Below are 57671 nucleotides of genomic sequence, written 5' to 3'. Positions count from 1 at the left end.
CGTAGGAAATCATCGAGGTGGCCATGTACAGGCTGAACGCCAGGCCCACCAGGACCAGGGCAGTCAAACCGTGCCAGGGCCACTGGGCTTTCTTGTGTTTGATCACGTGGGGTACTTCCGTAAATACGAACGCGCAGGGTTTGCCTGCGCGTCGGGGTCATAAAGCCGGCTTGTGGCCTGGGCCTTATTCCATTTCCTTCAGCCAGTCCTTGTTCTTGAACCACTTGTCGTGAATACGATCGTAGGTCCCGTCATGCTTGATCTGGTGCAGGAAGTTGTTGATGAAGTTGATGCTGTCGTAGTCGCCTTTCTTCAGGCCGAAGGCCAGCGGCTCGTAGGTGAAGGGTTCTTCGAGGAACAGCAGCTTGCCGGCACCGGCCTTGTCCACTGCCACCACGTTGTACGGCGCGTCGTAGACGAAGGCGTCAGCCTTGCCGTTGACCACGTCCATCACCGCTTCCTGCTCGTTGTCGTAGCCGTGGTACTTGGCCTTGGCGATCAGCTTCTTGGAAACCATTTCGCCGGTGGTGCCGAGCTTGGAGGTGATGCGGTACTTCTCGTTGTTCAGGTCCTTGTACGACTTGATCTCGCCTGCCAGTTCCTTGCGGATCAGCAGGGTCTGGCCAACCACGATGAAGGGTTCGCTGAAGTTCAGGCGCAGGTTGCGTTCCTGGGTCAGGGTCATGCCGCTGCCGATCATGTCGAACTTGTCGGTCAGCAGGGCCGGGATGATGCCGTCATAGGCCGTGGATACCGGCTCGAACTTGACGCCCATGGACTTGGCCATGGCTTTGAGGATATCGACTTCGAAGCCGATGATCTCGCCACGCTTGTTGGTCATCTGGAACGGCATGTAGGTCGGGTCCATGCCCACCCGCAGGGTGCCGCGCTTGACCGCGTCATCGATCGCGCCCGCCTGGGCTGCCGTCACGGCGACCAGGGCGGTGACACCGACCAGCAGTCGCGAAAGGTATTTCTTGATCATCACCAAGTCCCCTAGCAAGAAAAGTAGCGAATCTTATTGTTGGCACGGCCGTGGCGGCCGATGCGTCATATCGGAGAGGGATGCTAACGCATGGCGGCTCGGGGACCTAGAGCCGGGGGGGACTTTGTTGGCCAAAATCCATCATGCAGGGACATTGCTAGCGAGGGCTTTGCCCTCGTTTCGCGACACAAGGCCGCTCCTACAGGGGCATGCATTCCCTTGTAGGAGCGGCCTTGTGTCGCGATAGGGCCGCAAAGCGGCCCCTGGGCCGATCAGGCGCCGACAAGTGCCGGTTGGCCTTCATTCTCCGGATGCAGCGGCAACAGCGGCGAATGCGGGTCGTTCTTGATCGATGCACGCCACACGTTGATCCACGCCGCATTGTGCTCGGCCCAGACCTGCTCGTGCAGGCGGGTCAGCGCCACCGGGTCGCTGAGCAGGGCCAGGCGGGTATTGAGGTCCAGCCCTTGCGGCCCGACCTCCATCGCCTTGGCCACGCGCTCGACGCGCAGTGCCTCGATCGGCGCCGCCTGACCATGACGGGCAGTGGCCATGGCGCAGGCCAGGGCGTTCTGCCGCGGGTCGACCACAGCCCGCACGAAGCCGTCATGCAGGGCATGCCAGCGGTTTTCGTGGGTGTACTGGTCGGTGGCCAGCAGCTCTTGCGGAGTGGCGTATTCCTCGGGGATGAGGAACAGCTTCTCGTCCTTGGCCGCCAGGCCCAGGCGGGTGCGGCTGGAGATCACCGAAACCGGGATCGACAGCACCAGCGAACCAACGATTGGCGCCAGCCACCACAGGAAGCTCGGGTTCAGCCAGGCCACCAGCGCCGCCCAGGCAATGCCCAACAGGGTCTGCGGGCCGTGGCGGCGCACCGCTTCGCTCCACGGCGTGGAGTCGTCGTCACGCTGCGGCGAGTTCCAGGTCGCGGCCCAGCCGAGGAACGCGGCCAGCACGAAGCGGGTGTGGAAGATCATGCGCACCGGTGCCAGCAGCATGGAGAACAGCATCTCCATCAGCATCGACAGGGTGACCTTGATACGCCCGCCAAACTCTGTCGCGCCCTTGGCCCAGATCAGGATGACGCTGAGCAGCTTGGGCAGGAACAGCAGCACGATGGTGGTGGAGAACAGCGCCACGGCCTTCTCCGGGTGCCACTGCGGCCACAGCGGGTAGAGCTGGTACGGCTCGATGAAGTACTGCGGCTCCATCAGCGTGTTGGTCGCCAGCAGCGCGGTCGACAGCACCAGGAACAGGAACCACAGCGGTGCCGACAGGTACGACATCACCCCGGTGAGGAACACCGCACGGTGCACCGGGTGCATGCCCTTGACCAGGAACAGGCGGAAGTTCATCAGGTTGCCGTGGCACCAGCGGCGGTCGCGCTTGAGCTCGTCGAGCAGGTTCGGCGGCAGTTCTTCGTAGCTGCCCGGCAGGTCGTAGGCAATCCACACGCCCCAGCCGGCACGGCGCATCAGCGCGGCTTCGACGAAGTCGTGGGAGAGGATTGCACCGGCGAACGCACCCTTGCCCGGCAATGGCGCCAGGGCGCAGTGCTCGATGAACGGCTTCATGCGGATGATCGCGTTGTGGCCCCAGTAGTGCGACTCGCCCAGCTGCCAGAAGTGCAGGCCGGCGGTGAACAGCGGGCCGTACACGCGGGTGGCGAACTGCTGCAGGCGCGCATACAGGGTGTCCATGCCCGAGGCCTTCGGCCCGGTCTGGATGATGCCGGCGTCCGGGTTGGCCTCCATCAGGCGCACCAGGCTGCTCAGGCACTCGCCGCTCATGACGCTGTCGGCGTCGAGTACGACCATGTACTTGTATTCGCCGCCCCAACGACGGCAGAAGTCGTCGAGGTTGCCGCTCTTGCGCTTCACCCGGCGCCGACGGCGGCGGTAGAAGATACGGCCGAAGCCTTTGGTTTCGCGGCACACGTCCAGCCAGGCCTGTTGCTCGGCCACGGCGATGTCGGTGTCGTTGGTGTCGCTGAGCACGAAGAAGTCGAAACGGTCGAGGTTGCCGCTGGCGGCCACCGACTCGAACGTTGCGCGCAGGCCGGCGAACACGCGCGGCACGTCTTCGTTGCAGATCGGCATCACCAGCGCGGTACGCGCCTCGGGCGCGATCGGCTCGTTGCCTGCACTGCTACCCGAAATCTTGTACTTGTCACGCCCGGTGAGCAGCTCGAGGAAGCCCATCAGCGCGGTCCAGAAGCCCGCCGATACCCAGCAGAACAGGATGCCGAAGAGAACCAGGATGGACGTCTGCAAGGCATACGGCCAAACCTGCACCACGGTGTCCCACAGCGGCTGGTTGACGACTTCGTCAAAGTCCACGAACGACCAGCCCTGGTACGGCAGGATGCCCTTCATGTACCAGCCGGCAACGATGGTCTGGCCGATCATCAGCGCCAGCAGGATGTAGCGGCGGATCGAGCCGACCGTACGCCAGCGAGCTGGCGGCAGCTCGCGCTTGGGCGGCTGCGGGGCGTTGGTGCGGCCGGTCATGCGCCGCCACATGCGGATCAGCACGTTGGTACGCCATGGCTCGGGCACGACCTTGGTGCGCTTGATCGGCGGAGCGATCTTCAGGCACAGGCGGCCGCTGCCGTCGACGCCAAGCATCTCGGCGTCTTCCAGCTCGGCGGCGCTGCCTACGGTCAGGCGCGGGCCCACCGAGGCCTGGACGGCCTCGGCAGAGCTGGCGGCCGGGTTGGCCGCCAGGCGTTGGTGCAGCTCACTGAATGACGTGCAGCTGGCGAGCTCCGCCCGTTGCTCGTCGCTCAGTGGTAGGTGGGCCAGGTACTCGCGAAGCGATTCCGGCCTTGCGCTTGAGTTACTCATCGGCAGGCAACTGATAGCTCCAGGTCTCGGTCAGCACCTTCTCGGTGGTGGCCGGGGTCCCGTTGGTGGGCGCCGCATCGGCGGCAGGTTGTTCGGCCTTGGCAGCTTTCTCGGCCTTGACTTGCTTGGCTGCAGCCTTGTCCTGCTTGGCGTCCTTGGCAGGCTTGGCGGCTTCGACCGGCACGTCACGCACCAGCGCGGCACGCATTTCGGTCGATTTGTTGGCTTCCTTGACCTTCAAACGCAGGGTCAGGCGCCAGCCCTTGGTCTCAGGGTTATAGCGCAGGTTGTTCTCGACCACCTCGGCGTTCTCGCCCACGCTGATCTGGCTGCGTACGGCGGTGTCTTCCGGCAGGGCGGCCAGCGCCGGGCCGGCGAAGTCGACCAGGAAGGCCACGCTGCCGTCTGGCTGGCGGATCAGGTTGGACTGCTTGACGTCGCCGGTGGAACGCAGGGTCTGCTTGACCCAGCCCAGCTCGGAGGCCTGGAACTTCGGCTCGTCGATGGTCCAGTGCAGGCGGTAGGCGTACTCGAATGGCTTGCCTGGCTCAGGCAGCTTCTCCGGGCTCCAGAAGGCCACGATGTTGTCGTTGGTCTCGTCGGCGGTCGGGATTTCGACCAGGTCGACGGTGCCCTTGCCCCAGTCACCCTTCGGCTCGATCCAGGCGCTCGGGCGCTTCTGGTAGTTGTCGTCGAGGTCTTCGTAGTCACTGAAGGCGCGCTGGCGCTGCATCAGGCCGAAACCACGCGGGTTCTCGACGCTGAAGTTGCTCACGGCCAGGTGTTTCGGGTTGTTCAGCGGGCGCCACAGCCATTCGCCGTTGCCGGCATGGATCGACAGGCCTTCGGAGTCGTGCAGGGCCGGGCGGTAGTTGAGGACCTTGGACGGCTGGTTGGGGCCGAACAGGTACATGCTGGTCAGCGGGGCAATGCCCAGGCGGCTGACATGGTCACGCAGGAACACGCGGGACTGCACGTCGACCACGGTATCGTTGCCTGGGCGCAGGGTCAGCTTGTAGGCGCCGGTGGAACGCGGCGAGTCCAGCAGGGCGTAGATGACCAGGTGCTTGTCGGCCGGCTTGGGCTTCTCGACCCAGAACTCGGTGAAGCGCGGGAACTCCTCGCCCGACGGCAGTGCGGTGTCGATGGCCAGGCCACGGGCCGACAGGCCGTACACGTGGCCCTTGCCGACCACGCGGAAGTAGCTGGCGCCAAGCAGGGTCATGATCTCGTCCTGCTTGTCGGCCTTGTTGATCGGGTACAACACGCGGAAACCGGCGTAACCCAGGTTCTTGGTGGTTTCCGGGTCGTGTGGCACGTCACCGAACTCGAAACGGCTCGGGTCGTACTTGATTTCCTCGACCTTGGTGGCGGTGACCTGGTTGATCTTCACCGGGGTGTCGAAGTGCATGCCCTGGTGATAGAACGACAGCTTGAACGGGGTCTTGTCCTTGGCCCACTCGGCCTTTTCCTGCAGGAAATGAATCTTCTGGTAGTCCGCGAACTTCATGTCGCGGAATACGGCCGGCAGGTTGCTTTTCGGTGCTTCGTACTTCTGGCCGGCCAGATCCTTTGCCTTGGCTGCAACATCGTCAAGATTGAATGCCCACAGCTGGCCCGCGCTCATCAGGCCGACCACTGCCACACTGGCCATCAGGGCCTTGCGCAGCCCGGTACCGGGGATTCTTGATGCTTTTTGGGGACTAACAATCACGAGCAACCCTCGCCGAAAACAGATCATGAAACCAACGGCCAGCGACAAATGCCGGGTTGGCGAGCACTGTTCGGACCCCGTGAGGGCGTAATGATTCCCCAAACGGATCCAGACAATGCTCGAGTCAGAGTGAAACGAACCTGCGAACGCAGGTCCATGCAGCGCGCGATTATCCAGCAGGTCGCGTGACAACGCATCAGGCTGGAACAACTATTTATCGTACAAAACCCCTTGTTTTCCTGTGAACAAGGGGTTTTTTACACTCACATTTGTAACATAAATGTTACGGGGCCATCATTGACCAGGTGCACCTGCATGTCTGCACCGAATTGCCCGCTTGCCACATCGGCGTGCTGGGCCTTCGCCTGCTGCAAAAGATAGTCGAACAACTCGGCGCCGAGGGCCGGTGGCGCTGCCGTCGAGAAGCTCGGGCGCATGCCGTTGCGGGTGTCTGCCGCCAGGGTGAACTGCGACACCAGCAACAAACCTCCCCCCACATCCTTGAGCGACAGGTTCATCTTGCCCTGCTCGTCGCTGAACACCCGGTAGTTCAACAGCTTGTGCAACAACTTGTCGGCCTGCTGACGGGAATCTTCAGGCTCGACGGCCACCAGCACCAGCAAACCCTGGTCGATGGCACCTACCACCTCCCCCGCTACTTCCACCCGCGCACCACGCACGCGCTGCAGCAGGCCCCTCATGCTTCTTCCAGGGGCAGGTCGAGCAGGCGCCGGGCCATCTGGTCGGCGGCACGCACCAGGGCATCGGTGATGCCCGGCTCGGAAGCCGCGTGGCCAGCGTCACGGATCACCTTCAGTTCGCTGTTCGGCCAAGCCTGGTGCAGCGCCCAGGCGTTGTCCAACGGGCAGATCACATCATAGCGGCCATGCACGATCACGGCCGGCAGGTGGGCGATCTTTGGCAGATCGCGGATCAGCTGGTCCGGCTCGAGGAAGGCGTTGTTCATGAAGTAGTGGCATTCGATACGGGCGATCGACAGTGCACGCTGCGGCTCGGAGAAGCGGTCGACCACCAGCGGGTTGGGACGCAGGGTGGCGGTACGGCCTTCCCAGGTGGACCAGGCCTTGGCCGCGTGCATCTGGGCGATCTGGTCGTTGCCGGTCAGGCGCTTGTGGAAGGCCGTGACCAGGTCACCGCGCTCCTCCGGCGGGATCGGCGCGATGTAGTCCTGCCAGTAATCGGGGAACAGACGGCTGGCGCCTTCCTGGTAGAACCATTGGATTTCCTGGGGCCTGCACAGGAAGATGCCGCGCAGGATCAGGCCATGCACCCGCTCGGGGTGGGTCTGGGCGTAGGCCAGGGCCAGGGTGGAGCCCCACGAGCCGCCGAACAGCACCCACTTGTCGATGCCAAGGTGCTCGCGGATGCGCTCAAGGTCCTCGACCAGGTGCCAGGTGGTGTTGTTTTCCAGGCTCGCGTGCGGCGTGGAGCGGCCACAGCCGCGCTGGTCGAAGGTGATGATGCGGTACAGGGTCGGGTCGAAGTAGCAGCGGCTCTGGGCGTCGCATCCGGCGCCCGGGCCGCCGTGGATGAATACCACCGGCAGACCTTCTGGCGAGCCGCTTTCGTCGACATACAGCACATGCGGCGCTTCCACGGCCAGATCGTGCCGGGCGTAGGGTTTGATCTGCGGGTACAGGGTCTGCATTGCGCACTCCGTGTGAGGATTATTCGGCCGTGGGCCATCATAAACCTGAATTGCGCTTTGAGCACTGCCCGCGCTGATGCCGCCGCACCTCAAGGGCACATATATCTACCTCCAGCAGCTCAGGCAGGCCCGCGATAGTCCCTCGCCCCAAATCAAGTAAGGGCCTCGCCATGCCAACTGCAGTCACTGCCGTGCCTAGTGTTCATTACGCCACCATCGAGCGCAGAATCCCCACCTGGCTCAAGCAGGCTCCACCAGAAACCCGACTTGCGATGCGCAACTGGCATCACCCCCCTGCCTGGCTGGTGACGGCACTCCAGCAACAACCGGAAGTCGCCAAGGCATGGCAGGAAGAGCACGCACGCCACCGCGAGCACCAGGTGCAGGTGCACAAGCTGTTCGAACAGCTTCCAACCCTGGAAACCTACGCCACCAAGGCACTCACCGAAGCCATCAAGCAGCGATTCAGGCTTGACCTGGATGTGCGCAACACCTACCTCGTCGATGCCCGCCTGATCGAAACGACCGACGCCATCGACAGCCGCCAGGCTGTCGACCGGGCTACACGCTCGCTGCTGCACTGCGCCTTGCACAACTTCGACCAGGCCGCCGCTGCCGAACATGGCATGGACGCGCCCGCCTCCTTGCTCAAGAGTTCGGTCATCGTCGATCACCGGCGCTTCATGGGCACCGTGCCGATCACCAATGCACTGGATATTGCCGCCGAAGACTTCGCCGACTTGTGTCGCACGCTGGATATCGGCGGCAAGTACCACGAACAGGTACATGCCATCTACTACCCGGTGGCCACGCCGTCACTCGGCGCCGATGAAGCCGCACTGGCCGTTTATGAAACCCTGGGGCGTGCCGAGGTCTCGGCATTCCGGCAATCCCTGCATTTCGCGCGCCTCAAGGGCGATATCAGCGAAACGCTATATTCCGCCGCTCTCGCCACACCACTTGACCAGGCGCCATCGCCCTCTTCGCCGGTGACATTCAGCTTGCTCGAGTTGTGGGAAGCCGAGCTGACCGGCGTTGTGCTCATTACCCTGCAAGCTGAAGGGCATCAGGCCGTGGCGCTGTACATCCCTGAAGACAGCACCACGCCCCTCAAGGAGTTCACCAGCCAGCAAGCCATGCACGACGAATTGCGCGACAGGCTCCAGGCCGATATCGGCTACCTGGACAAGCACCTCGCCGACCGCGACAAGGCGCCGATAACCACCCGCCTGAAGGACCGGCTCATGCCCCTCGCCTGGAGTGTTCGCGGCTTGCATGAACGTGTTCCGGACCCGCACGCCACCCTGTATCCGGTCATGAAGCCTTTCAGCCACGCCTTCCAAGGCGTGATGGCTTTCCAGAAGGCCCAGCGTCATGAAAAGGATGTGCTGTTCCACGCCACGCCAACCGAAATCGTCGACCGGCGCACCACGCAAGCCCACCGGGAACTGATCGCCGGCCGTGTGCTTACGGCCTTGAACATCGCCGGCTTCTTCGTGCCGGGGCTTGGCGAGGCAATGCTTGCCGTTTGCCTGGCCCAGCTGGCCCATGAGGTGTATGAAGGGATCGACGCCTGGGAAAACGACGAGCGTGATACTGCCTATGGCTATCTGCTCGATGTGATCGAAAACGTGGCCGTCATGGCCGCCCTCAGCGCAGCAGCCAAAGCATTGAGAGGCTCGCAGGGCAGCGAAACCGGCATGGCTTCGGAAGGGCCGGAGATAGAAGAGCCAGAGGATGAGGAGCCAGGGATAGCCCGTATTCCTATAGAAACGCCTTCATTCATCGAAGAACTGGAAGACGTGGAAACATCCGATGGTCAGATGAGGCTGTGGAAACCCGACCTCACGCCTTACCAGAGCTTCGAGACACTGCCCCATGACCTGGTACCAGACGAACTGGGCCTACGGCATCACCAAGGCAAGCGCTGGCTGGTACTGCAGGGCAATCAGTACATCGTCAGCCAAGCGCCAACGACTGGTGAATATCGTTTGCAACACCCTGCAAGTCCTCGCCGTTACCAGCCGCCAGTGCGGCACAACGGTGCCGGAGCATGGTTGCACGTTACCGATAAGCCACTGAGTTGGTCGGGTATGACACTCCTGCGCCGCATCGGCCACTTGAGTGGGCACTTCGACGAGCCGACGCTGCAACGGATTATCGCCGTCAGCGGCGTACACGAAGACGAGCTGCGCCGGGCCCTGGCCGAAAGCCAGCGGCTGCCGGCCTTGCTGGAAGACACCCTGCAACGCTTCAAGCTGGACGAAACGGTCCGCCAGCTGGCGGACGAGAGCACTCGGCCCGCTGAGTTTGCCAGGGCCTACGTCGGCCTTTCGCGCGACCTGGCGCCGGGCGCCGAGGCCATCCAGAGGGCGTATCCGAAATTGCCGTCAGCAGTCGCCAATGAGCTGGCGCGCGAGGCCAGTGCCAACGAACTGCAGATACTCGACAACGGCAAGGTACCACTGCGCCTTGCCGAAGAGGCCCGCATCTACCAGCAACAAATTCGCCTTGCCCGCGCCTGCGAAGGGCTGTACCTGGCCAGCGTGCCAAACTGGGATAGCGACCTGTTGATCGTGCATACGCTCGAACGCTTGCCAGGCTGGCCTGCACAGACCAGGCTCCGGCTGCTCCAGCGCATGTCCTGGCCGACCCAGGATCATGCCATAGGCACACTGGACACCCGCCCATTCAAGACCATCACCCATGCCCAGGCAGGGTACATCGTCCACGACGCAAGCCTGCCCAGCGCGGCGGTCAAGGTGTATTCAAGCCTTTACGCTGCATTGTACGAGGCACTGCCAGCGGCCATGGCAAGCATGGACATCGCCGATCAACAAGCGCTGCAGCGCCTTGTACAGGAAAGCCCGTTGCTGCCCCGCCCGGCCTTGAGGGTGCTGCTGGGCATGCAGCCCGTACGCCCAGGCTACCGTTCTCCCATGCGCCTGGCCGATGGCCGCCTGGGCTACCCACTCAGTGGCGGCGGCCCGGCCACCCATGGCATCACCCGCCAGCAGCTGTTCGAAGCTATCGAAGCCACAGGGCTCGCCGCACGCACCGGCCGCTCGGCGGATCAGATTCTGCTGGCACTTGCCAGCCGCGGCCGCACACAGCTGCAGATATTCGAACATTTGCAGACGCTGCTGGAGCAACGCAACGAGCTGCAAAGCAGCCTGGACGATTGGAGCGAAGCCATTTCGCCGGCAAGCGACCAGGCAGCACAGGACTACGACAGCCTGCGTGACTCGATCATGCAACATTGGTACGACACTGCGCTGGACGAGAGCACCGGGCCCACCACAGAACTGCGTATCGCCCGCGTCCCGCTTGCCGACGTGCCCCTCACCTTGCCCGCTTTTTTCAACGCACGCGTGCGCAGCCTGAGCCTGATCGACTTACCGTCAGGGTCCTTGGCGGGGTGGGCGCAAAACGAGCGCCTGCTGCACCGCCTGCTCAGGCAGATGCCGCAGATCGAGTCGCTGGAAATCAGCCGTCCGTTTGACCCCAGGGCAACGCCCTCGCCCTTCCTGTTCAGCGTGCCCACCATCACCGAGTGCCTGCCAGGGTTGCAACGACTGGTGCTTACCAACCAGAACATGACGCTTTCCGAAAGCGACCTGAACCTGCTGTCAGCGCTTCGCCAATTGAGATACCTCGACCTGAGTGGTAACCGGCTGGCGCAGAGCAACAGGCCAAGCTTCCATGAATTGACCCTGGATTACCTGGGCCTGGACCAGATGCAATTGGCCCAATGGCCGATCGGGATTGGCAGCGACGCCCTGGCGCGCATTGCCCACCTGTCATTGCGCCACAACAATCTCAGGTCGTTGCCCACGTTCCTGCTTCATGAAGCGGACATGCTGACCACGCCACCGGTGATCTCGCTGGAAGGCAACAGTATCAATGAATCCCACCTGCAGCGCTTGTTGCTGAACGAGCACATCGACACCTCGGGTATCACCACGGACCAGCCAGCAGCACTTTCCGAACAGCTAGCACGCATTCGCGATGAGCGACGGCAGATGCGCGATGCGATCGATGGCTGGGCCCAGGCATCCAGTTCGAGCAACCCATTGACCCAGGCCGCACTGGCGGACAGGCAACGTATCGCGTCAGCGATCGACCAATTCTGGGAACAGCAGGAGCAGGGCCAGTCATACCTGCGCCTGCAACTCGAGGACGTGGCCATCGAGCATTTCCCCAGGCGGCTTCCAGCGTTCTTCGGCGCCCGCGTACGTGCACTCAGCCTGACGCGGTTGCGAGGCAGCACCTCACAGCTCGATGAACTACTCAGCCGGTTCCCTAACATCAGCCGGCTGACCATCGATGAACACCAGGCCGCCATGCCATCGCTGGCATCCGCCCTGGCTCGCCTTCCCCAACTCACCTACCTGGAGTTTCGCAACATGGGCCTGGAGGTCGACCAGGCCATGATGGACATTTTCGCAGGGCTGCGAAACCTGACCTCGCTGGACCTGTCGGGCAACCGTGCAGGCAGCATCGACCATGTGCCCGCATCGCTGGCCAGCAACCTGCAGTCACTCGCATTGACCAACATGAACCTGCAAGCCTGGCCCAGCTGGTGTGACAGTTTGCTGCCACTGGAACTTCTGGACCTGAGCTCGAACAACATCACCCAGTTGCCCGAGCACATCCTGACGAACCTGAACAATCCCATGCCAATCTCGTCGATCGCCTTGTTCGACAACCCACTGCCTCTTGAAACCATCCTGCGGGTACGCACCTTCTCGGACAGCCAGCACAGCTATTCCTTTGCCCTGGATATCCCCGACGACCTGATGTTCTTCGATTCTTCGAGCGAAGGGTCTCTCGACCACCCTCACTTCCCACTGCTGGGCGATGATACGCCCAGCCTTGAGGACTGGATGCTGGGTAGCGAAGCACAGAATGCCGCGTTGCAGGACTGCTGGGAGCGGCTCGAAGGCAGTGATCTGTTGCGTCTGACGGGCCGTTTGCACAATGCCGCCCCATACGTTGACCCGAATACGCGAGCCACCTTCTGCGAACGGGTGCGCTTGATGCTGGTGGTGGCTGCAAGCAACGAAAGCGAACGCCCGATCATGGAGAGCATCGCCGCAGCGGCATTGCCAGACCCGGTAACCGGCTCGCAGACCTGCCATGACGGAGCGCTGCAGGAGTTCAACAATATTGAACTGTACCTGATGAGCCAACGCCTGTTGGTCGACGCCGGCGATTCCCTGCAAGCACTGCGTCGTCGGCTGTTGCAGCTTTTCCGGATCGAACAGCTGGAGCTGCTGGCCAACCAACGGACCGGCTCGGGTGACCTGGTCTCGGTACGCCTGGCCTACCGCCGGGAACTGGCCAGGGAACTGGACCTGCCGATCGCCGACAGCATGCGTTTTCGAGGTGCTGCGAACCTGGCGCGCGATGAGCTATCCAGTGTGCTGGAAAAGGTCCGGAAAAGTGAACTGAGCGATGCACTGGTCGACTACATGCTGGCGAATACGGACTGGACCACGCGCCTGCGCGCCGAGTGTGCCGACCGCTTCGCCGAAATAGACGCACGTTTCCGCCTGCGGGTGCTCGAGCTGGCCAGCAAGGACCACTCGCTTCAGGACGAGTTGAACTTGCAGCAAGGCCTGCAAGATGACAGGGACCAGGAAGAGAACGAGCTACTGCGCGAACTTACCATCAAGCAGATCAACAACAACTGACCCGTAGTGACTGGCGACGCGCATGGCCTGCATCGCGTCGCCATTCTTACTGGCGAACTTCACCGCCCGTAATGTGCCTTGCCCCAATCCAGCACTGCCAGCAGAAGCTGCTTCAACACCTCCTGTGTCGGCCGTGCCAGGTCTTCGCGGTAAGCGAACGGCTCGGTCTCTTCCATATAGGTGCTCTGCGCCAGCTCCAGCTGCACCGCATGGATGTTGTTGGCCGGATCGCCGTAATGCCGGGTGATATGCCCGCCCTTGAAGCGGCCATTGAGCACATGGCTGTAGCCCTGAGCCTGGGCGCACACCTCGTTCAGCCGTTCGGCCAGAGCCGGGTCGCAGCTGGCGCCGTTGAAGGTACCCAGGTTGAAGTCCGGCAGCTTGCCGTCGAACAGGTGCGGGATCAGCGAACGGATCGAATGGGCGTCCCACAGCAGGGCGTAGCCGAACTGCTCGCGCAGCCGCGCCAGCTCGCGACGAATCGTGTCGTGGTAGGGGCGCCAGATCTGCTCCAGATACTGCTTGCGCTCCTCGCCTGTCGGCACCAGCCCGTCCTTGAACAATGGCTCGCCATCGAAAAGCGTGGCCGGGTACAGGCCAGTGGTGGCACCGACGTACAGTGGCTTGTCGTCATCCGGCCGGTTCAGGTCGATGACGAAGCGCGAATACTCCGCCGCCACCACGCTGGCGCCCATGTCTCGGGCAAAGTCATACAGCCGTGGAATATGCCAGTCGGTGTCCGGCAGGCTGCGCGCCTGATCGACCAGGCCGTCTCGTACCGCCGGCGACAGTTGCAGGCCGGCATGGGGCATGCTGATCAGCAGCGGCAGGCGCCCCTGGTGAAAACTCAGTACCTTGTCCATCGTGCCTCACTCAGTTGGAAATCTCGTGGCCCTTGCGCACCACGCGCTTGGGCAGGTCGCCGCCCAGCCAGTAGGCCAGATCGGCGGGGCGTTCGATCTGCCAGGCGACGAAGTCGGCGACCTTGCCCACTTCCAGCGAGCCGTGGCTGTCGCTCAGGCCCAGCGCCGTGGCGGCGTGCACGGTGACGCCGGCCAGGGCTTCTTCCGGGGTCATGCGGAAGCAGGTGCAGCCCATGTTCAGCATCAGCCGCAGCGACAACCCTGGCGAGGTGCCGGGGTTGAGGTCGCTGGCCAGGGCAATCTTCACGCCGTGGCGGCGCAAGGCGTCCATCGGCGGCAGCTGGGTTTCGCGCAGGAAGTAGAACGCGCCCGGCAGCAGCACGGCGACCGTGCCGGCTTTTGCCATGGCAATGGCGTCTTCCTCGGTCATGAATTCCAGATGGTCAGCCGAAAGCGCCTGGTAGCGCGCCGCCAGGCTGGAGCCGTGCAGCGACGACAACTGTTCGGCGTGCAGCTTGACCGGCAGGCCCAGCTCGCGCGCCTTGATGAACAGCCGCTCGACCTGGGCCGGAGAGAACGCCAGGTGTTCGCAGAAGGCATCCACTGCGTCCACCAGGCCTTCGGCGGCCAGGGCCGGCAGCATTTCATCGCAGATGTGCGCGATGTAGTCGTCAGCCCGGCCGACGTATTCCGGCGGCAAGGCATGGGCTGCCAGGCAGGTGGCGCGCACCGACAGCGGCAACTCGTCGGCCAGGCGCCGAGCCACACGCAGCATCTTGCGCTCGTTGGCCAGGTCCAGGCCGTAGCCGGACTTGACCTCGATGGTGGTCACGCCATCGCGCATCAGCGCCTGGACCCGCTGGCGAGCACTGGCGAACAGCTCGTCTTCGCTGGCCGCGCGGGTGGCCCGCACGGTGCTGGCGATGCCACCGCCCTGTGCGGCGATTTCGGCATAGCTCACGCCCTGCAGGCGCTGCTCGAACTCACCGCTGCGGTTGCCACCGAACACCGCGTGGGTGTGGCAGTCGATCAGCCCCGGGGTGACCCAGGCGCCGCCCAGGTCCACCGTACGCTCGGCATCGACCGACGCCAGCTCGACGCGTGGGCCGATCCACTCGATCAGCCCGGCGTTGGTGACGATGGCCGCGTCCTCGATGGCCGAGTAACGGCCCTCGGCCATGGTTGCCACATGGCAGTGCTGCCAGACGGTTCTCATACATTGACTCCTGTACTTAGCGGTGCAGCTCGGCCGGTTCCGCTACTGGCTTGCCCTGCCCTGCGCGCGGCTTGCACCACAGCAGGTAGGACGCCACCAGGAACACCACCCAGACCACGCCGACGAGCAGTGCCGCCTGGGTATCCGGGAAGTAACCGAGCACGCCAAAGATGAACACCATGAACGCAATGGCCATGGCCGGGCCGTAAGGCCAGAACGGTACCGGGAACTGTAGCTGGGCCACTTGTTCACGGCTCATGCTGCGGCGCATGGCCACTTGGGTGAGCAGGATCATCAGCCACACCCACACGGTGGCGAAGGTAGCGATCGAGGCGATCAGCAGGAACACGTTCTCCGGGATCAGGTAGTTGAGCAGCACGCCGATCAGCAGCGCAGCCCCCATCACCACCACGGTCATCCACGGCACGCCGTGCTTCGACAGCTTGCTGAAGCCGCGCGGCGCGTGGCCTTGCTGGGCCAGGCCGTACATCATGCGGCCGGCGCCGAAGATGTCGCTGTTGATGGCCGAGATCGCGGCAGAAATCACCACGATGTTCAGCACCGCGGCGGCAGAGCCGATGCCCAGGTTACTGAAGATCTGCACGAACGGGCTGCCCTGGCTGCCGATCTGCGGCCATGGGAACAGGCACATCAGCACGAACAGGGTGAGCACGTAGAACAGCAGGATGCGCAACGGCACGGCGTTGATAGCCTTGGGGATGACCCGCTGCGGGTCCTTGGCCTCACCGGCGGTGACACCGATGATCTCGATGCCGCCGAACGCGAACATAACCACGGCAAAGGAGGCGATCAGGCCACCCACGCCATTGGGCATGAAGCCGCCGTGGTCGAACAGGTTGCTGACACCCACGGCCTGCCCGGTGCCTACCTGGCTGAAGCCGAAGGCCATGATGCCGAGGCCGGCCAGGATCATCGCCACGATGGCGCCGACCTTGAGCAGCGACAGCCAGAACTCCATTTCGCCAAAGACCTTGACGTTGCACAGGTTGAGGCCGCCGATCAGGAAGACGATGCCCAGCACCCAGATCCAGCGGGCCACTTCCGGGAACCAGAAGCCCATGTAGATACCGAAGGCGGTGACGTCGGCGATGGCGACGATGACCATCTCGAAGGCGTAGGTCCAGCCGAGGATGAAGCCGGCCATGGGGCCGAGGTAGGTGCTGGCGTAGTGGCCGAACGAGCCGGCGACCGGGTTGTGCACAGCCATTTCGCCGAGGGCGCGCATGACCATGAACACGGCGGCGCCGCCGATCAGGTAGGCCAGCAGCACGGCCGGGCCGGCCATCTGGATGGCCGAGGCGGAGCCGTAGAACAGGCCAGTGCCGATGGCGGAACCGAGGGCCATGAAACGGATGTGGCGGGCACTTAGCCCGCGCTTTAGACCTTGAGCTTGTTGCATGTCACGTCCTTAAATTGTTTTTGTGGTCGTGAGATCGAAGGGGGCTGCCTTGCAGCCCTTTCGCAGCACAAGGCTGCTCCTACAAGGGAGCGCGTCGCCTTTGTAGGAACAGCCTTGTGCTGCGAATGGGCCGCACAGCGGCCCCTGGGGGCATTACAGGCTTGGCAGCACACCAGCCGGCAGCAGGCCGGTCAGGCGACCCTTGGCCAACAGTTCCACGGCCTTTTCGATGTCGGGCGCGAAGAAACGGTCACGGTCGTAGTGCGGCACTTCGCTGCGCAGCGCCTGGCGCGCCTGCTCCAGCTTGGCCGAGGTCTTCAGGCCCTTGCGCAGGTCCAGGCCCTGGCAGGCGCCCAGCCATTCGATGGCCAGCACGCCACGGGTGTTTTCGGCCATTTCCCACAGGCGCTTGCCGGCAGCCGGGGCCATCGACACGTGGTCTTCCTGGTTGGCCGAGGTCGGCAGGCTGTCGACGCTGTGCGGGTGCGACAGGGCCTTGTTCTCGCTGGCCAGGGCAGCAGCGGTGACCTGGGCGATCATGAAGCCCGAGTTGACCCCGCCGTTTTCCACCAGGAACGGCGGCAGCTGGGACATGTGCTTGTCCATCATCAGCGAGATACGGCGCTCGCTGAGCGAACCGATTTCGGCAATGGCCAGGGCAATGTTGTCGGCGGCCATGGCCACCGGCTCGGCGTGGAAGTTACCGCCGGAAATCACGTCACCTTCGGCAGCGAACACCAGCGGGTTGTCCGACACGGCGTTGGCTTCGATGCCCAGCACCTCGGCGGCCTGGCGCAGCTGGGTCAGGCAGGCGCCCATGACCTGCGGCTGGCAGCGCAGCGAGTACGGGTCTTGGACCTTGTCGCAGTTCTTGTGCGACAGCGACACTTCGCTGGAGTCGCCCAGCAGGTCACGGAAGCAGGCAGCGGTGTCGATCTGGCCGCGCTGGCCACGCACTTCGTGGATGCGCGCATCGAACGGCGAGCGCGAGCCCAGTGCGGCTTCGACGCTCAGGCCGCCGCAAGCGATGGCAGCGGCGTACAGGTCTTCGCCCTGGAACAGGCCACGCAGGGCATAGGCGGTGGACGCCTGGGTGCCGTTGAGCAGGGCCAGGCCCTCCTTGGCGGCCAGGGTCAGCGGCTCGAGGCCGGCCACGGCCAGGGCTTCGGTGGCTGGCAGCCACTGGCCCTTGTAGCGGGCCTTGCCTTCACCCAGCAGCACCAGCGACATGTGCGCCAGCGGGGCGAGGTCGCCGGAAGCGCCCACCGAACCCTTCAGCGGGATGTGCGGGTAGACTTCGGCGTTGACCAGGGCGATCAGCGCGTCGATGACTTTGCGACGGATGCCGGAGAAGCCACGGCTGAGGCTGTTGATCTTCAGCACCATGATCAGCCGCACCAGGTCGTCATCCAGCGGCGCGCCGACACCAGCGGCGTGGGACAGCACCAGCGAGCGCTGCAGGTTTTCCAGGTCGTGGCTGGCGATGCGGGTCGAGGCCAGCAGGCCGAAACCGGTGTTGATGCCGTAGGCGGTGCGGTCTTCGGCAATGATCTGCTCGACGCAGGCAACGCTGGCGTCGATGGCCGGCGCGGCGCTGGCGTCCAGTTGCAGGCGCACGGGCGCGGCATGGATGGCGCGCAGCTGGGCCAGGGTCAGGGTGCCGGGCTTGAGGGTCAATTCGGTCACTTCACTACTCCAATCGCGTGGAGCCGCAGGCCCGTTTGTGAGTGCCTGCGTGCTCCTTCTTGTTGTTCAGTATCACCCCTTGTGGGGTGCGATCCAAAGCGTGGCGATCAGCCAGTGATCATCGGCAGGTCCAGGCCCTGCTCCTTGGCGCACTCGATGGCGATGTCGTAACCGGCATCGGCATGACGCATCACACCGGTCCCTGGGTCGTTGGTCAGCACGCGAGCGATACGCTCGGCGGCTTCATCGGTACCGTCGCAGACGATGACCATGCCAGAGTGCTGGGAGAAGCCCATGCCCACGCCACCACCGTGGTGCAGCGAAACCCAGGTAGCACCGCCGGCGGTGTTCAGCAGGGCGTTGAGCAGCGGCCAGTCGGAGACAGCGTCGGAACCGTCGCGCATGGCTTCGGTTTCACGGTTGGGGCTGGACACCGAACCGGAGTCCAGGTGGTCACGGCCGATCACGATCGGTGCCGACAGCTCGCCGCTGCGTACCATTTCGTTGAACGCCAGGCCCAGCTTGGCGCGCAGGCCCAGGCCAACCCAGCAGATACGTGCCGGCAGGCCCTGGAAGCTGATGCGCTCGCGAGCCATGTCCAGCCAGCGGTGCAGGTGGGCGTCGTCGGGGATCAGTTCCTTGACCTTGGCGTCGGTCTTGTAGATGTCTTCGGCATCACCGGACAGCGCCGCCCAGCGGAACGGGCCGATGCCACGGCAGAACAGCGGGCGGATGTAGGCCGGCACGAAGCCCGGGAAGTCGAAGGCATTGGCCACGCCTTCTTCCTTGGCCATCTGGCGGATGTTGTTGCCATAGTCGAAAGTCGGAACACCCTGCTTCTGGAAGTCGAGCATGGCTTGCACGTGCACGGCCATCGATTGCTTGGCGGCCTTGACCACTGCAGCCGGCTCGGTCTGCGCGCGGTCGCGGTACTGTTCCCAGGTCCAGCCGGCTGGCAGGTAACCGTTCAGCGGGTCGTGGGCGCTGGTCTGGTCGGTGACCATGTCCGGGCGCACGCCACGCTTGACCAGCTCTGGCAGGATTTCGGCAGCGTTGCCGTGCAGGGCGATGGAGATGGCCTTGCCTTCGGCGGTGTACTTGGCAATGCGTGCCAGGGCGTCGTCGAGGTCAGTGGCCTGCTCGTCGACGTAGCGGGTTTCCAGACGGAAGTCGATGCGGCTCTGCTGGCATTCGATGTTCAGCGAGCAGGCACCGGCCAGGGTGGCGGCCAGTGGCTGGGCGCCGCCCATGCCGCCCAGGCCGGCGGTCAGTACCCACTTGCCTTTCAGGCTGCCGCCGTAATGCTGGCGACCGGCTTCGACGAAGGTTTCGTAGGTGCCCTGGACGATGCCCTGGCTACCGATGTAGATCCAGCTGCCGGCGGTCATCTGGCCGTACATTGCCAGGCCTTTGGCGTCCAGTTCGTTGAAGTGTTCCCAGTTGGCCCAGTGCGGCACCAGGTTGGAGTTGGCGATCAGTACGCGCGGGGCGTTGCTGTGGGTCTTGAACACGCCGACCGGCTTGCCCGACTGCACCAGCAGGGTTTCGTCGTCTTCCAGGCGGGTCAGGGTCTCGACGATCTTGTCGTAGCACGCCCAGTTACGGGCAGCGCGGCCGATACCGCCGTACACCACCAGTTCTTTCGGGTTTTCCGCGACCTGTGGATCGAGGTTGTTCATCAGCATGCGCAGTGGCGCTTCGGTCAGCCAGCTTTTGGCAGTCAGCTTGTTGCCACGTGGGGCACGGATTTCAACGTCACGGTATTTGTTGTTGTCGGTCACGGGAAAGGTCCTCTGCGGTCGTCCGCGGGCGGGTATGTCGTGGTAGATATACAAACACACCTTTACTTGTATGTACAAGCATGGACAACCAAAATAATCGGACTTTTCCGCTGAGCGGCCAAAAAAACCCGGGGCCGCTGCGCGGCCCTTTCGCGACACAAGGCCGCTCCTACAGGGGACCGCGCCAGCCAAAGCATGCACGGTGCGTGTAGGAGCGGCCTTGCGTCGCGAAAGGGCTGCGCAGCAGCCCCCCCGGCTATCTCAACGTGAAACGAGTTCGATCAGGCAGAACCGCCCCTGCACATCCAACCCCAACAACTGGTCATTGCCCTCCAGCCGCAGGCAGTCATACAACCCCAACCGCTGCGTCTCGCGCCCGGCAATACCCACCTCGACCTGGCTGCTGGCAGCGAACAGCAACACCGTCGACGCCGAGCTGTACAAGCGGCTGGTGCCATCGAACCACTGCAACCGCGCCCGGTAGCGCTGCGGTGCGTAGATCAGGTTGAAATCGCGGATCGCCCCGCCCAGCAGCTTGCAGCTGACCTGACTCTCGCCGCTGAAGGCGAAGGCATCGAACGGCAGCAACGGCCTGCTGGCCTGGCCGTCGACCAGCAGGCGCATGCCGTCACCCTGCAGCACGGTGATGATCCGCTGGTAGCCGGCGAAGGTGGAAAACCCGCCGGACTCCTCGATATCGGCAATCGACAAGCGCCAGCCAAAGCCGTCCAGGCCTTCGCCACTGTCGCGGGTGATCTCTTCGGTGAAACCACCACCGTTCTTCCACGGCATGCGCGGGTAACCCTGCGCACGCAACAACTGCAGCTGACTCATTTACTGAAACGTCCTTCCAGGCGATGACGGGAACCGGGGTGGATCAGCCGCGCGGCGGTCACCGGCTGGCGGCCGGACCAGGTGCGGCGGCGGATCAGCAGGCAGGGCTCGCCCCGCTCGATCTGCAACAGGCGGCATTCTTCCGGCTCGGCCAGGATTGCCTCGACCACGTGCTCACCCTCGGTCAGCGGCGCCACCTGCGACAGGTAGGCGTAAGGCGTCTGCCGGGTGAAGTCCTGCTTGAGGTAGTCGGGGGCAATCGCCGCATTGACGTAGCGATCCTCGATCTGCACCGGCACGCCGTTCTCGAAATGCACGATCAGCGAGTGGAACACCCGTTGGCCTTCGCGCATGTCCAGGGCCAGGGCCCGCTCGGAACCGGCCGTTTCCTCGGTGAGGGTGATCACCTGGCAGCTATGCTGGTGGCCACGCGCGGCAATCTCGTCGGCGATGTTGTTGACCTCGAACAGCGCCGAACGCCCCTTGGGCTCGGCCACGAAGGTACCGACCCCTTGCATGCGCACCAGCAGGCCTTCGGCGGTAAGTTCGCGCAGGGCGCGGTTGATGGTCATGCGGCTGAAGCCCAGCTCGCTGACCAGTTCGCTCTCCGAGGGCACCCGGTGATGCGGTGGCCAGCTGCCGTTGTCGATCTGCTGGATGATCATCTGTTTGACCCGGGCGTACAGCGGAGCCGGGCCCTCGCCCATCTGGGCAACCAGCGCGGAGACAGGTGGTGTCGGCACGGCGTTGGATCCTTGTGCAAATGGAATGAGCGGTAGCTTGCCGCAGTTTACCCGGCAGGCAAACGCCTGTATATGTATATACAAGTTAACAATAACAGGATTTTCACCGATGTCCGCCTACTTCGCCGAACGCGCCCTGCTGCCCACGGGCTGGGCCAGCCATGTCCGCATCGAGGTCACCAGTGATGGCCATGTGGCCCGCATCGAACCGGGTGCCTCGGCGGAAGGCGCCGAGCGGCTGGCCGGCCCGCTGCTGCCCGGCATGCCCAACCTGCACTCGCATGCCTTCCAGCGCGCCATGGCAGGGCTGGCGGAAGTCGCCGGCAACCCCAACGACAGTTTCTGGACCTGGCGCGACCTGATGTATCGCCTGGTCGGCCAGATCAGCCCGGAGCAGCTGCAGGTCATCGCCCGTCAGCTGTACATCGAGATGCTCAAGGCCGGCTACACCTCGGTCGCCGAGTTCCACTACGTGCACCATGACCAGGCCGGCAAGGCCTACGCCGACCCGGCCGAACTGTCCCGCCGCATCAGCGCGGCTGCAGCCGACAGCGGCATTGGCCTGACCTTGCTGCCGGTGCTGTACAGCCACGCAGGCTTCGGCGGCCAAGCCCCGAATGACGGGCAACGGCGCTTCATCAACTCCACCGAACAATACCTGCAACTGCAAGCGCAGCTGGCCCCGCTGCTGGCCGCGCAACCCGCGCAGCAACTGGGTTTGTGCTTCCATTCGCTGCGCGCCGTGACGCCCGGGCAGATCGCCGAAGTGCTGGCAGCCAGCGACAAGCAGTGCCCGGTGCATATCCATATCGCCGAGCAGCAGAAGGAAGTCGACGACTGCCTGGCCTGGAGCGGCCTGCGCCCGCTGCAGTGGCTGTACGAGCACGTGGACGTGGACCCACGCTGGTGCCTGGTACATGCCACCCATGCCGAGCCGGATGAAGTCACCGCCATGGCCCGCAGTGGCGCGGTAGCCGGGCTGTGCCTGACCACCGAGGCCAACCTGGGCGACGGGATTTTCCCGGCAGTGGACTATCTGGCACAGGGTGGGCGCATGGGCATTGGTTCGGACAGCCATGTGTCGCTGAGCGTGGTGGAGGAACTGCGCTGGTTGGAATACGGCCAGCGGCTGCGCGACCAGCGGCGTAACCGCCTGTATCGCGGCGACCAGCCGATGGTCGGGCGCACGCTGTATGACGCTGCGCTGGCGGGCGGCGCGCAGGCACTGGGGCAGGCGGTCGGGGAACTGGCCGTGGGCAAGCGCGCCGACTGGCTGGTGCTCGATGGGCAGGACCCTTACATCGCCATGGCCGATGGGGATGCGATTCTCAACCGCTGGCTGTTTGCCGGGGGCGATCGCCAGGTGCGGGATGTGATGGTGAATGGGCAGTGGGTGGTGCGCCAGGGGCGGCATGCGCAGGAAGAGCAAAGCGCGCTGGCGTTTGCCGAGGTGTTGCGACAGCTTTTGGGGTGAGTTTATTGGGGCCGCTTTGCGGCCCATCGCGACACAAGGCCGCTCCTACAGGAATGTGCGCTCCCCTGTAGGAGCGGCCTTGTGTCGCGATGGGCTGCAAAGCAGCCCCCAGAAATTCAGTGCCTCTTGACGATCTGCTGGTCCGACGCACGCCAGATCAGCCGATTGGTGTCATACCCCTGCTGCCGGGCCTTGGACATCAGGTTCTCGCGCTCCCAGGCCGGTAGCGTCGGCGTACGCGACAGGATCCACAAGTGCTTGCGGTCCGGGCTGCCGACCACCGCCGTGCGGTAGCGATCATCCACATACAGAATCCAGTACTCGCCCCTCGCCACCCCTGGCACCAGCTTGGTGAACCAATTGTCGAACTCGACCCACAACTTGTCGGTGTGCCCTGGCTCCTGGATGTTCGCATGCCCTTCGGCGCGCAGCCATTCGTCACCCATGGTGCGGCAGCGGTTGAGCACGCCGAGGCTACCATCGAGCCGGAGGTTGTAGTGCGCTTCGGACTGCTCGCAGCCGGTCTGGTAGCGCATCGGCAGGCGCGCCAGCTCGTACCATTTGCCCTGGTAGCGCTTGAGGTCGATGTTGCCCGCGGTTTTCGGCGCCAGCGGGTCATGCACGGAGCCGGCACAACCGCCCAGCAGCAACGCCAGGCATACCCCCATCAGCAGATACAGATGCCTCATTTGAGACCCTGCCCTGAATACATGAGCACCTTGTCAGCCGCGTATTGCACACTGATGAAGCTCTTCTCGTCCCCCCAGGTGCAGCTGCTCATCCCCAGCGCACCAGAGCACTCGGTCGGCGTGCCGAGCAGCTGCTCGACCTCGGCCTTGTTCATACCGGCCTTGATCTTGGAATAGTTTTCCTGGTTGATCTTGCTGCAGGCAGTCAGGACGACGCACAGCGACAACAGGGCGAGGGAACGCAACGACATGAAGGACACTCCTGGAGAGGGGATACAGGCGAGTGGCCTGCAGTGACCTTCGACGGTAAAAACCCTCCCAGGTTCCCTGACCTCCCTCCTCTACCCCTACGCCATTGGTCGGATGGCCACTACTGTGCGATTAATCACAAAGAATTACCCCGCCCAAACAAAAAGGCCGCCCCCGTGAAGGAGCGGCCTTGCGTCGCGACGGCCTGCGCAGCAGGCCACGAAGCCTCAGAACCTGGACCCAGGCTCCAGCAAAAAGTCCATCTCTTCGCTGGTACTCGGCCGCTCCAGCACCAGGTTGCGGTGCGGGAAGCGACCGAACCGGGCAATCACCCGCTGGTGCTGCTCGGCATAGTCGAGGAAGCCTTCGAACAACCGGCGGTTGGCTTCAGGCTGCTCGTCCAGCAGGTCCTTGTATCGGTCGACGCACAGGTTCTGCCAGTCCAGCACTTCGGCATGTTCCAGGACCAGCAGCACGAACACCCGCTGGATCGGCAGCAGCTGGTAATCCCAGTTTTTCTGCAAACCCTGCATCGCCACCACCTGGGCACGCCGGTCGCCCTCGAAGGCACGCGGCGTGTCGCGGTAGATCATGCGCGGCAGCTGGTCCAGCAGGATCAGCAGGCCCAGCCAGCCCTGCGGGCTTTGCTGCCACTCGTCGAGCCCACCCGCCAGGGCATGCTCGACCAGCTCGCCAAACAGCGCATGGGCCTCGGCATCATGATGCTTGCCGAACCACAGCGTGCTCTTCTCGTCAGCCACGGCCTGGGGACTGGTGCCCCAACCGAACCACCACTCCAGCAACGGCTGCCAAGGTGCGAGCATGACTTACTCCTTGTGGTAGGCGGTGACGCGCTCGACCTCTTCCTTCGAGCCGAGAATTACCGACACACGCTGGTGCAGGCTTTCTGGCTGGATGTCGAGGATGCGATCGTAACCGTTGGTGGAGGCGCCGCCGGCCTGTTCGATGATGAAGGACATCGGGTTGGCTTCGTACATCAGGCGCAGTTTGCCCGGCTTGCTCGGCTCGCGGGCGTCACGTGGGTACATGAACAGGCCGCCACGGGTCAGGATGCGGTGTACGTCGGCCACCATCGAGGCGATCCAGCGCATGTTGTAGTTCTTCTTCAGCGGGCCGGTCTCGCCTGCCAGCAGTTCGCCCACGTAGCGCTGAACCGGAGCTTCCCAGTGGCGCTGGTTGGACATGTTGATGGCGAACTCTGCGGTGCTTTCCGGCACGCGGATGTTTTCGTGGGTGAGGACGAAGCTGCCCAGTTCGCGGTCCAGGGTGAAGCCCTTGACGCCGTTGCCCAGGGTCAGGATCAGCATGGTCTGCGGGCCGTAGATGGCGTAACCGGCGGCGACCTGCTGGGTGCCTGGCTGCAGGAAGGCATTTTCGTTCAGGGTTTCGTTCTGGCTCAGGTATTCGTTAGGGCAACGCAGTACCGAGAAGATGGTGCCGACCGAAACGTTGACGTCGATGTTGGACGAGCCGTCCAGCGGGTCGAAGACCAGCAGGTAGGCGCCTTTCGGGTACTTGCCCGGGATCTGGTAGGCGTTGTCCATTTCTTCGGAAGCCATGCCGGCCAGGTGGCCGCCCCACTCGTTGGCTTCCAGCAGGATATCGTTGGAAATCACGTCCAGTTTCTTCTGGACTTCGCCCTGCACGTTTTCAGTGCCCATGCTGCCCAGCACACCACCAAGGGCGCCTTTGGACACGTGATGGCTGATTTCCTTGCACGCACGCGCCACCACTTCGATCAGGAAGCGCAGATCGGCAGGGGTATTGTTGCTGCGGGTCTGCTCAATCAGATAGCGACTCAGGGTAACGCGGGACATGTATGGCTCCGAAAGGATTGGGGGGATAAAAACCCCCGCAGTTTACAGGGAGAGTTGCGGGCTAGCGAGTGATGAGACTCGCCACGGCTCTCAGACGGCACAATAGGTCGGTAGTTCAGCGTGCGCCAGTCCGGTGGTCTGGTTGTGGGCCCATTCGCGGGCACGCCCGCTCCCACAGGAGTTGCACAACCCTGGAAACCTTGTGCAGTCCATGTGGGAGCGGGCGTGCCCGCGAAGAGGCCGGCACAGGCCTACCTCAATCCAGCGCCTTCCAGATCTCGCTGGCATATTCCCGAATGGTCCGGTCCGAGGAGAACCAGCCCATCCGCGCGGTATTCAGCACCGCCATGCGCCACCATTCCTGCGGCGTGTGCCACAGCTCCTCGACCCGTCGCTGGGCATCCCAGTAGGCATCGAAATCGGCACACACCAGGAAGCGGTCATGAGCCACCAGCCCGTCTATCAGCGCGCTATAGCGCGACGGGTCGTCCGGCGAGAACACCCCGCTGCGAACAGCCTGCAACACGTCGTTCAGGCGGCTGGACGCGGCAATCGCCGCACTGGCGCCAAAGTCCCCGTCGCGCCGTCTGGCCTCCACCTGCTGCGCGGTAAGGCCGAAGATGAACATGTTTTCGGTACCCACCTGCTCGCTCATCTCGACGTTGGCACCATCCAGGGTGCCGATGGTCAGCGCGCCGTTCAGGCCGAACTTCATGTTGCTGGTGCCGGAGGCTTCGTAACCGGCGGTGGAAATCTGCTCGGAAAGGTCCGCCGCCGGGATGATGCTTTCGGCCAGGCTGACGTTGTAGTTGGGCAGGAATACCACCTTCAGCAGGCCGCGCACGGTGGGGTCGTTGTTCACCACCCGGGCGATGTCGTTGGCCAGCTTGATGATCAGCTTGGCCTGGTGATAGCTGGCCGCGGCCTTGCCGGCGAAAATCTTCACCCGCGGCACCCAGTCGGTACCGGGGTCGTTGCGCATGGCCTGGTACAGCGCCACGGTGTGCAGCAGGTTGAGCAACTGGCGCTTGTATTCGTGGATGCGCTTGACCTGCACATCGAACAGCGCTTCGGGGTTCACCGTAACGCCCAGGCGGTCCTGGATGATGCTGGCCAGGGCACGCTTGCTGTGCAGGCGCTGCGCGGCGAACTGCTTGCGGAAGCCGCTCTTGTCGGCGAACGGCACCAGATTGACCAGGCGCCCTTCCGGATCGTCCAGCAACTCAGGGCCCAACGCCTCGACCAGCATGGCGGTCAGCTGCGGGTTGGACTGGTACAGCCAGCGGCGGAAGGTAATGCCGTTGGTCTTGTTGTTGATCCGTTGCGGGTAGAGCTTGTGCAGCTCGGCGAACACCGTGCTTTTCATCAGCTTGCTGTGCAGCGCCGATACACCGTTGACGCTGTGCGAACCGAGGAACGCCAGGTTACCCATGCGCACTCGGCGGCCGTTGTCTTCTTCGATCAGCGACACGGCCCGCAGCACATCGAAGTCGTGCAGGCCTTTCGCCCGCAGCGCGTCGATGTGGTAGGCGTTGATCAGGTAGATGATCTGCATGTGCCGCGGCAGCATGCGTTCCATCAGCGCCACCGGCCAGGTTTCCAGGGCTTCGGGCAGCAAGGTGTGGTTGGTGTAGGCCAGGGTGCCGACGGTCAGCTCCCAGGCGGTATCCCAGGGGATTTCATGCTGGTCGACCAGCAGGCGCATCAGCTCGGCCACGGCGATCGACGGGTGGGTGTCGTTGAGCTGGATGGCCGCCGCATCCGGCAGGTTGAGCAGGTTGTCGTGCATGTTCAGGTGGCGGCGCAGCAGGTCCTGCAACGAAGCCGAAACAAAGAAGTACTCCTGGCGCAGGCGCAGCTCCTGGCCCGCCTCGGTGCTATCGGCCGGGTACAGCACCCGCGAAATGCTTTCGGCCCGCGCCACCTCGGCTACCGCACCCAGGTGGTCACCGGCATTGAAGCGTTCCAGGTGCAGCTCTTCCAGCGCCCGCGCACGCCACAGGCGCAGGGTATTGACGCTGGCCCCGCGCCAACCGACTACCGGGGTGTCATAGGCCACCGCTCGCACGGTCTCGCCCGGCCACCACACCTGGCGCTGCTGGCCGTGGGTGTCGTGCACCGTTTCGACGCTGCCGCCAAAGCTGATCGGGTAGATCACCTCGGCGCGCTCGAACTCCCAGGGGTTGCCGAAGTCCAGCCAGTTCTCGGTCTGCTCCTGCTGCCAGCCATCGACCATGGCCTGGCGAAACAGCCCGTGCTCGTAGCGGATGCCATAACCGTGAGCAGCGATGCCCAGGGTCGACATGCTCTCCATGAAGCACGCCGCCAGGCGGCCCAGGCCGCCGTTGCCCAGCGCGGCATCGGGCTCGAGCAGGCGGATGCGCTCCAGGTCCACGTCCAGCCCATCCAGTGCGTCGCGGGCAATGTCTAGCAGGCCCAGGTTGCTCAGGCTGTCGTACAGCAAGCGGCCGATGAGGAATTCGAGGGAAAGGTAATAGACCCGCTTCTGGCTGCGGCGATAAGCCTGGCGGGTGTGGTCCATCCAGTGATCGACCATGTGATCGCGCGCGGCCAGTGCGATGGCTTCGAACCAGTCGTGGTCGAAGGCGTGCTCCGGGTCCTTGCCAACCGCGTAGGTCAGCTTGTCCAGTACAGCGGCGCGAAATTCGGCCACCTCGGCGTCACGAGCTTTGGGTTCCTGGGACATGCGGCATCCTCGGGCAAGTTGACGAAAGCGGAGGGAGACTGTTGAGCCTAGACCCTTCGACAGGGAGTGACAGTTAGCGTTCGCAGTTTTCATGCCCACTCTGCGATTCCGGCAAAAGGTTGTTCATAAATTGAACAATTCCGGTATGATCGCGCGCCCCAAGACCGTGATACACCCCCATAACGATGAAAACGACCCTGATCGCCGCGGCCGAAGTCGACCGCCTGGAGACCTGGCAGCGCTATACCAGCAACATGTGCCATGGCTGCCATTCGACCTGCTGCACCCTGCCGGTGGAGGTGAAGATCAAGGATCTGATCCGTATCGGCGTGGTCGACGAGTTCGAGAAAGACGAACCGCCGAAGAACATCGCCAAGCGCCTGCAGAAGGACGGCATCATCGAACGCTTCAACCAGAAGTCGGGGATCTTCACCCTGACCCGGATGAGCAATGATGACTGCCTGTACCTGGATCGTAAAAGCCGGCTGTGCACCATTTATGACAAGCGGCCGGATACCTGCCGCAACCACCCCAAGGTCGGGCCGCGGCCGGGGTATTGTGCGTACAAGCCCAAGGTGGTCGGGCGCTGATCCTGCTTTGCATTTGAGATTCTGGGGCTGCGTTGCAGCCCTTTCGCGACACAAGGCCGCTCCTACAGGAGATCGCGGTCCCTTGTAGGAGCGGCCTTGTGTCGCGATGGGCCGCAAGGCGGCCCCAAAATCTGCAGGCAAACAAAAACGCCCCCGGCCTTTCGACCGGGGGCGTTTTTGTTTCAGCTCAAGCTAGACAATCAAGCCTTGGCTTTCTTGGCAGCGCGGGTACGCTCGCCTTCGTCCAGGATCTTCTTGCGCAGGCGGATCGACTTCGGAGTCACTTCGCACAGCTCGTCGTCCTGGATGAATTCCAGGGCCTGTTCCAGGGTGTGGCGAACCGGCGGTACCAGGGCGATGACTTCGTCTTTGCCCGAAGCACGCATGTTGTCGAGCTTCTTGCCCTTGGTCGGGTTCACGCCCAGGTCGTTGTCACGGCTGTTCAGGCCGATGATCTGACCGTTGTAGATGTCCTGACCGTGCTCGATGAACAGCTTGCCACGAGCCTGCAGGGTTTCCAGCGAGTAGGTCAGCGCCTTGCCGGTCTCGATCGAAACCAGTACACCGTTCAGGCGGCCGGACATCTGGCCGGCTTTCATGGTGTCGTAGCGATCGAAGATCGAGGTCAGGATGCCAGCACCGTTGGTCAGGGTCAGGAACTGGTTACGGAAACCGATCAGACCACGAGCAGGTACGTTGTACTCCAGACGTACACGGCCCTTGCCATCCGGCGCCATGTTGGTCAGGTCGCCTTTACGCAGGCCCATTTCTTCCATGACCTTGCCCTGGGATTCTTCAGGGATGTCGATGGTGACGTTCTCGAACGGCTCCTGCTTCACGCCGTTGACTTCGCGGATGATCACTTCAGGGCGGCCTACAGCCATCTCGAAGCCTTCACGACGCATGGTTTCGATCAGAACCGACAGGTGCAGCTCACCACGGCCGGAAACCTTGAACTTGTCAGCCGAGTCGCCCTCTTCAACGCGCAGTGCAACGTTGTACAGCAGCTCTTTGTCCAGACGTTCCTTGATGTTACGGCTGGTGACGAACTTGCCTTCCTTGCCGCAGAATGGCGAGTCGTTGACCTGGAAGGTCATCGAAACGGTCGGCTCGTCAACGGTCAGTGGCTTCATCGCCTCGACGTTGTTCATGTCGCACAGGGTGTCGGAGATGAACAGCTCGTCGAAACCGCTGATGCAGACGATGTCGCCAGCCTGGGCTTCTTCAACGTCGACGCGGTGCAGGCCGTGGTGGCCCATCAGCTTGAGGATACGGCCGTTACGCTTCTTGCCTTCGGTGTCGATGGCAACAACCGGGGTGTTCGGCTTGACGCGACCACGGGCGATACGGCCAACGCCGATAACACCGAGGAAGCTGTTGTAGTCCAGAGCGGAGATCTGCATCTGGAACGGGCCATCGACGTCAACGTTCGGCGCCGGTACGTTGTCGACGATCGACTGGTACAGCGGGGTCATGTCTTCGGCCATGTCGGTGTGGTCCAGACCGGCGATGCCGTTCAGGGCCGAGGCGTAGACAACCTGGAAGTCCAGCTGGTCGTCGGTGGCACCGAGGTTGTCGAACAGGTCGAAGATCTGGTCCAGAACCCAGTCAGGACGCGCGCCCGGGCGGTCAACCTTGTTGATCACGACGATCGGCTTCAGGCCAGCTTCGAAAGCCTTCTTGGTCACGAAGCGGGTTTGCGGCATCGGGCCGTCCTGGGCGTCGACCAGCAGCAGCACGGAGTCGACCATCGACATTACACGCTCAACCTCGCCACCGAAGTCGGCGTGGCCGGGGGTGTCGACGATGTTGATGTGGTAGCCGTTCCAGTTGATGGCAGTGTTTTTCGCCAGAATGGTAATGCCGCGCTCTTTTTCCTGGTCGTTGGAGTCCATCACGCGCTCGTCGTTGAGCTCGTTACGCTCCAGGGTGCCGGACTGGCGCAGGAGTTTGTCGACCAGGGTGGTTTTACCATGGTCAACGTGGGCGATGATGGCGATGTTACGCAGATTTTCGATCACAACTGTATCTCGATCAGAGGATTCGGTTGCCGCCAGTGTAGGCGGCGAATATGTACGGTTTGAGGCTCAGCGGGCCCGATGGTCGGGAGGGCGATGGCGGATGCTGCCGCCATACAGCCCTGGCGTCTTATGTCGGACGATAAACACGCACATTGGCATGTCCCTCACTGACCAGGTGGTGTGCGTGCAGACGGCTCATCACACCTTTGTCGCAATACAGCAAGTACTGGCGGTTGGCATCCAGCTGCTTGAACTTGCTGTTGATGGCATAGAACGGCATGGCCTGGACTTCGATACCGTCGAGCACCAGAGGTTCGTCTTCCTGGGCATCGGGGTGACGAATGTCGATGACGATCTGGCCGGGCAGCGCCTCGGTCACTTCCTCGATTTCGATGTCCTTGCCCAGTTCGTCGATCACATGGTCGATGGAGATCAGCCGGGCGCGTTCCAGAGCGCGCTCCAGCACGGCCATGTCGAACTGCTTCTCTTCATGCTCCATGCGGTGGCGCTTGGCGTGGGTGGTCGGGTTTACCGAGATCACGCCGCAGTATTCTGGCATGTGCTTGGCGAAGTCGGCAGTGCCGATCGCATAGGCCTGGTCGATGATGTCCTGCTTGTGGCTGGCCAGCAGCGGGCGCAGCACCAGCTTGTCGGTGGCCGAGTCGATGATCGACAGGTTCGGCAGGGTCTGGCTGGACACCTGGGAAATCGCCTCGCCGGTGACCAGCGCGTCGATCTCCAGGCGGTCGGCCATGTGCGCGGCACCGCGCAGCATCATGCGCTTCAGGGTCACACCCATGTAGCTGTTGTCGACCTTGTTGAGGATCTCGCCGACCACTTCCTCGAACGGCACGCTGATGAACAGCACGCGCTGGCTGCTGCCGAACTTCTTCCACAGGTAGTGGGCCACTTCCATCACGCCCAACTCGTGGGCACGGCCGCCGAGGTTGAAGAAGCAGAAGTGGGTCATCAGGCCACGGCGCATCATCTGGTAGGCCGCCACGGTGGAGTCGAAGCCGCCGGACATCAGTACCAGGGTCTGCTCCAGGGCGCCCAGCGGGTAGCCGCCGATGCCCTGGTGCTGGTTGTGGATCACGTACAGGCGCTGGTCGCGGATTTCGATGCGCACCAGCACTTCCGGGTTTTTCAGCTCGATGCCGGCTGCGCCGCACTGCTGACGCAACTGGCTGCCGACATAACGGTCGACGTCCATCGAGGTGAAGTCGTGGTGGCCGCCGCGCTTGCAGCGCACGGCGAAGTGCTTGCCGGCCAGCAGATGACCGAAGTGCTGCTTGCACTTGGCGACGATGTCGTCGAAGTCGCCGAGCGGGTATTCCTCTACCTGCAGGAAGTGGGTGATACCCGGGGTGCAGGTGAGGCGCTCGATCATCTCGCGCTGGACTTTTTCGTCTTCGACGCGGGTGACCACTTCGAGATTGTCCCAGACACCATCGACCACGAGCTCAGGGTCAAGGTCCTTGAGCACGTTGCGGATGTTCTTGCCGAGCTGGCGGATGAAGCGCTTGCGCACCGGCCGGCTCTTGATGGTGATTTCTGGGAAGACTTTGACGATAAGTTTCATTGGTTAACAGCGCGCGCAGGGCCTGCCGAAAATGAGGGGCGCGAATTATAGCGGAAATTGCTCAGGATTTGACCAACTTTTGTACAGAAGGTCGGATTTATATTGCCTGCACCAGCCTCATCGCCGGCAAGCCAGCTCCCACAGGCCATCCGCAGCTCTCAAGACTTACGCCCTACCTGTGGGAGCGGGCGAGCCCGCAAAGAGGCCCTCAAAGAAAGCACATAATTCAAGCAATGCACACTATTGGTGCACAACTACCAAAATTCGCATCTTAAGGGTGCATTTTTACCCGCCAACTCTGCGCCCAATGCCCGCAAACGCCCCCTTTTATCCCGCCCTCGCCATTTTCGGGCACTGGCATGCAATTTGCTCCCTTGTGAGGCAGGTAAGCTTGGCCGACTATCCGCGCCCGGCAACACCCTTTTTCCAGGGCAGCGGCCCACCGCGCTCTAGACCATCCGGAGGACAACATGTCGAAGTCGGTTCAACTCATCAAAGATCATGACGTCAAGTGGATTGATCTGCGTTTCACGGACACCAAAGGCATTCAGCACCACGTGACCATGCCGTCGCGTGATGCGCTGGAAGACGACTTCTTCGAAGTCGGCAAGATGTTCGACGGTTCCTCCATCGCTGGCTGGAAAGGCATCGAAGCTTCCGACATGATCCTGATGCCGGTCGACGAAACTGCCGTACTGGACCCGTTCACCGAAGAGCCAACCCTGATCATCACCTGCGACATCGTCGACCCGTCGAGCATGCAGGGCTACGATCGTGACCCTCGCGCCATCGCCAAGCGCGCCGAAGAGTACCTGAAGAGCACCGGCATCGGTGACACCGTATTCGCCGGCCCGGAGCCAGAGTTCTTCATCTTCGACGAAGTTAAGTTCCAGTCGGACATCTCCGGCTCGATGTTCAAGATCTTCTCCGAGCAAGGCTCGTGGATGACCGGCGCTGATGTGGAAGGCGGCAACAAAGGCCACCGTCCAGGCGTGAAAGGCGGCTACTTCCCGGTTCCGCCGTTCGACCACGACCACGAAATCCGTACCGCCATGTGCAACGCACTGGAAGAAATGGGTCAGACCGTCGAAGTTCACCACCACGAAGTGGCGACTGCCGGCCAGAACGAAATCGGCGTCAAGTTCAACACCCTGGTGAAGAAGGCTGACGAAGTACAGGCACTGAAGTACGTCGTGCACAACGTTGCCGACGCCTACGGCCGTACCGCCACTTTCATGCCGAAGCCTCTGTACGGCGACAACGGCTCGGGCATGCACGTGCACATGTCGATCTGGAAAGACGGCAAGAACACCTTCTCGGGTGAAGGCTATGCCGGCCTGTCCGACACCGCCCTGTACTTCATCGGCGGTATCATCAAGCACGGTAAGGCCCTGAACGGCTTCACCAACCCGTCGACCAACTCCTACAAGCGTCTGGTCCCAGGCTTCGAAGCCCCGGTAATGCTGGCCTACTCGGCTCGCAACCGTTCCGCCTCGATCCGTATTCCTTACGTCGGCAGCCCGAAAGCCCGCCGTATCGAAGCTCGCTTCCCGGATCCATCGGCCAACCCATACCTGGCCTTCGCGGCCCTGCTGATGGCCGGCCTGGACGGTATCCAGAACAAGATCCACCCAGGCGATGCTGCCGACAAGAACCTGTACGACCTGCCGCCTGAAGAGGCCAAGGACATCCCGCAGGTTTGCGGCAGCCTGAAGGAAGCTCTGGAAGAGCTGGACAAGGGCCGTGCGTTCCTGACCAAGGGCGGCGTGTTCTCCGACGACTTCATCGATGCCTTCATCGAGCTGAAGAGCGAAGAAGAAATCAAGGTCCGCACCTTCGTTCACCCGCTGGAATACGAGCTGTACTACAGCTGCTGATCTGATCGGCGCCTGGCGCCGATGACATGATCACGAACGGCCTCCTTCGGGAGGCCGTTTTCGTTTCCGTGGCTGCCTCATCGATTTCATACAGAACCAGCAGATGCCGCTGACATTTCGCCGCCCCTTCAGCACGCAGGGTAGGCGTCCCTTCAGTCGACGGACATCACGCCATGCGCAAACTTCTACCTGCAATGATTACCGTATCCGCCCTCCTCGCCGGCTGCGCCAGCAACGGCACCGCGCCAGGCCAGGCAACGTCACAGGTGCTTCACCGCGCCACCGGCAGTTGGGACGGCACCCCCTATCGCGATTACCCCGAAGGACGACCAGTGCTGTCGCTGGTGAAAGTCAGCATCCCCGCCCACACAACCCTCGGCTGGCACTGCCATCAGGCGCTCAATCTGGGCTATCTGGCGGAGGGCAGACTTGAGGTGGAAACCCGCGACGGCAAGCGCACAAGCCTGGTTGCAGGCCAGACGCTGGCAGAACTTCAAGGGGAAGTGCACCGCGGGCACACCACCGCGCAGCCCGCCACTGTCATGGTGTTCCACGCAAGCAATGAAGACCTGGCGTTTTCAACGCCAGAAGCCGAATGCCCGCCAACTGTGCGATAAACCCTGAAACCACCTATGCTCCATATTGGTGCATTCTGAGAGCTAACGCCCCCGAATGCACCCCAAAAGCGATCACATGAACCGTTTAATCAGTTCATTCTGGTGCGGTTTTTCCCGTTTTCAGGGCTTTATCGGCAAATTCCGCTTCTTTTCGGAGCCTTGGTTTGGTTCTTGCATTTTTTGCCCAAAGACTGGAATCAGCGGATCCACCGCGCGCCCGACCATGGCCGCGCCCATGCCCGACACGCGCCAAAAGAGGTCGACGACGCCCTATGACCATCAGCGATGCCCAGCACCGTCTGCTTCTGGACAACCTGACCACCGCCACGCTGCTGCTCAACGCCGAGCTGCGCCTGGAGTACATGAACCCGGCCGCGGAAATGCTCCTGGCGGTCAGTGGCCAGCGCAGCCATGGGCAGTTCATCAGCGAACTGTTCACCGAGTCGACCGAGGCGCTCAGCTCGCTGCGCCAGGCGGTCGAGCAGGCGCACCCGTTCACCAAGCGCGAAGCGCAGCTCACCTCGCTGACCGGGCAGGCCATCACCGTCGACTACGCGGTAACGCCGATCCTGCACCAGGGCCAGACCCTGCTGCTGCTGGAGGTGCACCCACGCGACCGGCTGCTGCGCATTACCAAGGAAGAGGCCCAGCTGAGCAAGCAGGAAACCACCAAGATGCTGGTGCGCGGCCTGGCCCACGAAATCAAGAACCCCCTTGGCGGCATCCGCGGCGCAGCCCAGCTGCTGGCCCGCGAACTGCCTGAAGAAGGCCTGCGTGACTATACCAACGTGATCATCGAGGAAGCCGACCGCCTGCGTAACCTGGTCGACCGCATGCTCGGTTCGAACAAGCTGCCGTCGCTGGCCATGACCAACATCCACGAAGTGCTGGAGCGGGTCTGCAGCTTGGTAGAGGCCGAAAGCCAGGGCTGCATCACTTTGGTGCGCGACTATGACCCCAGCCTGCCGGATGTGTTGATCGACCGCGAGCAGATGATCCAGGCCGTGCTCAACATCGTGCGCAATGCCATGCAGGCGATCAGTTCGCAGAACGAACTGCGCCTGGGCCGCATCACCCTGCGCAGCCGTGCCCTGCGCCAGTTCACCATCGGCCACGTGCGCCATCGCCTGGTGGCGCGGGTCGAGATCATCGACAACGGCCCGGGCATCCCGCCGGAACTGCAGGACACCCTCTTCTATCCCATGGTCAGCGGCCGCCCGGACGGTACCGGGCTGGGCCTGGCCATCACCCAGAACATCATCAGCCAGCACCAGGGCCTGATCGAGTGTGAAAGCCATGCAGGCCACACCGCCTTCTCGATCTACCTGCCCCTGGAACAAGGAGCCACCGCCTCATGAGCCGAAGTGAAACCGTATGGATCGTCGACGATGATCGCTCCATCCGCTGGGTCCTGGAAAAAGCCCTGCAACAGGAAGGCATGACCACCCAGAGCTTCGACAGCGCCGATGGCGTGATGGGCCGCCTGGCACGCCAGCAACCGGACGTGATCATTTCCGACATCCGCATGCCGGGCACCAGCGGCCTCGACCTGCTGGCACAGATCCGTGAGCAGCACCCGCGCCTGCCGGTCATCATCATGACCGCCCACTCCGACCTGGACAGCGCCGTGGCATCGTACCAAGGCGGTGCCTTCGAGTACCTGCCCAAGCCGTTCGATGTGGACGAGGCGGTCTCGCTGGTCAAGCGAGCCAACCAGCATGCCCAGGAGCAACAAGGGCTGGATGTGCCGCAGAGCCTGGCGCGCACCCCGGAAATCATCGGTGAAGCGCCGGCGATGCAGGAGGTGTTCCGCGCCATCGGCCGCCTCAGCCACTCCAACATCACCGTGCTGATCAACGGCGAGTCCGGTACCGGCAAGGAGCTGGTGGCCCACGCCCTGCACCGCCACAGCCCGCGTGCGGCGTCGCCGTTCATTGCCCTGAACATGGCCGCCATCCCCAAGGACCTGATGGAGTCCGAGCTGTTCGGCCATGAAAAAGGCGCCTTCACCGGCGCCGCCAACCTGCGCCGGGGGCGCTTCGAGCAGGCCGACGGCGGTACCCTGTTCCTCGACGAGATCGGCGACATGCCTGCCGACACCCAGACCCGCCTGCTGCGAGTGCTGGCCGATGGCGAGTTCTATCGCGTGGGCGGCCACGTGCCGGTCAAGGTCGATGTGCGCATCATCGCCGCCACCCACCAGAACCTGGAGTCGCTGGTACAGGCCGGCAAGTTCCGCGAGGACTTGTTCCACCGCCTGAACGTGATTCGCATCCACATCCCACGGCTGGCCGACCGCCGCGAGGATATCCCCGCCCTCGCCCGCCACTTCCTCGCCCGCGCCGCCCAGGAGCTGGCGGTCGAGCCGAAGATCCTCAAGCCGGAAACCGAGGAATTCATCCGCAACCTGCCGTGGCCGGGCAACGTACGGCAAATGGAAAACACCTGCCGCTGGATCACCGTGATGGCCTCCAGCCGCGAAGTGCTGATCGGCGACCTGCCGCCAGAACTGCTGAACCTGCCACAGGACGCCGCGCCGGTAACCAACTGGGAGCAGGCCCTGCGCCAGTGGGCCGACCAGGCGCTGGCGCGCGGGCAGACCAGCCTGCTGGACAGCGCAGTGCCGAGCTTCGAGCGGATCATGATCGAAACGGCGCTCAAGCACACTGCAGGCCGTCGGCGCGATGCGGCACTGTTGCTGGGTTGGGGGCGCAACACCCTGACGCGCAAGATCAAGGAGCTGGGGATGAATGTGGCGGGTGGCGATGATGAGGAAGGGGACGATCACTGAGTTCCAGGTAAACCCATAGTTCTTTGGGGCTGCTGCGCAGCCCATCGCGACACAAGGCCGCTCCTACAGGAGAATGCGATCCCCTGTAGGAGCGGCCTTGTGTCGCGATGGGCCGCAAAGCGGCCCCAAACATTTCAGCCCTTCGATGCACCGATCCTGTGCCCGATGCACCTCTCGAAGGCACAAATCCCCCGCAAAAACGGCCAAATCACCCTGAAAACCCATAATTGACGGGCTTTTCAAAACTGGCACGCCCCCTGCAATAACCCATACATATCCAGTTTCGGGGGCCCTGGTACAGGCAGGCCGGGTGAACCCCTCTTTTATTCGCAACATCGCCAGTTTTGGGGACCTCGGTACAGGCAGGCCGGGCCATCCCCCCTTTATACGCAGTACCCCTTTCGGGGACCCTGGTACAGGCAGGCCGGGATATCCCCTCTTTTATTCGTGCAGTTTCACCTGCAACCGCCAGCGCCCAGCGTCCTCTGCACCGGCCCACTCGCCGTGCAGGGGGCGCGCGGCCACCACCGTCAGCAACAGACCTTCCTTGCTATTCTGCACCCGCCAGCTCACAGGCTTGCCCTGCAGGCTCAGTTGCCCTTGCCGGGCCTTGCCCTGGGCCTGGAACAATAGCGCTACCGTACCTTCCACATTCTCGCCATGCAGCTGAGGCTCTTCGTTGAACCACAGCTCCAGGCCATCCTGCACCACCTCCACCTGCTGCAACTCGCGCTCGTCGGGTGTAGTCAGGCGGCCGATCATCAACCCTACCATCAAGCCGACGATCGCCAGCGACAGCATCACCCGCGGGAACGCCTTCGAACGCACGTCCGGTTCGGGGGTAGAATGCCCGTCATCTTCACGCTTGGAGCCGTGCATGTTTCACGTCATCCTTTTTCAACCAGAAATTCCGCCGAATACCGGCAACATCATTCGCCTCTGCGCCAACAGCGGCTGCGACCTGCACCTGATCGAGCCCATCAGCTTCGAACTGGACGACAAGCGCCTGCGGCGCGCGGGGCTGGATTACCACGAGTATGCCACGCTCAAGCGCCACGAGAGCCTGGCCGGATGCCTGGAAAGCCTGGGCAACCCACGGCTGTTCGCCTTCACCACCAAGGGCTCGCACCCGTTCCACGAAGTGGCTTACCAGCCGGGTGATGCCTTCCTGTTCGGGCCAGAAAGCCGCGGCCTGCCGGCCGAAGTACTGGACAGCCTGCCGGCCGAACAACGCCTGCGCCTGCCGATGCGGCCGGGGTGCCGCAGCCTGAATCTGTCCAATACCGTGGCTGTGACGGTGTATGAGGCGTGGCGGCAGAATGGGTTTGCCGGGAGCTGAGCTGTAGCCTGTGCCGGCCCTTTCGCGGGCTCGCCCGCGCCCACAGGCAGGGCGCCGAACGCGAACCTGTGGGAGCAACTGTCTTGCTCAATTTCAAAAAGCTGGCGCGATCCCTGTGGGAGCGGGCTTGCCCGCGAACACGGGCGAAGCCCGTGCCATCCACCACGGTGTTGGCTTCGCGGGCAAGCCCGCTTCCACGCGGCTCACGCTGCGTTCTGGATTTACGTTGTACTTTCAGGCTGCGGTAGCACTAGATCGAGCCATGATGTACCCGTTCTGAGCATGGCATTTAACCGCACGATGAACGTTCTCATGCAGGCCACGATAGCGACTTTGGGAAGTTTTCCGCGCTCCCGCAGTGACTGATAACGAGCCTTGAGTGCTGGGTTGTATTTCATCGCCACAAGGCATGCCATGTACAGCGATCGCCTGACCGCAAATCGCCCGCCCGAGATAGAGCGCTTGCCCATGAATTTCCCGCTGTCGTGGTTGAAGGGCGCCACCCCAACCAGGGAGGCAATTTCTCTGGATTCAACCCGACCTAGCTCCGGCAGCAGCGCTATTAGTTTGCCCGCCGTCACCATCCCAATGCCTTTCACTTTGATCAGCTGGGCAACCCGTTCGTCGTTCAGCATCGCGATTTGCTGTTCGATCTCACACTCAACCCGTTTGATCTGCGCCTTGAAGTGTTTCAGGTTGGCATTCAGGTAGTTAGCAACTGCAGTCGATTGCACCTGCTTCAGGCGCCGCAGGTCGTCATCTCGCTGTTGAACCATCCGATCACGTTGCTGAAGCAACTCTCGCAGAAGCGCTCGTTCGGGGCTGACTCGTAGAGAGGGTTGATCTGGAATGACTTCGGCATAGTGCGCCAGAACCTCGGCGTCGATGGCGTCAGTCTTGGCCTTGATGCCTAAAGAGTCAGCGAATGACCTGGCTCGCCTGGGATTGACGCGTATGACCTTGTAGCCAGCGTCCTGTAGAAAACGCATGACATCTCGCTCGTAGCCACCCGTTGCCTCTAACAGGACGCGTTTGATACTGAGCTTGCGAAGGCTCTCCAGTAGCGCCTCAAACCCTATTGGATCATTGCTTAAATGCATTTTGATGCCCTGTGGCCGCACCGCAGCATCAAGGGAGAGACTGGAAACATCGATACCCAAGAAGGAAGCCATCACCAAAACCTCCTAAACTCAACACAGTGAGAGGACTTTGGCTTGGCCCACGCTTGTGATTCAAGATCAGAGCCGCATCCAACTGTTCGGGCTCTCGCCAAAGTGGAACGGTGAATGGCAGCTTTTGCTCCCACACGTGCTCAAGGCACCTACGGCATTCAGCTTGCCATTCACCGCTCTCACTCCAAATTCTAATCCCCCATCAAGACACAAGCGGGCATGCCCGCGAAGAGGCCGGCACAGGCAACAAAAAAGCGCCCCGAGAGGCGCTTTCTTGATACCAGCAGCTATTACTGCACAGTCGGCGCTTCGCCGGCTTCCTGCATGCGCTGCATTTCCTGCGCGTACAGGGCGTCGAAGTTGACCGGCGACAGCATCAGGGCCGGGAACGAACCGCGGGTCACCAGGCTGTCCAGGGTCTCGCGGGCGTACGGGAACAGGATGTTCGGGCAGAACGCACCCAGAGTGTGGCTCATCGAAGCCGCGTCCAGGTTCTTGATCAGGAAGATACCGGCCTGCTGCACTTCAGCGATGAAGGCCACTTCGTCACCGTTCTTGACGGTAACCGACAGGGTCAGCACCACCTCGTGGAAGTCGCCTTCCAGGGCTTTCTGCTTGGTGTTCAGGTCCAGGGCAACGCTCGGCTCCCAGGTCTGGCGGAAGATCTGCGGGCTTTTCGGGGCTTCGAACGACAGGTCGCGCACATAGATGCGCTGCATGGAGAACTGAGGGCTGTTGTCTTCTGCAGCAGCGCCGTTGGTCTGTTGGTCAGTCATGGCAGATCCTTATCCTAATGTTTTTGAATGCAGTGCAAATCAGGCCGCCAGCAGCGCGTCGAGCTTGCCGGCGCGCTCCAGGGCATAAAGGTCATCGCATCCACCGACGTGGGTGCTGCCGATCCAGATCTGCGGCACAGATGTACGGCCGGCCTTCTGGCTCATCTCGGCACGAACCTGTGGCTTGCCGTCGACCTTGATTTCCTCGAAGGCCACGCCCTTGCTCTCGAGCAGGTACTTGGCGCGCATGCAGTAGGGGCAGTAGTCGCTGGAATAGACGATGACGGGCTTCATATCACTTCACCAGGGGCAGGTTATCGGCTTTCCAGCTGGAAACGCCACCGCTCAGTTTGGCGGCGTTGTAACCAGCCTTGAGCAGCTCGCGGCAGATGGTGCCGGACTGCTGGCCCATCGAGTCGACGACGATCAGGGTCTTCTCTTTGTGCTTGTCCAGCTCGCTCATGCGGTTGACCAGCTTGTCCTGCGGGATGTTCACCGCACCGACGATGTGACCGGCGGAGTATTCCTTGGTCGGGCGAATGTCGATGACCAGGGCTTTCTCGGCATTGACCAGGGCAGTCAGCTGGCCGTTGCTCAGGCTCTGGCCGCCGCGACGGATTTCGTTGACCAGCAGCGCGACCAGCAAAACAACGAAGATCGCCACCAGGATGTAGTGGTTTGTCGCAAATTGAATCAGGTTAGCAACCATCTGGGGTGTTCCACGCGATTGAAAATGCCGGCCAGTATACACAGGCCCTTATTGCCACCAAAGCCCGACGGGCCGGCCGGAAAGGTACCTTCATGTTGCCACATTGGCCACGCTGGTCAGGGAACAGGACGAATATTCGCCGCCGGTGGCGCATTTGCCCTAAAATGCGTGTCTTTATCATCTTTGAACAACCGTGAGTTTGATTGATGACGAGTACGCCCAAACCCCTGGTCCTGATCATCCTGGATGGCTTCGGCCACAGCGAAAGCCCCGAATACAACGCCATCTATGCCGCCAACACACCGGTCTATGACCGCCTGCGCGCCAGCCAGCCGCATGGCCTCATTTCCGGCTCAGGCATGGATGTCGGCCTGCCGGACGGGCAGATGGGCAACTCCGAAGTCGGTCACATGAACCTCGGTGCCGGCCGCGTGGTGTATCAGGATTTCACCCGGGTGACCAAAGCCATCCGCGACGGCGAGTTCTTCGAGAACCCGGTACTGACCGGCGCCGTGGACAAGGCAGCCAGTGCCGGCAAGGCTGTGCACATTCTCGGCCTGCTGTCCGATGGCGGCGTACACAGCCACCAGGACCACCTGGTAGCCATGGCCGAACTGGCCGCGCAGCGCGGCGCGCAGAAGATCTACCTGCACGCCTTCCTCGATGGCCGCGACACGCCGCCACGCAGCGCGCAGTCGTCCATCGAACTGCTCGACGCCACCTTCGCCAAGCTGGGCAAGGGCCGCATCGCCAGCCTGATCGGCCGCTATTACGCCATGGACCGTGACAACCGCTGGGACCGTGTCAGCGCCGCCTACAACCTGATCGTCGACAGCGCTGCCGAATACACCGCCGACACCGCCTTGGCCGGCCTGGAAGCGGCCTACGCCCGCGACGAGAGCGACGAGTTCGTCAAGGCCACGCGCATTGGTGAAGCAGTCAAGGTCGAAGACGGCGACGCGGTGATCTTCATGAACTTCCGCGCCGACCGCGCCCGCGAACTGTCGCGCGTGTTCGTCGAAGCCGACTTCAACGAATTTCCGCGTGCCCGCCTGCCAAAACTGGCCGCCTACATCGGCCTGACCCAGTACTCGGCAAAAATCCCGGCCCCCGCCGCCTTCGCCCCGGCCAGCCTGAACAACGTGCTGGGCGAGTACCTGGCGAAGAACGGCAAGACCCAGCTGCGCATCGCCGAGACCGAGAAGTATGCCCATGTCACCTTCTTCTTCTCCGGCGGCCGTGAAGAGCCTTTCGAAGGCGAAGAGCGCATTCTGATCCCGTCGCCGAAGGTCGCCACCTACGACCTGCAGCCGGAAATGAGCGCACCGGAAGTTACCGACCGCATCGTCGAGGCTATCGAGCAACAGCGTTATGACGTGATCGTGGTCAACTACGCCAACGGCGACATGGTCGGCCATACCGGCGTGTTCGAGGCTGCGGTGAAAGCCGTCGAGGCCTTGGATGGCTGCGTCGGGCGCATCGTCGAAGCTCTGGACAAGGTCGGCGGCGAAGCGCTGATCACCGCCGACCATGGCAACGTCGAGCAAATGGAAGACGAGTGCACCGGCCAGGCGCACACCGCGCATACCACCGAGCCGGTACCGTTCATCTATGTGGGCAAGCGCAACGTCAAGGTGCGTGACGGCGGCGTGCTGGCCGATGTGGCGCCGACCATGCTGAAGCTGCTGGGGCTGGAAAAGCCGGTGGAAATGACTGGTACCTCGATTCTGGTCGATGCCTGATTCGGTGCCAAAGGGAGCCGCTTTGCGGCCCATTCGCAGCACAAGGCTGCTCCTACAAAGGGCTCATGCAATGCCTGTAGGAGCAGCCTTGTGCTGCGAATGGGCTGCACAGCAGCCCCAATAACACATGAATTCCAGACAAACGCCCCTCTGCACCCGCAGCGAGGCGTTTTTTTTGCCCGCCCGCGCGGGCATACTAGGCCAGTCTCCATCCTTGGTACGCCAAACCCCATGCTTCGCGCCCTGATCCTCCTAGCCCTGTCTTGCCTGCTCAGCCCGGCCTTTGCCGATGAGCGTGCGCAGACCCAGCAGCAACTGGACGCCACCCGCCAGGACATTGCCGAGCTCAAGAAGACGCTGGGCAAGCTCCAGGAAGAAAAGGCCGGTGTGCAAAAGGACCTCAAAGCCACCGAGACCGATATCGGCAACCTCGAAAAGCAGGTGGAGGCCCTGCAGCAAGAACTAAAAAAGACCGAGGGCGAGCTGGAGCGCCTTGATACCGAGAAAAAAAAACTCCAGAGCGCCCGCGTTGAACAACAGCGACTGATCGCCATCCAGGCCCGTTCGGCCTACCAGAACGGCCGCGAGGAATACCTCAAGCTGCTGCTCAACCAGCAGAACCCCGAGAAGTTCGCCCGCACCCTCACCTACTACGACTACCTGAGCAAGGCGCGCCTGGAGCAACTGCGCACCTTCAACGAGACCCTGCGCCAGCTGGCCAACGTCGAACAGGAAATCGCTACCCAGCAGCAACAGCTGCTGGCCCAGCGCGCCGACCTCGACAGCCGCCGCCAGGCCCTGGAAACCGAGCGTGGCAAGCGCCAGCAGGTGCTGGCCAAGCTCAACAGCGACATGAAGGACCGCGACCAGAAGCTGCAATCGCGCGAGCAGGATCAGGCCGACCTGTCCAAGGTACTCAAGACCATCGAGGAAACCCTCGCCCGCCAGGCCCGCGAGGCCGAAGAAGCGCGCAAGAAGGCCTTGCTGGCCCAGCAGGAAGCGGAAAAGCGCCGCCAGCAGGAAGCCCTCGCTGCCGCTGCCGCTCGCGAACAGGCCCGCGAACCGGTGGCGCCACCGAAAAAGGCCCGCACCACCCTGGGCCCGCTGGTTTCCAGCGACGGCGCGAACTACGGCGGCGCATTTTCTGCCGCACGGGGAAAACTTCCCTGGCCAGTCAATGGTCGATTGCTGGCACGTTTCGGTGATGCCCGCGGCAGCGATGCCCGTGCCAAGTGGGACGGGGTGATGATCAGCGCCAACCCGGGCACTCAGGTACGTGCCGTGCACGGCGGGCGCGTGGTGTTCGCCGACTGGTTGCGCGGTGCCGGGCTTCTGGTCATTCTCGACCATGGCAACGGTTACCTGAGCCTGTACGGCCATAACCAGAGCCTGCTCAAGAGCGCCGGTGATATCGTCAAGGCCGGCGAGGCCATTTCCACCGTTGGCGACAGCGGCGGCCAGGACGCTGCCGGCTTGTACTTCGCCATCCGCCAGCAGGGCCGGCCTACCGACCCTTCGCAGTGGTGCCGGGGCTAGTCAAATTTCTACGGGGTAGCCCACGGGCTGCGCCGATGCTCCCCAGGGAGCGCTTACAGGATCAGGAGTTCGTTCGACATGCTGCACTCGCCTCGTCTCACCCAGCTGGCCCTGTCCATCGCCCTGGCGGTCGGCGCGCCCCTGGCCACTGCCGCGGAGCCGGCCAAGCCGGCCGCAGTACCGGCCACCGAGGTGACCGCCAAGGCGCCACTGCCGCTTGAAGAGCTGCGCACCTTCGCCGAGGTCATGGACCGCATCAAGGCGGCCTATGTGGAGCCGGTGGATGACAAGACCCTGCTGGAAAATGCCATCAAGGGCATGCTCAGCAACCTCGACCCGCACTCGGCCTACCTCGGCCCAGAGGACTTCCAGGAGCTGCAGGAAAGCACCAGCGGCGAGTTCGGCGGGCTGGGCATCGAAGTAGGCCAGGAAGACGGCTTCATCAAGGTGGTCTCGCCGATCGACGACACCCCGGCATCGCGTGCCGGCGTGCAGGCCGGCGACCTGATCGTCAAGATCAACGGCGCCCCGACCCGTGGCCAGACCATGACCGAAGCGGTCGACAAGATGCGTGGCAAGGTGGGCGAGAAAATCACCCTGACCTTGGTGCGTGACGGCGGCACCCCCTTCGACGTGACCCTGGCCCGCGCGGTCATCCAGGTCAAGAGCGTGAAGAGCCAGCTGCTGGAGAACGACTACGGCTACATCCGCATTACCCAGTTCCAGGTCAAGACCGGCGACGAAGTAGGCAAGGCCCTGGCCAAACTGCGCAAGGACAACGGCAAGAAGCTGCGCGGCGTGGTGCTGGACCTGCGCAACAACCCGGGCGGCGTGCTGCAGTCGGCGGTGGAAGTGGCCGACCACTTCCTGACCAAGGGCCTGATCGTCTACACCAAGGGCCGCATCGCCAACTCCGAGCTGCGCTTCTCGGCCGACCCGGCCGACGCCAGCGACGGCGTGCCACTGGTGGTGCTGATCAACGGCGGCAGTGCCTCGGCCTCGGAAATTGTCGCCGGCGCCCTGCAAGACCAGAAACGCGCCGTGCTGATGGGCACCGACAGCTTCGGCAAAGGCTCGGTGCAGACCGTGCTGCCACTGGCCAACGACCGTGCCCTGAAGCTCACCACCGCGCTGTACTTCACCCCCAACGGCCGCTCGATCCAGGCCCAGGGCATCGTCCCCGACATCGAAGTGCGCCCGGCCAAGCTCACCGCCGAAGCCGACACCGACAACTTCAAGGAAGCCGACCTGCAGGGCCACCTGGGCAACGGCAACGGCGGTGCCGACCGCCCGACCGGCAGCGGCAAGCGCAAGGAGCGCCCGCAGGATGACGACTTCCAGCTGAGCCAGGCTCTGAGCCTGCTCAAAGGCCTGAACATCACCAAGGGCGACTGATCCACTCCATGCGTTATCTGCTGTGTCTGCTGTTCTGCCTGATGGCAGGGGTCGCGCAAGCGGCGCCGGCCGGCAAGGCCTACATGAGCATCATCATCGACGACCTCGGCCAGAGCAGCGAGCGCGACAGCCGCACCTTGGCCCTGCCCGGCCCGGTAACCCTGGCGATCATGCCGGACACTCCGCATGCCACCACGTTTGCCCGGCAGGCGCACAAGGCCGGCAAGACAGTTATCCTGCACATGCCCATGGACCCGGCCACCGGCCCTTACGCCTGGCACCCGGGCACGCCCCTGCCGGAGCTTGCCCACCGCCTGGACACCGCCCTGGCGCAGGTGCCTTACGCAGTCGGTATCAACAACCACATGGGCAGCCGCATGACCGCCCAACCCGAAGCGATGGCCATGCTGATGGCCGACCTGCAACGCCGACACCTGTTTTTTGTCGACAGCCGCACCAGCGCTGCCACGGTGGCTGCATTCCAGGCTCAGGCCCAGGGCCTGGCACAGGTATCCCGCGATGTCTTTCTGGACAACGTACGTACGGTCGAGGCCATCGGCAGCGAATTGCAGCTCGGGGTCGAACTGGCTCGCAAACAAGGCTCAGCCGTGCTGATCGGCCACCCTTATCCGCAAACCCTCGAAGTGCTCGAACGCGAACTGCCCCGACTGAAGCGCCAGGGCGTAGAGCTGATCGGCCTGGAACAGATGATTGCCGAGCGGGGCAATCAGACGATGCCCGCGCATGCCAAGCACCATCCCACCGCCCCCGTTGGCCGACTCAATGGAAAGGAATGATTCCTCGGGCCTGTGCCAGAGTAAGGGCTCCCCTGTGCAATCGCTGTTTCGAGTCTGCAGCGGCCTTGCTACTCAAACGACGCTGGCTCCAGGTCTTGAGGTGACCCACCGTGAAATCCTCTGCAAACGCATCTGGCGAGCTGAAATGAAAGTGCGCAGCCCAGAGGTTCCGCTTGCTCGGTAGACGAACGATCCGGTATTCGTCAAAAGCGCTGCCATCCTGCATGGTGCGCCGTTCCACATATTCGACCTGTATCAGGTGCTTTCCGTGGAGATACTGCAAACCTTCGGCCGACGGATACTTGGTGTCGGTATAGAGCCTGGTCATCTGAAATGTTTTATCCGCCTCCAACTTGTCCAGATCCACTTCCAGCGTCCTGATCAGCTTGTCGTTTCCTCCGGCATCACGCACCACACTGAGTGCCTGATTCAGCTTTTCCAGATGCTGATCGAACAACTGCTTGAGCAACGCCCCTTTGATGTCGTGCTTGACATAGTCCTTGGCCTGCTCCCTGACTGCATCGCTCTCGTCCAGAAGCGCCTGTACCCACATGGGCAGGTCAGTTGGAGCAGCTTCGTCCGCCAATGAAGGGCGCTTGCTTTCACGCTGTCGCCATTCCCCATCCACCAGGTCGAAGGTTGCCAGTACTTCTTCACTGAACGTCTCCCGCACTTCAACGATCTGGCTTTCGTCTATCGTCCTTTCCACCCCGATCATCAACTGCCCAGCAAGGTTGCGCACCACTCGCTGCTCTTCGGTAGACACCTTGTAGGGTCTGCGCTTTTGCGCGACCGTTCCACCCTCCTGCTCCGAGATCGCGGCAACCAGCCGCTGTCCTGCATCTTCCTTCAGTTGCTTTACATGGTTGCGATACCGCTCGAGCATCACGGGTTCGATCAGTTCGCCACCTTCACGGAGAATGCGGGCACTGTTGAGTAATGCGGCAGAGTACTCATCCCATGCCTCTTGCAGGATCACGATGCGGTCGTCTGCCGACAGATTGGCGAAGTCAAGCTCCCCATGAGTCTCTGCGGCATTGCGCAAGGCCATGCTGACCAGTTCGTCCCGGTAGCGGGCGACTGTCTGGAGGCCGCCGGGAGCATTGAGGTGCAAGGCCAGGTCTGCCAGGTTCTGCACCTGATGGAAGCGCATCTGCACGGTCGAAAACGGTCTTTCGTCGATCAGATGCCCCACTGTGCGATGGTCACCAGGGGGGTTGGAAGGTATGACAAGCTCAACCGGCGACTCGGCCAGCAAATTGTCCAGGTGCACTCGTATGGCAAGCATGCGGTCCTGATACTCAGCCACATGCTCCAGCTTGATACGAAACGCAGCATATTGTTCGCCGACTTCAGCCAATGGCTTACCATCAATAGCCCGTTGCAGCGCGGCAAGTTGCGGATAGTCCGTAAGGCTCCAGAGCTCGTTGTAAACGAAGACACAATCGCGAATCAGCTCTGTGCGAGCATTCTCTTCATGCTTGGCAACAGGCTTATCCAACCCATCTTTTTGGCGTTGCCCGGCATATTTGGGTTCCGCCATCGTGATCAACAGCTTTAGCTGTTCGTCTTCCTTGCCAATGGCCTCTTCAAGCAGCGAAACGATTTGCTCACGCTGCTGGGCGATACTTTCCCGCGCATCCATCGCTCGTTGTTCATACTGCGCGGTCAGTGACCGGAGAGCTGTCGTATCGGTACCTGCCGGGGCCGAATTCACATCCTCCTGCGCCTTTGCCTTCAACGCGTCCATTTTGACGAGGCTCTGGTGCAAAGCCATCATCTGCTGACTCGCTGCCTGAACCGTCGACTTCAACTTCGGGATTTCCGCATCCAACTGGACGACGCGGTCGTAAAGTTTCTTGAATCGGACCGATACCGAAGTTCTGGGGCTGGGAGCCCCTCCTGCAAGGCGCAATTTCGTATCCACCCGCCAAGCCCCGTCGACAAATGCCAACCAGGGCCCGTAACCGCCAGTCGCATCGACTACCCGAACTCCCTCAGCCAGCAACTCCACGCTATAGAGGTCACCAGCCATGGCCGCGTAGTAGTTCTTATCGATCTGGTACAGGCCTTCACCATCGCCCGCTGTCAAAGGCTTCAACCCATTGACAGAGACGCTGGAGCGCATGGCTTGCAACCTTTGCCGCTGTTGCGCGGGCAGCCAGTTGAACCCATGCTGGCCGCGCCAGGAAAAGTCCAGCACCTGGCTGCCCAGTTCGCCCAGCGTGCCTTCCGGTTCTTCACGCGCCTCGATAGCTAGTTCGGCAAACGCGCCGTTTTGCCGGTCAGGTCCTTCGAACAGTGAAACATCAGGCAGCCGCCTTGTGGGCACTGTCTCCTGCTTCGGTTGATGGGCATGCAGCAGCGTCATCCCGAGGTTGAGCAACAAGTCGGCCACTGCAGCAGACCGATCGAACTCACCACCCTGCTCCAACGCGGTCAAGTCGTTTTGCAGCGAAGCCAGAAACTGTACCAACCAGGCCACAGACGCGACCGGACCGCGTATCGCCTGAGTCACCACATCGAACAACAGCCAGGCGCCTTCGCACAGGAGCTGCCAGCGGCTCTCGGCGTCAGATACCGATTCCAGCCCTGCCAGCTCGACCAGCAGATCTCGATTGGCCTGGTAGATTTTCTCGTCAACCTTGTTGCGCCACAGCTTCAGGTCGAGCATCGCCGGCTCCGGCTTGGCCGGGAGCGTATAAGGGTCGATACCAATACTCACAATGTGCGGCTCGCTGAAACCACCCTCTGCATATACGTCGCGCGCGGTCGGGTCGATCCAGTCAAGAATGCTCTCTTGGAAGAGAGCCGACTCACGAATATGTGCAAGCAAGGCCTCAAGGCTTGCGTACTCGCGAACCGTGTCCTGTCGATATAGCGGGCGGTACACCAGAACCTTTGCCGGCTCGGCGCAGAACAGCAAGTACATGCCGCGCACAGTGTCTTTCTTGCGCGAATGGCGGCTGCGCCTGAAAGCCAAAGGGATCAGTGACATGCGCGGAACCAAGGGGTCCTGATGACCTGCGCAAAAATCGACCACGCACTGTAAACCCACCTCGGAGACTTTAGCGTCGAGCCTGGCCGAAATGGCGCTGGAAAGAAACGCGCTTCGCCACTCCCTGCCCAAAAGCTCGACGCGCTCGGCACGCATGGCCTGATCATCCAACTGTCCGGCAACATAGGCCGGGTAGCGGCCACCAATGTCTACCTGGGTGACCAATCGCTTCGCTGCATCGGCATTCAGCCACTTCGGAAGCTTGATGCTCTTCTGATGGCGGACCTGCTTGATGTACGCGCCCTTGAGCGAAGCAAGGTTACCAATGGCGAATTCGGTAAGCGACTTGGTGCCCACGAACGCCAGTGGCTCGCCACCGCCGGCTCCAGTCGCAGCGCCACCAGGCACACCCCGGGCGATGTACAGGTCAAGAAGCACCTGATCTGGAGAAATTTCGTCCCCGTGCTCGCTTTTTATCTGCTCGGTCAGTTGCTGCGCGGTATACGCCGTCAATGACTGGATGCCGTCCAGCACCGAAACACCTCCGGCATCCAGTTGGTCGAGGGAGAGTTGCAACAACGCGGCGCGACAGGCAAAGCTGTCCTGCGGGGCGCTGGCCCTGAGCCCCGGCGGGGCTACGGTGGCTGGCGTGTCGTCTTCGTAGCGCACGAACCAGGCCGCCGGGTCGCTCAGCTCGGCAAAACGTTGCTCCAGCGAAGCCAAATCCGCCAAGCCACTGAAGCGCATCTGGTCGAAAGCCAGGAACATGGACTCAAGCAACAGCGAAACCTGTTGGGCAAAGACGTTGCCCTCGACCGGCTGACGCGTCCACGACAGGCTTTGGAAGCTGTAGTGCCGCGCCAGTTCGTTGCGCAGCGCGTTACCGAAATCGATCAACGAGGCGAAGCTGCGCGTGATACCGGACGGGGCGCACCAGAGCACCACTTGCCGCTCATCGTAATCGGCAGTGACCAGCAGGTGACTGAGCATCTGGTCGTATTGAATCGACCCACAAGTCAGGCTGGCTTTGACGAAATAGACCGAGGGCTGGGCAGCGCCACCGCGGATCAACCCGCGGATGCAGGCCTGCTCCTGAACATCCAGCCCTTGCAGTGGCAGGCCGCGCAAAAGCGTAGTCTTGAGCAGTAATTGCAGCCACTGGTCACGGCTCACTCCCGCACTGCCCTTGTCACTCCAGTACTTGAGCTGTGCCTCGCAGAACAGCCGTGGCAACCGTTGCACCAGTTCGTCGAGTGCATCGGACAGGCCGCTCAGTTGACGGGTGTCGAACGCGCTGTCCGAGCCAGGAAAACGGTATGAGGAGGTCAATGCAAGATTGTGATGCCGCTCACCGACAGGCTCGATGTCCAGCGGCTGTGCTTCGAGCAATGCCTGGAGCACACGGTCGACCAGCGGTTGCGTGGTCCAGTAAGGCGTGCTGGGGTCGGGACTATCCAGCATGAGAGGGTCGGCGTTGGACAGCGCCGGCTTCACAAAGGCAAGCCAGGACAGCTTCTCCTGCAGCACGGTCCACAGCTGCTCGCTGGTCACCTGCCGCAATGTTGGCCGACCACTGAACTGACTGGCTGCAGCGTACTGAAAATCGAATGTGGGAATAACGGGACGTTTCATAAAGCATGCCTCCGGAAGAAAACCGGCAGGCTGAAGCAAACTTGTCCGTTACCCGGGCTAATTATTGCTTGCCCATGAAAAAGGCCCTGCGTCCTGCAGGGCCTCCTCACCGCTCAAGAATCAGCTGTACACACGCCCCAGCAACTGGCGGTGGCTTTCGAACTGGTCCAGCACATCACGCACGATCTGCTCCGGCGCAAAGCCCATCAGGTCGTACTCCTGGCTGCCATCGTGCAGGTATACCTCGGCGCGGTAGAAGCGCTGGCGCACCTCCGGCTCACCTTCCACCGGCGCTTCGCTCGGCGCGGCCAGGTAGCCATCCAGGCTCACTTCATAGACGAACGGGTTGCCCTCTTCCATCATCACCCGCAGGCCCATCATGTTGCGCGACTGGCCAACCCGGGTTTCCACCTCGAAGCCCAGGGTCTGCAACTGCGCGGCAGCTTCTTTCAGCGCCGGGCTGACCTGCTTGTCCATGAAGCGCTGTACAACGGCCTGGGTCGGCTGCAGCTCCAGCTGGGTCAGGCGCTCGCTGAAGCCACGACGGCCACGTGCGGCCAGCTCGGCACGCTCCTGCTCCACCGCCACGTCCTGCTTCATGGCCTTGTACAGGCCGAACATGAACAGCACCAGCACCACCGAGAACGGCAGACCCGCCAGCACCACCATGGTCTGCATGGCTTCGAAGTTACCGGCGAACAGTAGGCCGATGGTGACCAGGGTGATGGCCACCGACCAGAACACCACCATCCAGTGCGGGGCGTCTTCGTCGACCTTGCCACCTTTGCACGACAGGTTGGCCATCATCACCGCGCCGGAGTCGGCCGGGGTGAGGAACAGCACGAAGCCGACGAACACCGCTACACCGATCACGATCTTGGCCGCCGGGAAGTATTCCAGCAGCTGGTAGATCGACATCGACGGCTGTTCAAGGGCGGTCTTGCCCAGTTCCACGGCGCCTTGGTTGATCACCAGGTCCAGCGCGGTGTTGCCGAAGATCGACAGCCAGGCCAGGGTGAAGCCCAGCGGGATCAGCAACACGCCGCTGACCAGCTGGCGCACGGTGCGACCCTTGGAGATACGGGCAATGAACATGCCGACGAACGGGCCCCAGGAAATCCACCAGGCCCAGTAGAACACGGTCCACAGGCCCAGCCAGCGTTCGGACTTGCCAGCTTCGCCTTCATATACGTAGAGGTCGAAGGTTTTCAGCACGATGCCGTTGAGGTAGTCACCGATGTTCTGCACGAAGCCGTTAAGCAAGTGCAGGGTTTCGCCGCCCAGCAGGACGAAGATCAACAGGCCGCTGAACAGCACGATGTTCAGGTTGGACAGGCGGCGAATGCCGTTTTCCACACCCGAGACCGCCGCCACGGTGGCAACGCCGGCCATGACCAGGATCACCACCAGCAGGTTGGTCTTGCTGTGGTCCATGCCGAACAGGTATTCCAGGCCGGAGGCCACCTGCATCGAGCCGATGCCCAGGTTGGTCACCAGGCCCAGCAGGGTGACGAACATGCCGAAGATGTCCACGGCATTGCCGGCCGCACCCTTGACCCAACGCTCACCGACCAGCGGGTACAGCGCCGAGCGCAGGGCCAGCGGCTGGTTGTGGCGGTAGGCGAAGTAACCCACGGCCAGGCCGACCAGCGCGTAGATCGCCCAGCCATGCAGGCCCCAGTGCAGGAAGGTCAACTGCAGGCCCTGGCGCGCTGCGTCGAGGCTGGCAGAGGTGCCTTCCGGTGGGTTGAAGTAGTGGTCCAGCGGCTCGGAAGCGCCGAAGTACAGCAGCGAAATGCCGATACCGGAGGAGAACAGCATGCCGGCCCAGGCGCCATAGCTGAAGTCGGGCTGGTCATCCTTGCCGCCAAGCTTGAGCTTGCCGTAGTCGGAGAACGCAAGGTAGATGACGAACAGCAGGTAACCGCCGATTACCAGCATGTAATACCAGCCGAAGGTGCGCGTAAGCCATTTCTGGGCCACGCCCAGCACTTGGCCGGCGGTTTCGGGTACAGCGATAAGCAAGGCAGTCAAAACGAGAATCATCAGCGCGGAGGTGAAGAACACCACGCGGTTGACCCGTACCCTCTCGGCCGGAGGGTTGGTAAGTGAGGCAGAACTCATTGCACGAATGCTCCGGGCAGTGCGGCTGTGGAGGCTAATCAATCTTTCCCGAGCAATTGGTGGAATATCCCCACTGCATCAGGTGTTATAAAAGCACCCTTGGAAACCGTGATCCCGAATCGATACGTTGCAAAAAACAGACAGGTGGCCTGCTGCAAATGCCACGCCTCAGCTGAGGTGCGCGCATTGGTCACAGATCACCCCGCCCGCTCCAAGGGCCCGCCGCAGGGTCCATGACCGCACGGCAGAATCTGCATTTCGCATCGCTCATGCCCGTCAACGCCTTGTATTCAGGGGGTTACGCGATTTCCTGGGGTGTCAATCCGTGCCTTCTCGACCGCCTTAAAAACTGTCAATGGCACAAATTGTCGCAGAGCTTATTCTTTATTGATTGAACGTTCAATCAAAACAAAATAGACTGGCCTTCGCCGAGTCAGCCGCCCGTCGTCTGCTCGCAGGCCTGAGGAGAACGCAAGATGCCCAAGGTCGGTATGCAACCCATCCGCCGCCAGCAGTTGATCGAAGCCACGTTGCAGGCGGTCGATCAGGTCGGACTGGGTGACGCCAGCATTGCGCTGATTGCCCGTTTGGCCGGTGTGTCGAACGGCATCATCAGTCACTACTTTCGGGACAAGAACGGCCTGATAGCAGCGACGATGGGTTACATCATGAACATGCTCAACGAAGGTGTCAGAGCACGTCGCCAGGCCCTGACGGACGACAGCCCGCGCGCCCACCTGAAAGTGATCATCGAGGGCAACTTCGATGCCAGCCAGGTAAACGGCCCGGCGATGAAAACCTGGTTGGCCTTCTGGGCTTCCAGCATGCACCAGCCCGATTTGCACAGGTTGCAGCGGATCAACGACCACCGCTTGTATTCCAACCTGTGCTGCCAGTTCCGCCGCGCGCTGCCGCTCTACCATGCGCGCAAGGCAGCCCGCGGCCTGGCAGCTTTGATCGACGGCTTGTGGCTGCGTGGCGCCCTGTCGGGTGATGCATTCGACACCGACCAGGCGATACGGATTGCTTACGAATACATGGATCTACAACTGGCTAAACAGCACACCCTGGGTACAAACGACCAGGCCGCTGAACAACCGCGCACGGCCCTTGCCAACCCAGCAGGAGCGTGACGCGCAAGCCAAACCACACACTGCACTTGCGAGGACACTATGGCCCGTTTCGGAACGCAAAAACTCTACATTGATGGCGCTTACGTCGACGCTGGCAGCGATGCCACCTTCGAAGCCATCAACCCGGCTACCGGCGAAGTCCTCGCCCACGTGCAACGTGCCACCGAGGCTGACGTCGAGAAGGCCGTCGAAAGCGCCGAGCGAGGCCAGAAGGTCTGGGCCGCGATGACCGCCATGCAGCGTTCGCGCATCCTGCGCCGCGCCGTCGAGATCCTGCGCGAGCGCAACGACGAGCTGGCCATGCTGGAAACTCTGGACACCGGCAAGTCGTACTCGGAAACCCGCTACGTCGACATCGTCACCGGCGCCGACGTGCTGGAGTATTACGCTGGCCTGGTTCCGGCCATCGAAGGCGAGCAGATCCCGCTGCGTGAATCGTCCTTCGTCTACACCCGCCGCGAGCCGCTGGGCGTGACCGCCGGTATCGGTGCCTGGAACTACCCGATCCAGATCGCCCTGTGGAAATCCGCCCCGGCCCTGGCCGCCGGCAACGCGATGATCTTCAAGCCGTCGGAAGTCACCTCGCTGACCACCCTGAAACTGGCCGAGATCTACACCGAAGCCGGCTTGCCGAACGGCGTGTTCAACGTCCTGACCGGCAGCGGCCGTGAAGTCGGCACCTGGCTGACCGAACACCCACGCATCGAAAAAGTCTCCTTCACCGGCGGCACCACCACCGGCAAGAAGGTTATGGCCAGCGCCTCGAGCTCGTCGCTCAAGGAAGTCACCATGGAGCTGGGCGGCAAGTCGCCACTGATCATCTGCGCCGACGCCGACCTGGACAAGGCCGCCGACATCGCCATGATGGCCAACTTCTACAGCTCGGGTCAGGTGTGCACCAACGGCACCCGCGTGTTCATCCCGGCTGAAATGAAAGCTGCCTTCGAGGCCAAGATCGTCGAGCGCGTTGCCCGCATCCGCGCTGGCAACCCGGAAGACGAAAACACCAACTTCGGCCCGCTGGTCAGCTTCCAGCACATGGAAAGCGTGCTTGGCTACATCGCCAAGGGCAAGGAAGAAGGTGCCCGCGTGCTGTGCGGTGGCGAGCGTCTGACCGCCGGTGATTTCGCCAAGGGTGCGTTCGTGGCCCCGACCGTGTTCACCGACTGCACCGACGACATGACCATCGTCAAGGAAGAGATCTTCGGCCCGGTGATGAGCATCCTCACCTACGAAACCGAAGAAGAAGTCATCCGTCGTGCCAACGACACCGAGTACGGCCTGGCCGCCGGTGTCTGCACCAACGACATCACCCGCGCCCACCGCATCATCCACAAGCTGGAAGCCGGTATCTGCTGGATCAACGCCTGGGGCGAATCGCCGGCCGAAATGCCGGTCGGTGGCTACAAGCAGTCGGGCGTCGGCCGTGAGAACGGCGTCAGCTCGCTGGCTCAATACACTCGCATCAAGTCGGTCCAGGTCGAGCTGGGCGGCTACAACTCGGTCTTCTAAGGCCCTGTCCAGCCACGCCCGTGCCTCTGCGCACGGGCGCTCCCGCTCCCTGATCACCGCCAACACGAGGGTACTTTCATGTCCCAAGAATTCGATTACATCATCGTCGGTGCCGGCTCGGCCGGTAACACCCTGGCGACCCGCCTGACCGAAGACGCCGGCGTCACCGTACTGCTGCTGGAAGCCGGTGGCCCCGACTACCGCTTCGACTTCCGCACCCAGATGCCGGCCGCCCTGGCCTTCCCGCTGCAGGGCCGCCGCTACAACTGGGCCTACGAGACCGACCCGGAGCCGTACATGGACGGCCGCCGCATGGAATGTGGCCGCGGCAAGGGCCTGGGCGGCTCGTCGCTGATCAACGGCATGTGCTACATCCGCGGTAACGCCATGGACTTCGACGGCTGGGCAGAACTGCCAGGCCTGGAAGACTGGACATACCTGGACTGCCTGCCGTACTTCCGTAAAGCCGAAACCCGCGACATCGGCCCGAACGACTACCACGGTGGCGAAGGCCCGGTCAGCGTTGCCACGCCAAAGGCTGGCAATAACCCGCTGTTCCACGCCATGGTCGAAGCCGGCGTGCAGGCCGGTTACCCGCGCACCGAAGACCTGAATGGCTACCAGCAGGAAGGCTTCGGCCCGATGGACCGTACGGTGACCAAAAACGGCCGCCGCTCCAGCACCGCCCGTGGCTACCTGGACCAGGCCAAGAAGCGCCCGAACCTGACCATCGTCACCCACGCCCTGACTGACCGCGTGCTGTTCGACGGCAAGCGCGCCATCGGCGTGACCTACCTGGTCGGCGACAGCGAAGAACGCGTTGAAGCCCGCGCCCGCAAGGAAGTGATCGTCAGCTCCGGCGCCATCGCTTCGCCGCAGCTGCTGCAGCGCTCCGGCGTCGGCCCGCGCGCCCTGCTG

42 protein-coding genes (2 of these 42 cut by a window edge) are annotated in these 57671 nt (G+C 62.6%); 15 read left to right on the top strand and 27 right to left on the bottom strand.

Translation table 11 applies throughout. The annotated features are described in order from the left end of the window. From CAG00_RS03255 to pip, 6 genes are all read right to left on the bottom strand, one after another. On the bottom strand, window positions 1-106 hold the start of the coding sequence (locus tag CAG00_RS03255) for an amino acid ABC transporter permease (protein ID WP_025340922.1). 857 nt of this gene lie to the left of the window's left edge; the window shows 106 of its 963 coding nt (coding positions 1-106); its start codon is at window positions 104-106; its stop codon lies beyond the left edge, outside the window. Window positions 107-184: 78 nt separating this feature from the next. Further along, a complete protein-coding gene (locus CAG00_RS03250) occupies window positions 185-982 on the bottom strand; it encodes a transporter substrate-binding domain-containing protein (protein WP_024087841.1) in 798 nt (265 codons plus the stop codon). 275 nt (window positions 983-1257) lie between these two features. Next, on the bottom strand, window positions 1258-3831 hold the full coding sequence (mdoH, locus tag CAG00_RS03245) for a glucans biosynthesis glucosyltransferase MdoH (protein WP_025340923.1): 2574 nt from the start codon (window positions 3829-3831) through the stop codon (window positions 1258-1260). Continuing rightward, window positions 3824-5485 carry a glucan biosynthesis protein gene (locus CAG00_RS03240; RefSeq protein ID WP_085663488.1) on the bottom strand — a complete coding sequence of 554 codons (1662 nt, stop codon included), beginning with the start codon at window positions 5483-5485 and terminating at the stop codon, window positions 3824-3826. The genes mdoH and CAG00_RS03240 overlap by 8 nt, the downstream gene beginning before the upstream one ends. A 323-nt stretch (window positions 5486-5808) precedes the next feature. Further along, window positions 5809-6246, bottom strand: a complete 438-nt coding sequence (gene dtd, locus CAG00_RS03235) for a D-aminoacyl-tRNA deacylase (RefSeq protein ID WP_085614643.1) — start codon at window positions 6244-6246, stop codon at window positions 5809-5811. Beyond that, entirely contained in the window at window positions 6243-7214 is a 972-nt protein-coding gene (pip, locus tag CAG00_RS03230) for a prolyl aminopeptidase (protein ID WP_013974556.1), read from the bottom strand. The genes dtd and pip overlap by 4 nt, the downstream gene beginning before the upstream one ends. A gap of 170 nt (window positions 7215-7384) precedes the next feature. Between pip and CAG00_RS03225 the strand changes: the two genes are divergently transcribed. Further along, window positions 7385-12910, top strand: a complete 5526-nt coding sequence (locus CAG00_RS03225) for a dermonecrotic toxin domain-containing protein (protein ID WP_256578947.1) — start codon at window positions 7385-7387, stop codon at window positions 12908-12910. A gap of 59 nt (window positions 12911-12969) precedes the next feature. On the opposite strand, the gene hutG is transcribed toward CAG00_RS03225, so the two are convergent. From hutG to hutC, 7 genes are all read right to left on the bottom strand, one after another. Continuing rightward, window positions 12970-13773 carry an N-formylglutamate deformylase gene (gene hutG / locus CAG00_RS03220; RefSeq protein WP_085663486.1) on the bottom strand — a complete coding sequence of 268 codons (804 nt, stop codon included), beginning with the start codon at window positions 13771-13773 and terminating at the stop codon, window positions 12970-12972. Between the two features lie 10 nt (window positions 13774-13783). Beyond that, a complete protein-coding gene (gene hutI / locus CAG00_RS03215; RefSeq protein ID WP_085663485.1) occupies window positions 13784-14989 on the bottom strand; it encodes an imidazolonepropionase in 1206 nt (401 codons plus the stop codon). 16 nt (window positions 14990-15005) lie between these two features. After that, complete coding sequence (locus CAG00_RS03210; protein WP_023663049.1) at window positions 15006-16409, bottom strand: amino acid permease; 1404 nt, start codon at window positions 16407-16409, stop codon at window positions 15006-15008. A 153-nt stretch (window positions 16410-16562) separates the two neighbouring features. Continuing rightward, a complete protein-coding gene (hutH, locus tag CAG00_RS03205) occupies window positions 16563-18095 on the bottom strand; it encodes a histidine ammonia-lyase (protein ID WP_003259868.1) in 1533 nt (510 codons plus the stop codon). 107 nt (window positions 18096-18202) lie between these two features. Then, on the bottom strand, window positions 18203-19876 hold the full coding sequence (gene hutU, locus CAG00_RS03200; protein ID WP_013974561.1) for a urocanate hydratase: 1674 nt from the start codon (window positions 19874-19876) through the stop codon (window positions 18203-18205). Window positions 19877-20137: 261 nt separating this feature from the next. Continuing rightward, entirely contained in the window at window positions 20138-20710 is a 573-nt protein-coding gene (locus CAG00_RS03195; protein ID WP_013974562.1) for a HutD family protein, read from the bottom strand. After that, window positions 20707-21417 (bottom strand): histidine utilization repressor, encoded by a 711-nt coding sequence (gene hutC, locus CAG00_RS03190; protein WP_013974563.1) that lies wholly within the window; start codon window positions 21415-21417, stop codon window positions 20707-20709. The genes CAG00_RS03195 and hutC overlap by 4 nt, the downstream gene beginning before the upstream one ends. A gap of 145 nt (window positions 21418-21562) precedes the next feature. Here hutC and CAG00_RS03185 point away from each other — a divergent pair, with 145 nt between their 5' ends. After that, window positions 21563-22927: a formimidoylglutamate deiminase gene (locus tag CAG00_RS03185; RefSeq protein ID WP_085614632.1), complete on the top strand. Its 1365-nt coding sequence runs from the start codon at window positions 21563-21565 to the stop codon at window positions 22925-22927. A 116-nt stretch (window positions 22928-23043) separates the two neighbouring features. On the opposite strand, the gene CAG00_RS03180 is transcribed toward CAG00_RS03185, so the two are convergent. The 5 genes from CAG00_RS03180 to CAG00_RS03160 form a co-directional block, all read right to left on the bottom strand. Further along, window positions 23044-23616, bottom strand: a complete 573-nt coding sequence (locus CAG00_RS03180) for a lipocalin family protein (RefSeq protein WP_025340931.1) — start codon at window positions 23614-23616, stop codon at window positions 23044-23046. Next, complete coding sequence (gene bamE / locus CAG00_RS03175) at window positions 23613-23867, bottom strand: outer membrane protein assembly factor BamE (protein WP_003249234.1); 255 nt, start codon at window positions 23865-23867, stop codon at window positions 23613-23615. The genes CAG00_RS03180 and bamE overlap by 4 nt, the downstream gene beginning before the upstream one ends. Before the next feature lie 225 nt (window positions 23868-24092). Then, the gene (locus tag CAG00_RS03170; protein WP_085663484.1) at window positions 24093-24689 is read right to left on the bottom strand and encodes a DUF924 family protein; all 597 of its coding nucleotides are present in this window, start codon (window positions 24687-24689) and stop codon (window positions 24093-24095) included. A 3-nt stretch (window positions 24690-24692) separates the two neighbouring features. Further along, on the bottom strand, window positions 24693-25703 hold the full coding sequence (locus tag CAG00_RS03165) for a class 1 fructose-bisphosphatase (protein WP_025340932.1): 1011 nt from the start codon (window positions 25701-25703) through the stop codon (window positions 24693-24695). A gap of 256 nt (window positions 25704-25959) precedes the next feature. Then, window positions 25960-28410 carry a glycogen/starch/alpha-glucan phosphorylase gene (locus CAG00_RS03160; RefSeq protein ID WP_085663483.1) on the bottom strand — a complete coding sequence of 817 codons (2451 nt, stop codon included), beginning with the start codon at window positions 28408-28410 and terminating at the stop codon, window positions 25960-25962. A 185-nt stretch (window positions 28411-28595) separates the two neighbouring features. Between CAG00_RS03160 and CAG00_RS03155 the strand changes: the two genes are divergently transcribed. Continuing rightward, on the top strand, window positions 28596-29000 hold the full coding sequence (locus CAG00_RS03155; protein WP_003259873.1) for a YkgJ family cysteine cluster protein: 405 nt from the start codon (window positions 28596-28598) through the stop codon (window positions 28998-29000). 200 nt (window positions 29001-29200) lie between these two features. Here the strand turns inward: CAG00_RS03155 and typA are convergent, their stop codons facing one another. Further along, complete coding sequence (gene typA / locus CAG00_RS03150; RefSeq protein WP_025340934.1) at window positions 29201-31021, bottom strand: translational GTPase TypA; 1821 nt, start codon at window positions 31019-31021, stop codon at window positions 29201-29203. Between the two features lie 127 nt (window positions 31022-31148). After that, the gene (gene thiI, locus CAG00_RS03145; RefSeq protein WP_085663482.1) at window positions 31149-32603 is read right to left on the bottom strand and encodes a tRNA uracil 4-sulfurtransferase ThiI; all 1455 of its coding nucleotides are present in this window, start codon (window positions 32601-32603) and stop codon (window positions 31149-31151) included. Window positions 32604-33073: 470 nt separating this feature from the next. On the opposite strand from thiI, the gene glnA reads away from it, so the two are divergent. The 4 genes from glnA to ntrC all read left to right on the top strand — a co-directional run bounded on the left by glnA (window position 33074) and on the right by ntrC (window position 37888). Continuing rightward, window positions 33074-34480, top strand: a complete 1407-nt coding sequence (gene glnA / locus CAG00_RS03140; protein ID WP_025340936.1) for a type I glutamate--ammonia ligase — start codon at window positions 33074-33076, stop codon at window positions 34478-34480. A gap of 173 nt (window positions 34481-34653) precedes the next feature. Beyond that, window positions 34654-35097, top strand: coding sequence for a cupin domain-containing protein (locus CAG00_RS03135; protein ID WP_085663481.1), 444 nt, complete (start codon window positions 34654-34656; stop codon window positions 35095-35097). A 272-nt stretch (window positions 35098-35369) separates the two neighbouring features. Beyond that, window positions 35370-36455 carry a nitrogen regulation protein NR(II) gene (gene glnL, locus CAG00_RS03130; RefSeq protein WP_085663480.1) on the top strand — a complete coding sequence of 362 codons (1086 nt, stop codon included), beginning with the start codon at window positions 35370-35372 and terminating at the stop codon, window positions 36453-36455. After that, window positions 36452-37888, top strand: coding sequence for a nitrogen regulation protein NR(I) (ntrC, locus tag CAG00_RS03125; RefSeq protein ID WP_046613491.1), 1437 nt, complete (start codon window positions 36452-36454; stop codon window positions 37886-37888). Before glnL ends, ntrC begins: the two co-directional genes overlap by 4 nt. A gap of 441 nt (window positions 37889-38329) precedes the next feature. Here ntrC and CAG00_RS03120 read toward each other — a convergent pair whose 3' ends face one another. Further along, window positions 38330-38767, bottom strand: a complete 438-nt coding sequence (locus CAG00_RS03120; RefSeq protein WP_025340938.1) for a hypothetical protein — start codon at window positions 38765-38767, stop codon at window positions 38330-38332. Between CAG00_RS03120 and trmL the strand changes: the two genes are divergently transcribed. After that, window positions 38766-39227, top strand: a complete 462-nt coding sequence (trmL, locus tag CAG00_RS03115; RefSeq protein ID WP_013974580.1) for a tRNA (uridine(34)/cytosine(34)/5-carboxymethylaminomethyluridine(34)-2'-O)-methyltransferase TrmL — start codon at window positions 38766-38768, stop codon at window positions 39225-39227. The genes CAG00_RS03120 and trmL overlap by 2 nt on opposite strands. Window positions 39228-39448: 221 nt before the next feature. Here the strand turns inward: trmL and CAG00_RS03110 are convergent, their stop codons facing one another. From CAG00_RS03110 to CAG00_RS03095, 4 genes are all read right to left on the bottom strand, one after another. Next, window positions 39449-40399, bottom strand: a complete 951-nt coding sequence (locus CAG00_RS03110) for a transposase (protein ID WP_085663479.1) — start codon at window positions 40397-40399, stop codon at window positions 39449-39451. 290 nt (window positions 40400-40689) lie between these two features. After that, window positions 40690-41175, bottom strand: a complete 486-nt coding sequence (gene secB / locus CAG00_RS03105) for a protein-export chaperone SecB (RefSeq protein ID WP_013974581.1) — start codon at window positions 41173-41175, stop codon at window positions 40690-40692. A 39-nt stretch (window positions 41176-41214) separates the two neighbouring features. Further along, window positions 41215-41469: a glutaredoxin 3 gene (gene grxC / locus CAG00_RS03100; protein ID WP_003249204.1), complete on the bottom strand. Its 255-nt coding sequence runs from the start codon at window positions 41467-41469 to the stop codon at window positions 41215-41217. Between the two features lies 1 nt (window position 41470). After that, complete coding sequence (locus CAG00_RS03095; protein WP_003259887.1) at window positions 41471-41884, bottom strand: rhodanese-like domain-containing protein; 414 nt, start codon at window positions 41882-41884, stop codon at window positions 41471-41473. Between the two features lie 206 nt (window positions 41885-42090). Between CAG00_RS03095 and gpmI the strand changes: the two genes are divergently transcribed. From gpmI to CAG00_RS03075, 4 genes are all read left to right on the top strand, one after another. After that, window positions 42091-43626 carry a 2,3-bisphosphoglycerate-independent phosphoglycerate mutase gene (gene gpmI, locus CAG00_RS03090; RefSeq protein WP_054572194.1) on the top strand — a complete coding sequence of 512 codons (1536 nt, stop codon included), beginning with the start codon at window positions 42091-42093 and terminating at the stop codon, window positions 43624-43626. Between the two features lie 231 nt (window positions 43627-43857). Next, on the top strand, window positions 43858-45162 hold the full coding sequence (locus CAG00_RS03085; protein ID WP_085663478.1) for a murein hydrolase activator EnvC: 1305 nt from the start codon (window positions 43858-43860) through the stop codon (window positions 45160-45162). 78 nt (window positions 45163-45240) lie between these two features. Further along, a complete protein-coding gene (locus CAG00_RS03080) occupies window positions 45241-46557 on the top strand; it encodes a S41 family peptidase (protein ID WP_015272120.1) in 1317 nt (438 codons plus the stop codon). 8 nt (window positions 46558-46565) lie between these two features. After that, the gene (locus tag CAG00_RS03075) at window positions 46566-47354 is read left to right on the top strand and encodes a divergent polysaccharide deacetylase family protein (RefSeq protein WP_015272121.1); all 789 of its coding nucleotides are present in this window, start codon (window positions 46566-46568) and stop codon (window positions 47352-47354) included. On the opposite strand, the gene CAG00_RS03070 is transcribed toward CAG00_RS03075, so the two are convergent. Together CAG00_RS03070 and CAG00_RS03065 are read right to left on the bottom strand one after the other, a co-directional pair. Further along, window positions 47338-51984: a dermonecrotic toxin domain-containing protein gene (locus CAG00_RS03070; RefSeq protein WP_085663477.1), complete on the bottom strand. Its 4647-nt coding sequence runs from the start codon at window positions 51982-51984 to the stop codon at window positions 47338-47340. The genes CAG00_RS03075 and CAG00_RS03070 overlap by 17 nt on opposite strands. A gap of 120 nt (window positions 51985-52104) precedes the next feature. Continuing rightward, window positions 52105-54051: a BCCT family transporter gene (locus CAG00_RS03065; protein WP_256578953.1), complete on the bottom strand. Its 1947-nt coding sequence runs from the start codon at window positions 54049-54051 to the stop codon at window positions 52105-52107. Between the two features lie 533 nt (window positions 54052-54584). On the opposite strand from CAG00_RS03065, the gene betI reads away from it, so the two are divergent. The 3 genes from betI to betA form a co-directional block, all read left to right on the top strand. Then, window positions 54585-55241 carry a transcriptional regulator BetI gene (gene betI / locus CAG00_RS03060; protein ID WP_003259891.1) on the top strand — a complete coding sequence of 219 codons (657 nt, stop codon included), beginning with the start codon at window positions 54585-54587 and terminating at the stop codon, window positions 55239-55241. Window positions 55242-55280: 39 nt separating this feature from the next. Further along, complete coding sequence (betB, locus tag CAG00_RS03055) at window positions 55281-56753, top strand: betaine-aldehyde dehydrogenase (RefSeq protein WP_025340943.1); 1473 nt, start codon at window positions 55281-55283, stop codon at window positions 56751-56753. Window positions 56754-56831: 78 nt separating this feature from the next. Continuing rightward, window positions 56832-57671, top strand: the start of a protein-coding gene (betA, locus tag CAG00_RS03050) for a choline dehydrogenase (protein WP_085587752.1). It continues 858 nt past the right edge of the window; the window shows 840 of its 1698 coding nt (coding positions 1-840); it begins with the start codon at window positions 56832-56834; the stop codon falls past the right edge of the window.

Origin of the sequence: Pseudomonas sp. B5(2017), from assembly GCF_002112825.1 — a bacterium.
In the GTDB taxonomy this organism is placed as follows: Bacteria; Pseudomonadota; Gammaproteobacteria; order Pseudomonadales; family Pseudomonadaceae; genus Aquipseudomonas; species Aquipseudomonas putida_Z.
Note: the sequence above shows the minus strand (reverse complement) of the source record. Positions and strands in the feature narration are given on the sequence as shown.

Excerpts from the sequence above, each read along its gene's own strand:
- mdoH (WP_025340923.1), bottom strand. The coding sequence starts at position 3,831 with ATGAGTAACTCAAGCGCAAGGCCGGAATCGCTTCGCGAGTACCTGGCC.
- CAG00_RS03240 (WP_085663488.1), bottom strand. The coding sequence starts at position 5,485 with ATGGCCAGTGTGGCAGTGGTCGGCCTGATGAGCGCGGGCCAGCTGTGG.
- dtd (WP_085614643.1), bottom strand. The coding sequence starts at position 6,246 with ATGAGGGGCCTGCTGCAGCGCGTGCGTGGTGCGCGGGTGGAAGTAGCG.
- pip (WP_013974556.1), bottom strand. The coding sequence starts at position 7,214 with ATGCAGACCCTGTACCCGCAGATCAAACCCTACGCCCGGCACGATCTG.
- CAG00_RS03225 (WP_256578947.1), top strand. The coding sequence starts at position 7,385 with ATGCCAACTGCAGTCACTGCCGTGCCTAGTGTTCATTACGCCACCATC.
- hutG (WP_085663486.1), bottom strand. The coding sequence starts at position 13,773 with ATGGACAAGGTACTGAGTTTTCACCAGGGGCGCCTGCCGCTGCTGATC.
- hutI (WP_085663485.1), bottom strand. The coding sequence starts at position 14,989 with ATGAGAACCGTCTGGCAGCACTGCCATGTGGCAACCATGGCCGAGGGC.
- CAG00_RS03210 (WP_023663049.1), bottom strand. The coding sequence starts at position 16,409 with ATGCAACAAGCTCAAGGTCTAAAGCGCGGGCTAAGTGCCCGCCACATC.
- CAG00_RS03195 (WP_013974562.1), bottom strand. The coding sequence starts at position 20,710 with ATGAGTCAGCTGCAGTTGTTGCGTGCGCAGGGTTACCCGCGCATGCCG.
- hutC (WP_013974563.1), bottom strand. The coding sequence starts at position 21,417 with ATGGGCGAGGGCCCGGCTCCGCTGTACGCCCGGGTCAAACAGATGATC.
- CAG00_RS03185 (WP_085614632.1), top strand. The coding sequence starts at position 21,563 with ATGTCCGCCTACTTCGCCGAACGCGCCCTGCTGCCCACGGGCTGGGCC.
- CAG00_RS03180 (WP_025340931.1), bottom strand. The coding sequence starts at position 23,616 with ATGAGGCATCTGTATCTGCTGATGGGGGTATGCCTGGCGTTGCTGCTG.
- bamE (WP_003249234.1), bottom strand. The coding sequence starts at position 23,867 with ATGTCGTTGCGTTCCCTCGCCCTGTTGTCGCTGTGCGTCGTCCTGACT.
- CAG00_RS03170 (WP_085663484.1), bottom strand. The coding sequence starts at position 24,689 with ATGCTCGCACCTTGGCAGCCGTTGCTGGAGTGGTGGTTCGGTTGGGGC.
- CAG00_RS03165 (WP_025340932.1), bottom strand. The coding sequence starts at position 25,703 with ATGTCCCGCGTTACCCTGAGTCGCTATCTGATTGAGCAGACCCGCAGC.
- CAG00_RS03160 (WP_085663483.1), bottom strand. The coding sequence starts at position 28,410 with ATGTCCCAGGAACCCAAAGCTCGTGACGCCGAGGTGGCCGAATTTCGC.
- CAG00_RS03155 (WP_003259873.1), top strand. The coding sequence starts at position 28,596 with ATGAAAACGACCCTGATCGCCGCGGCCGAAGTCGACCGCCTGGAGACC.
- thiI (WP_085663482.1), bottom strand. The coding sequence starts at position 32,603 with ATGAAACTTATCGTCAAAGTCTTCCCAGAAATCACCATCAAGAGCCGG.
- glnA (WP_025340936.1), top strand. The coding sequence starts at position 33,074 with ATGTCGAAGTCGGTTCAACTCATCAAAGATCATGACGTCAAGTGGATT.
- CAG00_RS03135 (WP_085663481.1), top strand. The coding sequence starts at position 34,654 with ATGCGCAAACTTCTACCTGCAATGATTACCGTATCCGCCCTCCTCGCC.
- glnL (WP_085663480.1), top strand. The coding sequence starts at position 35,370 with ATGACCATCAGCGATGCCCAGCACCGTCTGCTTCTGGACAACCTGACC.
- ntrC (WP_046613491.1), top strand. The coding sequence starts at position 36,452 with ATGAGCCGAAGTGAAACCGTATGGATCGTCGACGATGATCGCTCCATC.
- trmL (WP_013974580.1), top strand. The coding sequence starts at position 38,766 with ATGTTTCACGTCATCCTTTTTCAACCAGAAATTCCGCCGAATACCGGC.
- CAG00_RS03120 (WP_025340938.1), bottom strand. The coding sequence starts at position 38,767 with ATGCACGGCTCCAAGCGTGAAGATGACGGGCATTCTACCCCCGAACCG.
- CAG00_RS03110 (WP_085663479.1), bottom strand. The coding sequence starts at position 40,399 with ATGGCTTCCTTCTTGGGTATCGATGTTTCCAGTCTCTCCCTTGATGCT.
- secB (WP_013974581.1), bottom strand. The coding sequence starts at position 41,175 with ATGACTGACCAACAGACCAACGGCGCTGCTGCAGAAGACAACAGCCCT.
- grxC (WP_003249204.1), bottom strand. The coding sequence starts at position 41,469 with ATGAAGCCCGTCATCGTCTATTCCAGCGACTACTGCCCCTACTGCATG.
- CAG00_RS03095 (WP_003259887.1), bottom strand. The coding sequence starts at position 41,884 with ATGGTTGCTAACCTGATTCAATTTGCGACAAACCACTACATCCTGGTG.
- gpmI (WP_054572194.1), top strand. The coding sequence starts at position 42,091 with ATGACGAGTACGCCCAAACCCCTGGTCCTGATCATCCTGGATGGCTTC.
- CAG00_RS03085 (WP_085663478.1), top strand. The coding sequence starts at position 43,858 with ATGCTTCGCGCCCTGATCCTCCTAGCCCTGTCTTGCCTGCTCAGCCCG.
- CAG00_RS03080 (WP_015272120.1), top strand. The coding sequence starts at position 45,241 with ATGCTGCACTCGCCTCGTCTCACCCAGCTGGCCCTGTCCATCGCCCTG.
- CAG00_RS03075 (WP_015272121.1), top strand. The coding sequence starts at position 46,566 with ATGCGTTATCTGCTGTGTCTGCTGTTCTGCCTGATGGCAGGGGTCGCG.
- CAG00_RS03070 (WP_085663477.1), bottom strand. The coding sequence starts at position 51,984 with ATGAAACGTCCCGTTATTCCCACATTCGATTTTCAGTACGCTGCAGCC.
- betI (WP_003259891.1), top strand. The coding sequence starts at position 54,585 with ATGCCCAAGGTCGGTATGCAACCCATCCGCCGCCAGCAGTTGATCGAA.
- betB (WP_025340943.1), top strand. The coding sequence starts at position 55,281 with ATGGCCCGTTTCGGAACGCAAAAACTCTACATTGATGGCGCTTACGTC.